We start from the raw sequence: 55,958 nt of genomic DNA, 5'->3' as shown, positions 1-55,958 counted from the left end.
AAATTGCATCACCGTCCCGGCCACCCCGGCCAGGTTGAACTTTCGGGCAGAACTGGGCATTTCAGGGCCTTCGTGGTCGCAGCTAAGTCGGTTTACCATCCGGCGCGAAACATCCGCGAAAGCGGTGTATGAACATTTAAGCGGTTTTGAATATTTCGTGAGCGGGATGTGATCTTCCCTTCCCCCCTTGTGGGGGAAGGTGGATCGGCGCGCTAGCGCCGAGACGGATGAGGGGTGTTCCAGCGGAGTGAGACGCTGGCGAACTCCGACTGGATAAGCGGTGCCGCCAAGCTGGAACACCCCTCATCCGTCGCCTTCGGCGACACCTTCTCCCACAAGGGGAGAAGGGGGAGACGCCCCGCCGCTTGCCCCTCAACCCCGCCCCTGCTAAAGCGCGCCGCATGACGACGCCGCTCGACCACATCCGCAATTTCTCCATCGTCGCCCATATCGACCATGGCAAATCCACGCTTGCCGACCGGCTGATCCAGCTCACCGGCGCGCTGGAGGAGCGCGACATGAAGGAGCAGGTGCTGGACTCGATGGATATCGAGCGCGAGCGCGGCATCACCATCAAGGCCCAGACCGTTCGGCTCAACTACCGCGCCAAGAACGGCGAGGACTACGTGCTGAACCTCATCGACACGCCCGGACATGTCGACTTCGCCTATGAGGTGTCGCGCTCGCTCGCCGCCTGCGAAGGCTCGCTCTTGGTGGTGGACGCGTCACAGGGCGTCGAGGCGCAGACGCTCGCCAATGTCTACCAGGCCATCGACAACAACCACGAGATCGTCGTGGTGCTGAACAAGGTCGACCTGCCGGCGGCCGAGCCCGAGCGCATCCGCGAGCAGGTGGAGGAGGTGATCGGCCTCGACGCCTCCAACGCCGTGCTGATCTCGGCCAAGACCGGCCAGGGCGTGCCGGACGTGCTGGAGGCGATCGTCCACCAGCTGCCGCCGCCGCGCGAGGGCGACATCAACGCGCCTCTGAAAGCGATGCTGGTCGACAGCTGGTACGACGCCTATCTCGGCGTCATCGTCTTGGTGCGCATCATCGACGGCGTGATGAAGAAGGGCCAGACCATCCGCATGATGGGCACCGGCGCCAAATATCTCGTCGAGCGTACCGGCGTCTTCAAGCCGGCCCGCGTCAATGTCGACGAGCTCGGCCCGGGCGAGTTCGGCTTCTTCACCGGCTCGATCAAGGAAGTGGCCGACACCCGCGTCGGCGACACCATCACCGAGGACCGCCGCCCGACCGCGAAGGCCTTGCCCGGCTTCAAGCCGGCGCAGCCGGTGGTGTTCTGCGGCCTGTTCCCGGTCGACGCCGCCGATTTCGAGGATCTGCGCGCCGCCGTCGGCAAATTGCGCCTCAACGACGCGAGCTTCTCCTATGAGATGGAAACCTCCGCCGCGCTCGGCTTCGGCTTCCGCTGCGGCTTCCTGGGGCTTTTACACCTGGAGATCATCCAGGAGCGGCTGGAGCGCGAGTTCAACCTCGATCTCATCGCCACGGCGCCCTCCGTCGTCTACCGCATGAACCTCATCGACGGCACGGTGAAGGAGCTGCACAACCCGGCCGACATGCCCGACGTGGTCAAGATCGCCTCGATCGAGGAGCCGTGGATCCGCGCCACGATCCTCACCCCCGACGATTATCTCGGCGGCATCCTGAAACTCTGCCAGGACAGGCGCGGCATCCAGGCCGACCTCTCCTATGTGGGAAAACGCGCCATGCTCACCTACGACCTGCCGCTCAACGAGGTGGTGTTCGACTTCTACGACCGGCTGAAGTCGATCTCCAAGGGCTACGCCTCCTTCGACTATCACCTGACCGACTATCGCGAGGGCGACCTGGTGAAGATGTCGATCCTGGTCAATGACGAGCCGGTCGACGCGCTCTCCATGCTGGTGCACCGCTCGGCGGCGGAAAAGCGCGGCCGCGCCATGTGCGAGAAGCTGAAGGAGCTGATCCCGCAGCACCTCTTCAAGATCCCGATCCAGGCGGCCATCGGCGGCCGCATCATCGCCCGCGAAACCGTCTCGGCCCTGCGCAAGGACGTCACCGCCAAATGCTATGGCGGCGACGTGACCCGCAAGCGCAAGCTGCTCGACAAGCAGAAAGAGGGCAAGAAGCGGATGCGGCAGTTCGGCAAGGTGGATATCCCGCAGGAGGCGTTTATCCAGGCGCTGAAGATGGGGGATTGAGGGGGCGTTGGCGCGTCGGATGTCGTTGATGAATATGGGTGCACGGAGCCAGGTAGCGCTTCGATAGTAGCATCTGTATTAGCTCAACGAAAAATGATTAGGCGAGAATACCCCACTTGCGTTTAGCGGAGCATGCCAACATAGTGCCCTCGGGGGGAAGGGGACTATGTACGATTTCGAGGTTATTGATGCAGCGCCTGACCATCTTGCGCTCGACCATGAGAACCCGCGTTTCTTTCTCAGAGAGAAACTCAGCCAGACACAAATTATTGAACAGCTAGTTGTATTCGAAGATATAGCAGTTCTCGCCCGCAGCATAGCAGAGAACGGCCTCCTTCCCGGGGAACGATTGATTGCAATTCGGGAAGGCGGGGCCATGGTTGTTGTAGAAGGGAACAGGCGCCTTTGTGCGATAAAACTACTACTCGACCGAACTTTGATCCCGGCAACTCATAGGAACAGTTTTCCGGCACCAACCGCTGAGGTAAGTCAGTCGCTGAGAACGTTGTCCGTCGATTTGCTGCCAGACCGCGTCGCCGCCGAACCCGTGATCACTCGGCGGCATACCACTTTTGGCGTTAAACAATGGGGCGTCTTGCAGAAGATTCGGCGGACTCAACGGTATTGGGAAAAATTTAAGAGTCTGGACCTTGTGTCGGACACGCTTGGCTTCTCGAAGGCCGATGTTGCCCGGGATATTCGAGAATTTGCGCTTGTAGACCTTGGTTTAACGCTGCCCCGTTGGACGAAAGCGGAGAAGGCGCGTCTGAACGACATTCACCTCTCGGCCAATCCGTACATCCGCTTTATAAGCAGGCAAGACGTCCGCGACGCATTGGGCGTGGCGTTCAATGCGGATTTCAAGCTTGAGCTAACCAAGAATCGAGAGCGCACCAAAAGGGCTGTTGAACATATTGTTCGGCAGTTCCTCCTACCATTAGCGGACGGCGGACCTCCTCCGAAAAACACTCGCGCGAATGAAATGGAGGAACTTGCTGAGATAAATAGGATATTCGAGTCCTCGGAAAACGACGTCGGCGCCAAGGATCAAGATCAGGCTGATGAAAAGTCGGGTGAAGATCAAGACGCGGGTCAGGACAACGCTGAGTCGTCTGGAGGAAAGGACCGTGATGCGGTCAGAGACCCATTCTTCAAGACTCTTCGTGTCACAATTTCCGATCCAGCGGTCCACGTAGTCGCCTCAGAGATAAAGAAAGTAACGCCGAACCGCCCATTGACGGCGTGCCTGCTTCTCCGTGGTTTGGTAGAGACGGTTTTTGCCTTTCGGTTAGATGAAAAAGGGCTTCTACCTCCCAACGTGAAGAACGGGAGGGGACCTGCCATCAACAGCCTGGTAAACTCTGTTATAGCTAATTACAATGAGCTTGGGCTATCGTGGGGCGTTCACGCAGCAGTTGTGCCTAACAGCACAGAAGTAAAGAGGATCGCAAACCATCTACGTGTCGTGCTGCAGAAGCTACCATGACAGTAAATCCTCTACGTTTCCCGGGAAGCAAGAGCGGATTTGCTCCTATCTTTGCCGATATATTGCGAATAAATGGAATTACGACGGATACTCTTGTTGAGCCCTATGGCGGTGGCATGTCGGTATCGCTTGAATTGTTAAGTCAAAAGCGGGTCAAGCGGGCAATCGTGTGCGAGCGAGATCCTCTAATACATGCATTTTGGACGACCGTTAGAGAGAATCCGGACTACCTCGTGGATCGAATTTCGAGCGTGGAGGTCAACCTCGAAACTTGGCAGGAAATGCAAACCTACCTGGTTAATGGCCGGCCCGTGGATTTGAAGGAAAAGGCATTTGCTTTTCTGTTTCTAAACAGAACGTGCTTTTCTGGAATAATTACCGGAGGACCGATCGGTGGCTACAAACAGTTATCAAAATATAAGATAGACTGTAGATTTTATAGAAAAACCCTAATCGACAGAGTCCAGCAGGCTTCTCCGCTTCTGCAGAGCGTTGAGTTGATAAACGGAGATGCTGTCGACCTTATAAGATGGCGGCGGCGCCCAGATGAGGTTTGGTACCTCGATCCGCCCTACGTCGCTGCCGGACGAAAACTTTACAGGTATTACTACGAACCTGAGGAGCACAAGGGGCTATGGGAGGCGCTTCAAAATAAGGATGCAAGGTGGTTTCTTAGCTATGACGTTTGCCGTTTGATAAAAACGATATATTTGCAAAAGCATGTGTACGAGGTGAAATTCGAATATTCGGCGAGGAAAAAGGAATCTCGGCCGGAGCTTTTAATTGCGAGTCACGCGACAGCATTACCTGAAAGTGTACACGCTATAAGAAGTTTCAAACCCACCGGAATGCCAAATACCCAGCGATCGGCGGCCATAGCTCAAAGCGCTTGATGGAGCTCATAAACAGGAACGCCCTATAAAATAGGGGAGAGGTGGCCGGCTGCAATGAAATCGATGGCATCCGCGGTCGGTACGTAGACCAACGTTCCTCCTTGAGCGTAAGGCCCGTCGGGCTTAAGTGCCGCTGGTGCAAAAGGCTTCGACAACCAGCAACCCTTTTCGCCGTCCACTATGAAGCGCCAGCGCTTTCCCCAAATGACTTCCGATTGACCGACGTGGTCAGCATACTGTTGCTTAAATTGCATCGCGTACTTGGCAACGGCGGGGCCATTGTCCTGGATCTCGGCGATTATAAGAACGTCGCCTTGATGTGCTTTGGTCATTCGCCCGCGCAACGCGTGTTTTTGGTGCTCCGTTACCCCTATAAAATGCTGCTTGGTTGTCTTTAGGATGATAAGCGAAGTGTGGTTCATAACGATCAAGTCCAGCCCGTCATCTATTTAGAAGATTCGTTGCTTAATTTCGAATCCTATTATGGATTTAGGCAACGTAGGGTCATACCGTCACCATCCCCTGGCTTCGTTGTATCCTCTCCCCGGCTTGGGGAGACATCACATGCGCTCCACCTCGGATACCGTCGCTGCGATTGGCCGGGCTGGTCATGGTCAGCGCGCAAGCCAATTTCGCGCTGTGGATGCGGCTCACGGCTTTCATCGCCGCCGCGCTCTTCGCCGCCTCGGTCCTGATGATCCTGTGGGGCGCGCCGCTTCTGCCCAGCTCCGCGCCTTTGCCGGTGCTCGGCTATCCGTTCTGGTGCTGAGCTTCATCGGCTGGACTTTGCTGAAGCCGGAGCGGTAAGGTTAGACCGACGGTCTCGTTCGCGGCTTTGGGGGGCAGCTTGCGCAAATTGTTGTTCGTCAGTCTTTGCCTCGATTTCATTTGGATAAATTCAGCCGTCGTGCTCATCGACCGGCTGTTTCCGGGCATTGCCGAGACCTTGCTCGGCCAGCCGACGTCTTGGGCGGCGCGCCAGACCGTCTCGCTGGTGCTGTTGGCCGCCCTGCGCGGCGCAAACGTCTCGATCGGCGAATGGCTGCTCGGCTATGCGCGGACCGAGCCGCCCGGCCGTCGCCAATGGGCCAATCTGCTGCTTGGCACGCTCGGCTTCGCATCCGGCATCTGGTACCTGCTGCGGCTATCCGAGCCCGGCGATACCACGCCGTTCCTGTTCATGGTCGAGAATAGCCCGCTGAAGCTCGCGGCGGTGGCGATCTTCAGCGCCTTCTACAGCTGGTGCGGCGCGGTGCTGCTGCGGTTCGAGCCAAGGGCCAAATTCTACAACGCCCTACTGTTTGTCTCGATACTCCCGTTGACCGCGATCAACGTCATCTTTTCCCGGGACGCGATGATCGCCACGATGTTGGCGCGCGCCGCCAGCAGGGGCCAGTCCTTCCCGTTGGAGAAAGCCGAGGCCTATGTCCGGGTGTCGTTCTACTTCGCTGTCCTGCTGGTCGCGATCATGCTGACGCTGCTCTATTTCTGTCGCGAACGGCCCGTTGCCGAAAAGCCGATCGAAGGCGCGCAAAGCGGCAACGTGTAGCCCCTCGACTCGAACCGTTTCCGGGCTCAATCTCGTCCGATGGCCGCGCCGCTCGAACTCCGCAACAGTGCGTCGGGAAAGATCCTGCCCGCCGTCGGGCCGTTTCTGATCGGCGGCATCTTCGGCTTCGGCGCGCTGCAGGGCCTGGCCTCGGGCGCGGATGGCGGACATGTGCTGTGGATCGCGCTGCTCGCCGCCGCCTGCCTCGGGCTCGGCGTGTTGATCGCGCGCGGTGCTTTCGATACGTCGGTCAAGGTGACCCTGGACAGCCAGGGCTTCCGCGATGTCCGCGCCGGCGACGTGCTGGTGCCGTGGAGCAAGGTGAAGAGCGTGCGGCTTGCCGCCGGCGGCAAGGGCGCGGCGATGCTCAATTTCGAGCTCACCTCGGAGCCGCCCGACGCCATCCGCTATTCTTCCGCCAACGCCTTCGGCCTGATGCCTTTCGGCCGGAACATCGTGCATATGGAGATCTCCTCGCTCGACGCGCGCGGCCAGGACCTGGTCGATGCGGTGAAGACATTCGCGCCGCATGTGGCGGTGAGGAGGTAGCGAGGCCCCCTCATCCGGCCGCTTCGCGGCCACCTTCTCCCCGAGGGGAGAAGAGGGCAGCGGAGGCGCCGGCGACCTCCTCTCCCCTTGGGGAGAGGTCGGATTGCCCCGAATTGCCCTTCGCAATTCGGTTGGCAATCCGGGTGAGGGTGCTTCCACATGCCACCCGTGCTCTACTCCCCCCGGGGACCTCGCCATGATTCGCGCTCTGCTCGCCTTCTTTCTCCTCACCGCGCCGGCCTTCGCCGCCGACATGTCGGTGTTCGTGCGCAACCAGCGTTCGGACGGCGTGGCGCTGGAGCTGTTCAGTCGCGACAGCCAGAAGGTCTGGCCGGGCGACGACAAGGTTTTCCTCATCCGGCCGAAGGCGCGGAAATCCGTGCCGATCTCCTGCGAGCCGGGCGAGCATATCTGCTGGGGGGCCTGGGTGAACGGCGACGATTCCGTCACCGCCGGCGTCGGCCCCGACAACGACCAGCCCTGCGACACCTGCTGCTTCATCTGCACCGAGCACTCGACCGAGACGGTGGATTTGGCGGAGTAGGCGCAGGGCGCTGAAACTGCCAATCTCCCCCCTTGTGGGGGAGATGCCCGGCAGGGCAGAGGGGGGCGCGAAGGATCGCGGTGTTTGTTGTGTCGAACAAGAGATCTCGGTGAAGGTTTTGATCTTCAATTGAGTTGAGAGGTCATCGCGAGGCGCCCCCCTCTGGCCTGCCGGCCATCTCCCCCACAAGGGGGGAGATTGGCTGTCACGTTGGCTTTCGCCAATCTCCAAGGGGAGAAGGGAACGACTGCCCATCCTCCCAGCTTGACGCCCTTCTCAGCCTGGCCCTAGCCTTGCCTCAACCCACCAGAGGAGAGCCCCATGGCAGGCACGGTCGAAGGCGAGAAGATCGACGTTTCTTTCAGCGGCAAGCGCTGCATCCATTCGCGTAATTGCGTGCTCGGCAATCCGCATGTCTTCGTGCCCAACGCGCCGGGCGAGTGGATCCATCCCGACGCGGCGAGCGTGGAACGGGTCGTGGCGCTGGCGGAGAATTGCCCGTCGGGGGCCGTCACCTACAAGCGCAAGGACGGCGGACCGCAGGAGAAGCCGCCGGTGGTCAACACCGTGCGCGTGCGCGAGAACGGCCCGCTGGCCGTGCATGCCGAGATCGTGCTTGGCGAGGACACTTTGTTCCGCGCCACGCTCTGCCGCTGCGGCCTGTCGCAGAACAAGCCCTTCTGCGACAACAGCCACATCAAGGGCGGCTTCACCGCCACCGGGGAGCCGCCGCTGAAGGAGGCGCAGGTGCTGGAGACGCGGGACGGTCCGCTGACGGTGACGCCGACCAGCAATGGCCCGCTCAAGGTCGAGGGCAATGCCGAGATCGTCACCGGCACGGGGCATACGATCGCGCGCACCACCAAGGTGTTCCTCTGCCGCTGCGGGCATTCGGCCAACAAGCCGTTTTGCGACGGGAGCCACAAGAGGGTGGGGTTTGTGGGGTAGGCGTCGAAGCTGCCAATCTCCCCCCTCGTGGGGGAGATGTCCGGCAGGACAGAGGGGGGCGCCGTAGAGTGCGAACCTCAACAATCACCGAGCGATACAAATGCCCCATACGCCGCTGCCGCCAAGACACCGCGCCAACGCCAGATCAATGCGCAAGGTGATGACAACAGCTGAGTTGAAGCTTTGGAACGAGCTTCGTGCCCATCGGTTGATGGGCCTAGGCTTCCGGCGCCAGTTTCCGATCGCCGGATATATCGTGGACTTCGCTTGTCCGCAGAAGAAGCTAGTCGTTGAGGTCGACGGGTCTCAACACGGAGAGGCCGATGCCGTCGCAGGCGATGAGGCACGAACTGCGCGGCTGGAGAAAGACGGCTGGACCGTCCTGCGGCTCTGGAACAACGATGTCATTCGCGACATCGACAATGTTTGCCAGCATATCGTGATCGTGACCGGGCTCGGAAGTCCATCCGAATAGCGCGGCAAGGTCGGCGGGACAGCGCCCCCCTCTGCCCTGCCGGGCATCTCCCCCACGAGGGGGGAGATTGGCTAACCTCCCTGGCCCACCCCTCCCTTCTTTATCCGCCAGCTCGTATCGGCTAAGGGCTTCGCAAACAAAGCCCTCGACCCCGGACTGCCCGCACATGACCGCCAAGCCCCATCCTCTCTTCCTCGGCATCGATACCGGCGGCACCTATACCGATGCGGTGCTGTGGTCCGAGGAGGGCGGACCCAAGGGCAAGGTCCTGGCCAAGGCCAAGTCGCTCACCACCCGCCACGATCTCGCGGTCGGCATTTCCGGCGCGGTGGATGCGGTGCTGGAGAAAGCCAAAACCGATCCTGCCTCGATAAAGCTGGTCTCCATGTCGACGACGCTCGCCACCAACGCGCTGGTCGAGGGCCAGGGCGGGCGCGTGGCGCTGGTGATGATCGGCTTTTCCGAGGCCGACCTTGCCCGCGACGGGCTGAAGACGGCGCTCGGCACCGATCCGGTGGTGTTCTGCCCCGGCGGCCATGACGTGCACGGCAATGCGGCCAAGCTCGACCTCTCCGGGCTCGAGGCAGCGCTTCCGGATTTAGGCGGCTCGGTGTCGGGCTTCGCCGTCTGCGCCTATTTCGCCACGCGCAATCCGGCGCATGAGCTGGCCGCCCGCGATCTGATCCGCGAGAAGACCGGCCTGCCGGTCACCGCCAGCCATGAATTGTCGGCCAAGCTCGGCGGCCCGCGCCGCGCGCTGACAACGCTGCTCAACGCAAGGCTGATCTCGATGATCGACCGGCTGGTGGCGGCGACCGAAGGGTTCCTCGCCAAGCGCGGCATCTCGGCGCCGCTGATGGTGGTGCGCGGCGACGGCGCGCTGGTGTCGGCCGCCTTCGCCCGCCAGCGGCCGATCGAGACGATCCTGTCCGGCCCCGCCGCCAGCCTGGTCGGCGCGCGCCACATGACCGGGCTGGACGACGCCATGGTGTCGGACATCGGCGGCACCACGACCGACGTCGCCGTGCTCGACGGCGGCCGGCCGCGGCTCGATCCGGAAGGCGCCACCGTCGGCGGCTTCCGCACCATGGTCGAGGCTGTCGCCATGCGCACCTTCGGCCTCGGCGGCGATTCGGAAGTGGCGTTGGAGGACGGCGCGCTCGACCCGAAGATCCTGCTCGGCCCGCGCCGCCTGGTGCCGCTGGCGCTGGCCGGCATGGTGCATGGCGAAGCGGTCACCGCCGAGCTTGAGCGGCAGCTGCGCGCGCCGAATCCCGGCCGCATGGACGGCCGCTTCGCCGTGCGCACCGGCGTGCCCGACAGGCTTGCCGCCGGCCTCACCGGACCGGAGGCGAAGCTCTACGAGGCGATCGGCGCTGTCCCTCTGGCGCTCGACAGGCTGCTCTCGTCCAACGCGCAGAACGCCACGCTGAACCGGCTGGTCGCGCGCGGCCTCGTCCATATCTGCGGCTTCACGCCGTCGGACGCCGCCCATGTGCTCGGCAAGCAATCGAACTGGGACGCCGCCACCGCGCGCCTCGGCGCCGAGCTGTTTTCCCGCCGCCGCGACGGCCGCGGCCAGGCGATCGCGGCGACGCCGGAAGCGATCGCCGAGCGCGTGCTGGTCACGCTGACCCGCTGGTCGGCCGAATACATCCTCGAAACCGCCTTCGCCGAGGACGGGCTCGACGGCGCGGCGACCGTCGCGCATGCGCTGGTGCAGCGCGCGGTCGACGCCCATCCCGGCATCGCCCGCTTCACCGTCGCGCTCGACCGCCCGGTCATCGGCCTCGGCGCGTCGGCGCCGCTGCATTATGCCGGCCTGCCGCCGCTGGTCGGCAATGGCTGCATCGTGCCGGAGGACACCGACGTCGCCAACGCGCTCGGCGCCGTGGTCGGCCAGGTGCGCGTCTCGGCCGAGGCCCGCGTCAGCCAGCCCAAGGAAGGCCTGTTCCGGCTGGCATCGGGCCAGACGGTGCGCGACTTCACCGAGGAGGAAAAGGCGATCGCGGCGGCCGAGGCCGACGTGCGGGCGATCGCGGCCGAGCGCGCCAAGGACGCCGGCACCGACAGCGCCGAGATCGACGTCGCCACCGAGTTCAAGGTCTCGACCATCGAGGGCCAGCGCATGTTCATCGAGGCGCATGTGGTGGCGGTGGCGTCGGGACGGCCGCGGATTGCGGTGTGAGTCACGACGTCCCCCTTCTCCCCTTGTGGGAGAAGGTGTCGCCGAAGGCGACGGATGAGGGGTGCTCCAGGGAAAGCCAGCGTCTTATTCCGCTGGAACACCCCTCATCCGTCTCGGCGCTTGCGCGCCGATCCACCTTCTCCCACAAGGGGAGAAGGGAAGGCCGCGCCTACATCCTAAGCCGAATTGACCCTTGCCCCCCAAACATGCCAAACGCCCCGGCAAGCTAGCTATCTGGAGACGTGCAGATGACCGACCGCATCGAGATCGCCGGGTTGCGGATTGCCCGGGAGCTCCATGACCTCGTGGCTGGGGAGGCCACGCCCGGCACCGGCATCGACCCGGAAAAATTTTGGGAAGGCTTTTCGGCGATCGTCCACGACCTCGCGCCGAAGAACCGCGCGCTGCTCGCCAAGCGCGACGCCCTGCAGGAGAAGCTCGACGGCTGGTATCGCGAAAACGGCGCGCCGCTCGACATGGAGGCCTACAAGACCTTCCTGAAGGAGATCGGCTATCTGGTGCCGGAAGGGCCGGCCTTCAGCGTCTCGACGGAGCATGTCGATCCCGAGATCGCCGTCGTCGCCGGGCCGCAGCTCGTCGTACCGGTGATGAACGCGCGCTATGCGCTCAACGCCGCCAATGCGCGCTGGGGCTCGCTCTATGACGCGCTCTACGGCACGGACGCCATCCCCGAGACCGGCGGCGCCGAGAAGGGGAAGGGCTTCAATCCGGCGCGCGGCGCCAAGGTGATCGCCTGGGCCAAGGAATTCCTCGACCAGTCCGTGCCGCTGACCACCGGCAAATGGGCCGGCGTCAACGGGCTCTCGGTGGTGAATGGCGCGCTGAAAGCCGGCGAGGGCGCCGGCGCCACGACGCTTGCCGATCCAAGGCAGTTCGTCGGCTATCGCGGCGATGCCGCCACACCGGAAGCGGTGCTGCTGGTGAAGAACGGGTTGCATATCGAGATCGTGATCGACCGCGCCAACCAGATCGGCAAGACCGATCCGGCCGGCATCGCCGACATCCTGCTCGAGGCCGCGTTGACCACCATCCAGGACTGCGAGGATTCGGTCGCGGCCGTGGATGCCGAGGACAAGGTCGTCGTCTACCGCAACTGGCTCGGCCTGATGAAGGGCGATCTGGCGGAAGAGATCACCAAGGGCGGCAAGACCTTCATCCGCAAGCTCAACCCGGACCGCACCTATACCTCGCGAGGCGGCGGCACGATCACCTTGCCCGGCCGCTCGCTGATGCTGGTGCGCAATGTCGGCCACCTGATGACCAATCCGGCGATCCTCGACCGCGAGGGCAACGAGGTGCCGGAAGGCATCATGGATGCGGCGATCACCGCGCTGATCGCGCTGCACGATGTCGGCCCGAACGGGCGGCGGATGAATTCCCGCGCCGGCTCGATGTATGTCGTGAAGCCGAAGATGCACGGGCCGGAAGAGGTCGCCTTCGCCGTCGAGATCTTCGACCGTGTCGAGGCGCTGCTCGGCATGGCGAAGAACACCATCAAGATGGGCATCATGGACGAGGAGCGGCGCACCACCGTCAACCTCAAGGAGGCGATCCGCGCGGCGAAGGAACGCGTGGTGTTCATCAACACCGGCTTCCTCGACCGCACCGGCGACGAGATCCACACCTCGATGGAAGCCGGCCCGATGATCCGCAAGGGCGACATGAAGCAGGCCGCCTGGATTTCCGCCTATGAGGCCTGGAACGTCGATACGGGCCTCGAATGCGGGCTTGCCGGCCACGCCCAGATCGGCAAGGGCATGTGGGCGATGCCGGACCTTATGGCGGCGATGCTGGTCGAGAAGATCGCCCACCCCAAGGCCGGCGCCAACACCGCCTGGGTGCCCTCGCCGACGGCCGCGACGCTGCATGCCACGCACTATCACAAGGTCGACGTGCACGCCGTGCAGGCGGCGCTGAAGAGCCGGCCGAAGGCCAAGCTCGACGACATATTGTCGGTGCCGGTCGCGGTTCGGCCGAACTGGACGCCGGACGAGATCCAGCGCGAGCTCGACAACAACGCGCAAGGGATCCTGGGTTATGTCGTGCGCTGGATCGACCAGGGCGTCGGCTGCTCGAAAGTGCCCGATATCAACGATGTCGGCCTGATGGAGGACCGCGCCACGCTGCGCATTTCCTCGCAGCACATCGCCAACTGGCTGCGCCATAAGGTCTGCTCCGAGATCCAGGTCCGGGATTCGCTGCAGCGCATGGCGGCGATCGTCGACCGCCAGAATGTCGGCGACCCGCTCTACCGGCCGATGGCGCCGGACTTCGACAATTCCATCGCCTTCCAGGCGGCGTGCGACCTAGTGTTCAAGGGGACGGCGCAGCCCAACGGCTATACGGAGCCGGTGCTGCACAAGCGGCGGTTGGAGCTGAAGGCGCGCGACAGGCAGCACTCCGCCTGAGCCTGCCGGCTTGCCGCCGGCTGTCGGCGGTAGCGGCCCTCACCCGCCCTTGACCGTACGCGACAGGAAGACGTCCGTGTGGCGGACATGCGCGGGCGTGTCGCGAAACGGCGCGCAGGGCCTGAAGCCGAACGCCTCATACACGGCAATGGCGCTTTTCATATAGAAGGCGGTGTGGATCAGCACCGTGCGGGCCGGGCCTTTGCCGATCTCGGCCAGGACCGCGCCCATCAGCGCGCGGCCTATGCCTTGCCCGCGGGAGGATTCATCGACGAAGAACTTGTGAAGTTCCACCTTGCCTTCGCCGAACGGGCCGAAGGCGAGGCAGCCCGCCGGCACGTTGCCCGATCGCGCAATGAAGGCCATGGCATCCGGCGCGCGGAATTGCATTGCAAGTTCATGGCCGCTGGTTTCGGGCTGGAACAGCGTCCTTATATCCTCCTCCGAGACACCATGGGGCGCGGACGCGTCGACATCCCACTGCGCCAGCCTGCCGCAGAGCATGGCCATGGTGTCGAAGTCTTCGGCGCTGCGCGCCGGCAGAACTGAAATCATCCCTCGCCCCCGCGCGGATCCAATCCATCATACCACGCAGGTTTCAGAATGCGACGTGTCCAAATCGGAGCGGACGTCGATGCAAATAACTTGACGTGTCGCGATCTACCTACTAGTAGGTAGGCAATGACACCGAAGAAAGGTTATCCATCATGTCCGCACAAACGAGCGTTGAAAGCCCTGCCCTGGCCTCAAACGGCTGGCTCAAAACCTATTACTACCTTCGCTTTGCCGTATCCGCGGCCTGGGTCCTGGCGGCCTTTACCGTCGCAAAGACGGTGGTACCGCTCGCCGCGGCCATGCTGGTCGCCTATCCGCTATGGGACGCGCTTGCGAACTATGTCGACGCGCAGCGCAGCAGCGGCCTCGGTCGCAACAGGACGCAGCTGCTCAATTTCGTCGTCAGCATCATCACCGCGATCGCGGTCGCCGTCGCGCTTGGCCACAGCATGAACGCGGTGCTCTCGGTCTACGGCGTCTGGGCCGCGATCTCCGGTGCGTTTCAGCTGCTGACGGCGGTTCGTCGCTGGAAGACCAACGGCGCCCAGTGGGCGATGATCCTGAGCGGCGCCCAATCGGCGCTGGCCGGTCTCTTCTTCGTCAAGATGGCGGGCGGCACGGAGACCATCGGCATCGCCAATGTCGCGCCCTACGCCGCTTTCGGTGCCTTCTATTTCCTGGTGTCCGCCGTGTGGCTGTCGGTCGGCGATTTCCTTCGCAAGTCGCCGCAGGCCATGCGTTGAGATTTCCTCCGCCGGAGGTTAGGCATGTCCATGGATAAGCCCTCGAACACCTTCCCTTCGAATACCGCCGATAACATCCTGGCCGCCGCGCAACGCTTCATCGTCGCCGGCGGCTATAACGGCTTCAGCTACGCCGATATCGCCGAGGTCGTCGGGATCCGCAAGGCGAGCATCCATCATCATTTCCCGAGCAAGGCCGACCTCGTGCAGACCCTGGTCAGGCGCTATCTCGACGACGCCGTCACGGGCATGACGGAGCTGGAGCGCAATGTGCCCGGACGGCCCGAGTTGCTGCGAACCTATGCCGGCTTCTGGGCGCAATGCATCGAGGACGCGAGCAGGCCGTTTTGCGTTTGCGCGCTGCTCGCCAGCGAGCTTCCGGTCCTGCCGCCCGGGGTGGCCGTGGAGGTCCGTGCCTATTTTCAGTTTCTGTCGGGGTGGCTGACCCGCGTCTTCGAGCGCGGCGCCGAGCAGGGAACATTGACGATCGCTGCCGCGCCGCGCGTCGAGGCGGAAGCCTTCATGGCGACCGTGCACGGGGCGATGATTTCCGCGCGGGCCTATGGCGACGTCCTGACCTTCGGCATGATCCTGGCGCCGACGCTGCAGAAGCTTATTCCTGCAACCAATTGACGTGAAATCGGTCAGGGCGGATCCGGCGGTTACGAATGCCTTCCGGCTACGCCGCCTGCGCCATCCGCTCCGCGCTCATGCGATAGGAAATCGCCTCGGCGAGATGGATGCGGCCGACCGTCTCGCTGGCGTCGAGGTCGGCCAGCGTGCGCGCTACTTTCAGCACGCGGTGATAGGCCCGCGCCGAGAAGCCGAGCTTTTCGCTGGCGTCCTTGAGCAGCGTCAGGCCGGCATTGTCGGGCCTGGCGATCTCCTCGATGATCGAAGGCGGGCAGTGGGCGTTGGTGGTGGCGCCGGCGCCCAGCCGTTCCAGCCTCTCGCGCTGCATGGCGCGCGCACGCGCCACGCGCTGCGCCACCGAAGCGCTCGTCTCGGCCTTGTCCGGCCGGATCAGGTCGCTTGCCGAGACCGCCGGCACCTCGATGCGAAGATCGATGCGGTCGAGCAGCGGGCCGGAAATGCGCGCCTGGTATTCGGTGCGGCAGCGGTCGCCGCGCAGGCAGCGATAGCCGGGCTCGCCCGACATGCCGCAGCGGCACGGATTCATCGCCGCCACCAGCTGGATGCGCGCCGGATAGGTGACGCGGTGGTTGGCGCGCGCGATCATGCAGTCGCCCGTCTCCAGCGGCTGGCGCAGCGCATCCAGCGTCTGCGGCGCGAATTCCGGCAATTCGTCGAGGAACAGCACGCCATGATGGGCGAGCGAGGCCTCGCCCGGCCGCGCGCGCAATCCGCCGCCGACCATCGCCGCCATCGAGGCGGAGTGATGCGGCGCGCGGAACGGCCGCCGGTCGGTCAGCTTGCCTTCGCCGAGCTCGCCGGCGACGGAGGCGATCATCGAGACTTCGAGAAGCTCCTTCGGCGCCAGCGGCGGCAGGATCGAAGGCAGGCGCTGCGCCAGCATCGACTTGCCCGCGCCGGGCGGTCCGACCATAAGGAGGTTGTGTCCGCCGGCCGCCGCTACCTCGAGCGCCCGCTTGGCGCTTTCCTGGCCCTTGATGTCGGCGAGGTCGGGCAGGTCGCGCGCGGCGAGCTGGATGCCGGCCTCGGGCCGCGACAGCACCTGCGTGCCGCGAAAATGGTTGGCAATGGCAATCAGGCTGCGCGGCGCAAGGATGTCGAAATCCTTGCCCGCCCAGGCCGCTTCCGGCCCACAGGCGAAGGGGCAGATCAGGCCCTTGCCCTCGGCATTGGCGCCTATCGCCGCCGGCAGCGCGCCGGCCACGCCCGCGATCGTGCCGTCGAGCGACAATTCGCCGAGCACCACATAGCCGGCAAGCATATCGCCCGGAATGGCGCCGAGCGCCGCCATCAGGCCGAGCGCGATCGGCAGGTCGTAATGACTGCCCTCCTTGGGCAGATCCGCCGGCGCGAGATTCACCGTCACCTTCTTCGAGGGCATCGACAGGCCGGATGCGTGCAGCGCGGCCTGCACGCGCTCGCGGCTCTCGGCCACCGCCTTGTCCGGCAGGCCGACGATCTGCATGCCGACCTTGCCCGGCCCGACCATCACCTGGACATCGACCGGCAAGGCCTCGATGCCCTGGAAAGCCACCGTGCGAACCCGCGCCACCATTTTGTCCCAAGCCCCCGATACCGGCTCGCGTGGCCCCGCTATCAGGCCGCGAGTGAAATCAGGCCAGACAACCACAAATTCTCGCTTTGGGCAAGAACATTACGGGAACACCAACAACTGTGCATCTCGTTACGGCGCCGCAGTCGAATGTTGCGGCGGCAACGGAAGCTTCGACAACATCTTGCCCAGGCCTCGTAGATGCGGTTTGGTGAATCGACGGCAGTAGTAGTGATTTGCCAGGGCGGCGGACCAGTATTTTCTTCGCAGCCCGAAAAGGCCAAGGATCATCTTTCGCCTACGGGCGGATTTCAAAATCAGCGTCCCCTCCGGAATATCCAATCCGGACAAGGTCCTGTAGAAATTGAAGACATCGGCGAAAGGCACGCGCCTATAGCGCCAGGGCTTGGCCGATCCCGCATAGTGGATCACCTTGGGAAGCCGCCGTTCGATTTCCAAATACCGCTCCGAGAAGAAATTCCATTCCCTGCCCAGGAAAAGAACCCGTCCGCGCACCACCGTGTTCAAGGCTGTCTGGTCGAGATATCGCGACTTGGCGGTTTCGCGAACCGTTGCAAAGATCCTGTCTGCGATGCCTTCCCTCCGCCAGGCGGCGAGGTTCATCGCCAGAACGCCGGAATTGATATACTCGTTCCGGGACATTTCGATGTCGTCGAGTTCCTCCTGCTCGACGAAGCCGTCAACCACGCCGGCGACCAAATTGTCGCCCAAATCCGCCGACCAGAGGCCGCCGAGATCGGATACCACCAGCGTATCCGCATCCATGTAGATGGCCTTGTCGCAATCGGACAATATCTCGGGAATGAGTATTCGGGCATAGGCGGCAGTCGTCAGCAGCTTGCCTCTTGTCGGCAGATCGGAAATCCGCTTGGCGTCCGCTTGGACCAGCTGACAGTCAATTCCGTTTCGTTCGCAAAATCGGCGAAGCTCCATCGCGCTCGCAGGCTCTATTCCCGCATCGATGACGACGAATTTCGCCTCGCGATTGTGAATCCAGGCAGAAAAGATGAATAAAAAAAGCCCGGGCACAAAGTTATTGTCGCTTGCGGTGACAATCACCATGAAACTGCGAGCCCCGGAAAGCGGGGAGCAAGGTCCCGCCGTGGGTAGAGCGCAAGCGCGTTCACCATCACAGCCAGCACCTTGGCATCTCGTCCCCCAAAATAGCTCATCGCCCCCCAGGCGGATGCCTCGTTACCTTATTTGGCGACACGGCGGATCCGAGGCATGAAGCGCCGCCTGTATCGTGAGGAGAATTACCCCCGCTTCCCCTCAACGCAATCCCAGAACAGGCTGGCAATATCCGCCCCGCCAAAGCGCTGGACTTCGCGCACGCCGGTCGGCGAGGTGACGTTGATCTCGGTCATGTAGTCGCCGATCACGTCGATACCGACCAGGATGAAGCCGCGTTCTTTCAGCGAAGGCCCGATGCGGGCGCAGATCTCGCGCTCGCGCTCGGTCAGCTCGGTCTTCTCGGCGCGGCCGCCGACATGCATGTTGGAACGGGAATCGTGCTCGGCCGGCACCCGGTTGATGGCGCCGACAGGCTCGCCGTCGATCAGGATGATGCGCTTGTCGCCCTTGCGCACGTCCTTGAGGTAGCGCTGCACGATATAGGGCTCGCGGAACAGCTGGCCGAACATCTCCAGCAGCGAGGCGAGGTTGCGGTCGGCCTCGTGCAGATGGAAGATGCCGGCGCCGCCATTGCCGTAGAGCGGCTTGACGATGATGTCGCCGAACTCCTTGCGGAAGGCCGCCACCTCCTGAGGATCCTTGGTGATGAGCGTCTCCGGCATCAAATCCGGGAATTCCGTGACGAAGATCTTCTCCGGGCTGTTGCGCACCCATGCCGGATCGTTGACCACCAGAGTCTTCGGATGGATGCGCTCCAATATGTGCGTGGTGGTGATGTAGTTCATGTCGAAGGGCGGGTCTTGCCTCAGCAGCACCACGTCCATCTCGGAAAGGTCGGTGCGCACCTTCTCTCCGAGCGAATAATGGTTGCCCTTCTCGTCGCGCACCTGCATCTCCTCGACGCGCGCGAACACCTTGCCGTCCCGCATCGACAGTCGGTCGGGCGTGTAGTGGAAAAGCTTGTGACCCCGACGCTGCGCCTCCAGCGACAGCGCGAAGCTGGTGTCGCCGGCGATCGACACGGTGGAGATATGGTCCATCTGGACGGCGACCTTCAGCGGCATTTTTCCTCTCCGGGGGAAACTCAGCCGTCGATATAAGGAAATCGGCGGCTTCTGCCAATCGTGCTCGCTTGGTGCAGCAGCTTTACCGGTCGAAGACCAGCCTGGAATATCCAAGGAAGGACAGCGTCGTCGCCACGATCGAGGCGAAGGCCAGCGCCGCCAGCGGCGGCAGCCCCGGCAGCGCGAACAGGGCGGCGCAGTAGACCAGGTAATTGACGATGCTGGTGGCGACGCCGACGCCGCCATAGCGGGCGCCTTCCCGCGCGACGCCCCGGCTCGACGGTGCGAAGGTGAGATGGCGGTTCACTTGCCAGGTCACGCAGAGCGCGAAGCCAATCGACAGCACGCGCGCCGAGAGGGCTCCAAGCGACGTGGCGGCAAGCAGCAGCCAGAGCGCCGCCGCGTCGGCGACGAAACCGATGCCGCCGGCAAGGACGAAGCGGACGAGGCGGCCCACTAGATCGGGATGGCGTTTTCCTTGAATCGCCCTCACGATCTAACTCTTTGTTGGAGCATGATCTTTCTCCGAAAACCGGTCCCACTTTTCGGGACCATGCTCTAAGCCGCCCGTGGGGCCTTGCCCGGCTCGCTCTTCGGCGAGGCCTGCGCCGGTATCCCGCGCTCGGCCCGGCCAGAGGAAATCGACAGGTAGAAGATGCGCTTCTGCTCGGCCCGGCCGCGCGACACCGAATCCAGGATTAGGCCGGTCATCATCGAGAGCATGGCCAGGAGCAGCATGCCGATCGACAGCACCCATGTCGGCATGCGCGGCACCAGCCCCGTCTCGGCGAATTCGATGAGCACGGGGATCATCAGGCCGATGCTCGCCGCCAGGAAGAACAGCGCGAAAGTGCCGAAGAAGCGCAGCGGCTGCGTCTCCTTCACCAGCATGGCGAACATCCACAGGATCCGGGCGCCGTCGCGAAAGGTCGACAGCTTCGACGACGAGCCTTCCGGACGGCGGCCGTAGTCGAGCGCCATCTCGCTCACCGGCAGCTTCAGTTGCGAGGCATGCACCGACATCTCGGTCTCGATCTCGAAGCCGCCGGAGACGGCGGGAAAACTCTTGACGAAGCGGCGCGAAAACACCCTGTAGCCGGAGAAGATGTCGGTGAAGTCGGTTCCGAACAGGCCCTTGTAAAGGCGGTTGAAGACACGATTGCCGAAGGCGTGACCGTTGCGGCCGGCATCGTCGGTCACGCCGCGCCTGGTGCCCACCACCATGTCGGAGCGTTCGGTCTGCAGGACGTTGATCAGCTGCGGCGCATCCTCCGGCGCGTAGGTGCCGTCGCCATCGGCCATCACATAGATGTCGGCGTCGATGTCGGCGAACATGCGCCGCACCACATTGCCCTTGCCCTGGCGCGGCTCGCGCACCACGGTGGCGCCGGCGGCGCGGGCCTTCAGCGCCGTAAGATCCTTGGAATTGTTGTCGTAGACATAGATCGTCGCCGAAGGCAGCGTCTCGCGGAAGCGGCGCACGACCTCGCCGATCGTCAGCTCTTCATTGTAGCAAGGCAGGAGCACGGCGATGACCGGCTCGTGGCGGACTGCATGCGGCATCTCTGTCTCCGGGCGCCCGACCCAGCCTCCCGGCCGTCTCTCATGCCGGCCCGTCGAGCCGTTTTACTATTTATTGAAGCCGTTAAGGCTAGGTTTAAGCCGATCCTCTCCCTTCAAAGGCCATGGCAATGGGCACAGCCGAGTACGGCGCCGCCACCTGGAAGTCCGATCTGGCGCTGGCGCTGCTGGCCGCCCTGTTCGCCTTCGCCGTCAATGCTTGGGCCGGCTTCGGCCAACTGACCGATGCAGGCGGCGACAACGACAATCTGCTGCGCCTCGTCGAGGTCCGCGACCTGCTGGCCGGCCAGGGCTGGTTCGACCTGCACCAGTACCGGATGGGGCTGGAAGGCGGCTTCGTCATGCACTGGTCGCGGCTGGTCGACGCGCCGATCGCCATGATCGTGATTGCCGCCTCGGCGCTCACCGGCAGCAGGCCGCTCGGCGAGGACGTGGCGCAGGTGCTGTGGCCGGCGCTGCTCTTCTGGTCGACCCTGTTCTTCACCGCCCGCGCGGCGCGCAGCTTCGGCGGCGGCGGCGCGGTGCTGCCCGCCATCCTCGTCGGCGCCGCCGGCTATTATTTCATCGGCATCTACGACCCCGGCGCGCTCGACCACCACAATGTCCAGCTGATGCTCACCATGGCGAGCCTCGCTTTGCTGCTCGAGGCGTCCGCGCGGCGCTGGGCCGCGCTGCTATCCGGCCTCTGCGCCGCGCTGACGCTCGCCGTCGGCATGGAAACCGTGCCTTACGTCGCCACCATCGGCGTTTGCGTGTCGCTGCTGTTCGTCGCCGATCCGGGCGGCGAACGGGCGGTCGCCCGGGATTTCGGCCTCGGCTTCGCCGGCGTCGCGGCGCTTGCCTTCGTCACGACGGTTTCGCCTTCCGCATGGAGCGCGGCGCAGTGCGATGCCTTCTCGGTTGCGCAGTTCGTCGTCGCGGCCATTGGCGGCGTGGGGCTGGCGGCGATCGCCTCAATCGAGCCCGCCGCCGGCAGCCGGCGGCGCAGGCTTGGGTCGCTTGCCGCGCTGGGCGTCGTCCTCGGCGTGGTCGTGGTGGCGCTGTTCCCACAATGCCTCTCCGCACCTTACGCCTCGCTCGATCCGCGCCTCAAGGAACTGTGGCTCGACCACATCGACGAGGCCCAGTCGCTGTTCACACTGCTTGTCCGCGACCCGGCGCGCGTGGCCGCGCGTTACGCGACGCCGCTGGTCGCGATCATCCTGATGGTGCTGCGTTTGCGCCGCGGCGGCTGGCGGCGGCAGGACAGCCTCGTCGCCGCGCTGCTTGCAGTCGCTTTCGTGGTCGGCGCCTGGCAGGTGCGCGGCACCACCTTCTCGATCGCCTTCGCCGTCGTTCCGCTCGCTGCCTGGATCGCCAAATGGCGGGCGCGTGCCGAAATCAGCTCCTCGCTCGGCGTGGCGCTGCGCCTCGCGGCCGTCTGGCTGGTCTCGATCAACCCGGTCTGGACAGGCGTCGCCGCAGCCGCCTCGGTGGCGTTCGAGAAAGGCAAACCGATCGCCGATGGCGGAACTGCGGACAAGACGTGCGAAAAGAAGGCCAGTTTCGCGCCGTTCGGCGGCATGGCCGACGCCACCGTGCTGACGATCTCCAATCTCGGGGCGCCGGTGCTGGCCTATAGCGGCCATCGCGTCTTCGCCGGCCCCTACCACCGCAACGTCGCCGGCAATCTCCTGGCGCTGGACGCCTTTCTCGGCTCGGCCGACAACGCACGCGCAATCGTCGAGGCGCATCGCGTCGGCCTCGTCGCCGTCTGCCCCGGCAACGTCGAGACCATGATCCTGACCCAAAAGGCGCCGCAGGGCTTCCTGGCCGGCCTGCTGCGCGGCTCGGTGCCGGACTGGCTCGAGCCGGTGAGCGAGAAAGGCAGCCCGATCGAGCTCTATCGCGTCAGGCAAGCCGGCTAACAGCAATTCCGGAAAAATGGGGCGGCGGGTTCCGTGAGCAATTGAGCAACAGCGGTGGAAGCGCGACCTTTTTTGGGGATCTCCGGAAAATCGATTTTCTCGATACTTTTCCTAAACGCTTTGCTGTCAGTCTGAAGAGAAATACCGCCGTAAGAACAGGGACATGATGCAAACGACGTTTGGCACCGGTCAGCCAGGCAAGGAAAACACGGATCTGGCCTTCACGGATTCGTTGACCGGGCTCGGCAACCATCGTCGCTTCTTCGACAAGGTCGATCGCCTGATCAGCGACCGCGCCGACGATCCCGCGCCGTTCACCGTCGGTATCCTCGACCTCGACGGCTTCAAGCCGATCAACGACCTGTTCGGCCACAAGGCCGGCGACGACATCCTGATCCAGGTGGCGATGCGGCTGCGCGCCTCGATGGACGGCTATTCCACCGTCTGCCGCATCGGCGCCGACGAGTTCGCCTATCTCTACCCGATGGTGTTCTCGGAGGAGCAGGCGGCCGAGACATCGCGCATGCTGATCGAGATACTCTCCGCGCCCTATGATGTCGGCGAGCGCACCGCGAGGCTCTCGGCCTCGGTCGGCTGCTCGCTGTTCTACTCCGGCGACGAGACCACCGAGATCCTCATCAACAAGGCCGAGACCGCGCTCTATCACGCCAAGCGCTCCGGCCGCGGCCGCGTCGTCGTCTACACCCGCGAGATGGAGGAGGCGGCCAAGCGCGTCACCCGCATCGAGCAGGCGCTGCGCCGCGCTGTCTCGGCCGGAGAGGTCGAGCCGCACTTCCAGCCCATCGTCGACCTGAACAGCCGCCGCACCATCGGCTTCGAGACGCTGGCGCGCTGGACAGACCGCGACCTCGGCGTCGTGCCGCCATCCGTCTTCATTCCGATCGCCGAGGAACGCGGCATCATCGGCCCGCTGTCGCAGCTGGTGTTGCGCAAGGCGACGGAAGCGGCGCGCAGCTGGCCGAAGGATCTGTTCCTGTCCTTCAACCTGTCGCCCTCGCAGCTTGTCGACCAGAACACCGGCCTGCACATCCTGGCCATTCTCGACCGCACCGGCTTCGATCCGCGCCGGCTGGAGATCGAGATCACCGAAACCGGCCTGATGAACGACCCGGCCTCGGCCGAGAAGATCGTCGAGGATTTGCGCCGCGTCGGCATCCGCGTCTCGCTCGACGATTTCGGCACCGGCCAGTCGTCGCTCGGCCGCCTGCGCGAGTTCCATTTCGACAAGCTCAAGATCGACCGCGCCTTCGTTTCCTCCATACTCGACGACCGGCCCTCGGAACACATCATCCGCGCCATCCTCGCCATGTGCGAGGGGCTCGGCATGGACGTCGTCGCCGAAGGCATCGAGGACGAGGCGCAGGCCGATCGTCTCGTCCAGTTCGGCTGCGCCGGCGGACAAGGCTATCTGTTCGGCAAGCCGGCCGATGCCGACGCCACGCTCGGCTATCTGCGCGATTCCTATCGCGGCGCGCTGCACGCCAAGGCGATCTGACCCGGCTTTTGGGAATCGCGTAGGGCGGCGCTGGCCCCCTCATCCGGCCGCTTCGCGGCCACCTTCTCCCCAGCTGGGGAGAAGAGGCTAGCGCCGACGCCGGCAATCTCCTCTCCCCTCGGGGAGAGGTCAGCCAAGCGAAGCGGAGGCTGGGTGAGGGGGAGTGCCTCATTTTGTCAGACATAAGCCGCAAAGATCCGACGTTTCTCCCTTGCCCCCGCGCTTTGTCTGGCTAGGATGCGCGCCGGCCAAAGGGAGAAGAGATCATGATGCCATCGGCGCGTTTCGCCGACCTCGACGGCGCCTCGGTGCTGATCACCGGCGGCGGCTCCGGCATCGGCGCGGCGCTGACCGAAGGTTTCATGCGGCAAAACGCGAAAGTCGCGTTCATCGACATCGCCGAGACGCCGAGCACTGCGCTCGCCGACCGGCTGGAGACGGAGCTTGGCCGCCGCCCCCTCTATCTCAAGGCCGATTTGCGCGACATCGAGGCGCTGCGCGCCGCCGCGGCCAAGGCGGCCGAGGCGCATGGCGACGTGACGGTGCTGGTCAACAATGCCGCACTCGACGACCGTCATGCCGTTGAAGACGTGACCGTCGAGTTCTGGGACAACAACCTCGCCATCAACCTGCGGCCGCATTTCTTCACCGCGCAGGCCGTGGCGCTCGGCATGAAGCGCGCCGGCGGCGGCTCGATCATCAACTTCACTTCCACGTCCTACCTGATCAACCATCCCGATATGCCGGCCTACACCGCCGCCAAGGCAGGCATCCTCGGCCTGACGAAAGGCCTCGCGGGCAAGCTCGGGCAGAACCGCATCCGCGTCAACGCGGTGGCGCCCGGCTGGGTGATCACCGAGCGCCAGCGCGAGCTCTGGGTAACCGACGAGGCGCTTGCCGCCCATGTCGCCAAGCAGTGCATCAAGGATGTCATGCAGCCCGACGACATGGTGGGCACGGTGCTGTTCCTGGCGTCGGACGCCTCGCGCATGCTGACCGCTCAGATGCTGATCGTGGACGGAGGCTTCCTGTGAGCCCGGCACCCGCGGTCGCCGCGCTCGACTGGGGCACGACCAGGCTACGCGCCTGGCTGCTCGACGGCACCGGCAAGGTGCTTGCCGAGCGGCGCGGCGACGACGGGCTGATCACCGCCCGCGAAAAAGGTTTTGCCAATGTGCTGGAAGGTCACCTCGGCGCCATGGGCGCCCCGGAGGCGCTGCCGGTCATCATTTGCGGCATGGCCGGCTCCCGGCAGGGCTGGATCGAGGCGCCCTATGTCACCGTGCCGGCGCCGATCGGCGCCATCCTGCGCGGCGCCGCCCGCATCGAGGGCTCGCGCCGCGACATCCGCATCGTGCCCGGCCTCGCGCAGCGCCTGGCCGACGCGCCCGATGTCATGCGCGGCGAGGAGACCCAGCTTGCCGGCGCCGGTTTGCCGGCAAAAGGAAGGCATCTGGTTTGCATGCCCGGCACCCATTCGAAATGGGTTTCGGTCGAGGATGGCGCAGTGGCCGGCTTCGGCACCTGGCCGACCGGCGAATTGTTCTCGGTGCTCGCCACGCACTCGATCCTGAAACATTCGCTGGGCGAGCATCCCGCACCCGTCGCCGCCGACAGCCCGTTCTTCCGGCAATGGTGCGAGCGGGCCCTGGGCGAGGGCGGCGACGTGACCTCGAAGCTTTTCGCCATCCGCGCCGCCGGGCTTCTGCAGGATCTGCAGCCCGCCGATGCGGCGGCATGCCTGTCCGGACTGCTGATCGGGGGCGAGATCGCCTCGGCAAGACGCCGCTATGGCGCAAGCGAAGCGCCCGTCGTGCTGGTCGCCTCGGGCGCGCTGGCCACGCTTTATGGCGCGGCGCTCGGCTTTGCCGGCCTTGCCTTCCGCAGCGTGGACGCCGATGAAGCGGTGCGCGCCGGCCTCGTCGAGGCCGCGCGCGAGAACGGCATGATTGGAGGCGCTTGATGAGCCAGACCGCACCCTTCCCGAAGCTCAAGCGCGGCCTTGTCGCCATCCTGCGCGGCCTGAAGCCTTCCGAGGCGGTGGCGATCGGCAAGGCGATCCACGACGCCGGCATCGAGGCTATCGAAGTGCCGCTCAATTCGCCGGAGCCGTTCGTCTCCATTGCCGATCTGATCAAGGCGCTGCCGCAAAGCGCGCTGATCGGCGCCGGCACCGTGCTGACGGCCGCGGACGTCGACGCTTTACACAGAGCCGGCGGCAGGTTGCTGGTCAGTCCGAACATCGATGCCGAGGTCATGGGTCGCGCCATGCACCACGGCATGGTGACGATGCCGGGCGTGTTCACGCCCACCGAAGCCTTCCAGGCGATCCGGTTAGGGGCCTCGGCGCTGAAATTCTTCCCGGCGAGCGTGCTTGGATCGAGCGGCATTGCTGCGATCCGCGCCGTGCTGCCACCTGCAACCCTGATCGGCGCGGTCGGCGGCGTTTCCGACAAGGATTTCGCCGGCTACAAGGCGGTCGGCGTCAGTGTCTTCGGCCTGGGATCCAGCCTCTACAAGCCGGGCTCGACGGTCGAGGAGGTCGCGCAGCGTGCCCGCGCCGCGGTCGCCGTCTGGGACGAAGCCTTCGGAGGATGACGATGGACGGCGTTTCGGTTTTTTCCGACCACATCTGCGAGCTCGGCGAGGGCCCGAGCTACGATCCCGCCACCGACACGCTGTTCTGGTTCGACATCGTCAACGGCAAGCTTCTGGAAAAGCCGCTTGCCGGCGCGCTGAAAATCCATGACCTCGGCGTCATGGCCAGCGCCATCGCCGTCATCGACGAAGACCGCCAGCTCATCGCCACCGAGATAGGCCTGCAGGTCCGGGACGTGAAAACCGGCAGGCTGACGCTGCACACGCCGATCGAGGCCGACAACCCGGTGACGCGCTCCAACGATTCCCGCGTCCACCCCTGCGGCGCCTTCTGGGTGGGCACGATGGGCAAGGGCGAGGAGAAGGGCGCGGGCTCGATCTACTGGTTCTTCAAGGGAGAGCTGCGCCGGCTGTTTTCCGGCATCACCGTCTCGAACTCGATCTGTTTTTCCGAGGACGGCACGATTGCCTACTACACCGACACCGCGACCGGGCTTCTGATGCGCGTCGCCTGCGATCCGGCGACCGGCCTGCCGGCCGGCGAGGTGAAAGTGTTCGTCGACCATCGCTCCTCGAAAGGTTATATCGACGGTTCGGTCGTCGACCGCGACGGCGTGCTGTGGAACGCCGTCTGGGGCGGCAAGGCGGTGAAGGCATATGCGCCGGACGGCACGCTGCTGCGCGAGATCGCCATGCCTGTCACGCAGGCTTCCTGCCCCGCTTTTGTCGGGAAGGAGGCCGACCGCCTGGCCGTGACCTCGGCCTGGAGCGGCAAGGACGAAAAACAGCGCGCTCTCGACCCGCAGGCCGGCATGACCTTCCTGCTCGACATTCCGGTCAAAGGCCGCTTCGAGCCGCGCGTGCTGATCGCCTGAGCGCTGTCGCGCAACCGCCCGCGCCGGTCGGTTTCCCGCAAGCCGATTGCCGCGGCCATGCGATGGTAGCGCGCTGATTTCGACCAGGGCAGACCGTTCATGTCGCGTGACAAGCCGACCCTCATTCTCGTCTACGAGCCGGAGAAGGCCTGCCTCGACCGCCTATCCGCCGACGGCTACCCGGCGGATCGTGCCCTGGAGATCTCGTCCTATCTGGCGCAATCGACCGACCTCAAGCCGGAGTTCAATCAGCTCGCCGAGGCTTGCGAGAAGCGCGGCCTCGCTTTCCAACCTGTCGAGCTCGATGACGCATCAGCGGTGCTGGCGAAGGCCGATCCGGCGACGACGCTGGTCTGGACGCTGACCGATGGCATTGCCTATTTCCGTGGTGGCGCCTCGCCCGCGCTCGCCCGCCTCAACGGGCTGCGCACCATCGGCGCCGACGATTCGCTGTTCGCGCTCTGCCAGGACAAGCTTCGCTCCGGCGCCGTGCTCGGCGCGCTCGGCCTGCCAGTGCCGCAGGCCGGACTAGCCCGCAACGGCGAGTGGCTGGTCGAGCCGACGGCCTCGCCCAAGGGCTGGTTCGTCAAGCCGAACCGGCTCGGCGCCAAGATCGGCATATGGCCGGATTCGCGCATCGCCGATCTCGATCATGCGCTGGAGCTTAGCCGGCGCGTTTTTTCGCATTATCGCGACGATGTCGTCGTCCAGCCCTATGTCGCCGGCCGCAATGTGCGGGCGAGCTTCCTCGGGTTGAAACCCGAAACCGGCGTCGAGGCTTTGGGCATATTCTTCGTCGATTCCGGTGGCGATTTTCAGACCATGGCCGACTCGATGGCGCTCTATGGCGACACCGGCCAGGCGGCGAAGGATGCGGGCACCTATGTCGAGCCGGAGCTTGAGGCCGTCGGCGCCAGTCAGCCGGAGGCGGACCGGACAATCCGTGCCGTCGCGCAGAGGCTGATAAGCGGTCTCGGCCTGCGGGATGTCTTTTCAGTCGACTTCAGGGTCGAGCCCGACGACACCGTGCATCTCATCGAGTTCGAAGTCTGCCCCGGCCTGCCCTGCTTCGATTTTCGCGACTATTGCCGCAGACAGTGGGGCATGGAGCTCGCCGACGCGATGGCCGAGACGGCGGTCCACCGGTTCCTCGGCTAGCCAGCTTGACGCCTCATTCTCCGACTCTACTGTCGCGGCTCTGTCAACGAGAGCCGCGCAATGAACACAACGCCCGTCAGCGTTCAAAGTCTCCACCATCATCTAACGCGCATGGGCGGCCGCGACCCGCATGAGGAGCATCGCGTCGCCACGCCGCTCGAGCTGCTCTTCGACCTGACCTTCGTCACCGCTTTCGGCCTCGCCGCCTCGCAGCTGGCGCACGCCCTGGCCGAGGGCCATTATGCGGTCGGCCTGCTCGGCTTCGGCTTCGCCGGCTTCGCCATCTGCTGGGCCTGGATCAATTTCTCCTGGTTCGCCTCGGCCTATGACACCGACGACTGGCTTTTCCGCCTGATCACCATGGTGCAGATGATCGGCGTCTTGGTGCTGGCCATCGGCCTGCCGCGCATGTTCGCCTCGATCGAGCATGGCGAGCATCTCGACAATTCCATCATGGTGCTGGGCTACGTCATCATGCGCGTCGCCATGATCTTCCAGTGGCTGCGCGCGGCCAGGCAGGATCCGTCGCGTCGCGACATCTGCCTCACCTATGTCACGGCCATCGCCATCGCCCAGATCGGCTGGGTGGTGCAGATCCTGGCTGATTTTTCGATCGCCACCAGCGCCGTGCTCGCCGTCGTCCTTTTGCTGGTCGAGCTCGCCGGGCCCGTGCTCGCCGAGCGCAGGAACGGCGGCACGCCCTGGCACGCGCATCACATGGCCGAGCGCTACAGCCTGTTCGCCATCATCGCGCTCGGCGAAGGGGTTGTCGGCACGCTGGCCTCGCTGTCGGCCGTGGTGGAGGAGCAGGGCTGGAACCTCGATGCCGCCCTTGTCGGCGTCGCCGGCACCGGCCTCACCTTCGGCATGTGGTGGTGCTACTACATGCTGCCGTCGGCGCCGGTGCTGCATGCGCACCGCGACCGCTCCTTCGTCTGGGGCTACGGCCAGATGGTGATCGTGGCCGCGATCGTCGCCACCGGCGCCGGCCTGCATGTCGCGGCCTATTTCATCGAGCACAAGGCCCATATCGGACCGCTGGCGACGCTGCTCTCGACCGCCATCCCGCTCGCCATCTTCCTCGGCGGGATCTATGCGCTCTACTATTATCTCGTGCAGCGTTTCGACCCGTTCCACGTCTGGCTGCTGCTGGCTACGGCGGCGGTCGCGGCACTTGCCGTCGCCGCCGCCATTGCCGGCGTCGACATGGCGGTGTGCCTGATCATCCTGATGCTGGCGCCGGCGGTCACCGTCGTCGGCTACGAAATCCACGGCCACCGCCACCAGGCGGAGTCGCTCGCCATCGACGAGCGGCACACGCTGCACTGAGGGGCTTCGAGGCTGGTCAGACGCCTTCGACCAGAACGATCTCGCCGTCGGCCACTTTCTGGCGGATGGCGGCAGCGCGCTGGTACTCGGGCGAGTGGTAGCAATCATGCGCCACGGCCAGCGATTCGAACTCGATGATCACGTTGCGGGCGCGGCCCGGCCCTTCGGCCTTTTCATGCTCGCCCCCGCGCGCCAGAAACTTCGCTCCGAAGCGATCGAAGGCGAGCTTCGCGGCGGCGACATAGTCCTTGTAGGCCTCGGCGTCGCGCACATCGACACGCGCGATCCAATATCCCTTCGGCATTCTCTTTCTCCTGTCTGTTCTCGCGGCCGAGGACGGATCCTCAAGCCGATTGCATCTCGGCGAGTATCGCCTCGGCCGCCGCGCGGCGGTCCGGCGCGGCGACGATCGGCCGGCCGACGACGAGATGGCTGGAGCCGTTGCGGATCGCCTGCGCCGGCGTCACCACGCGCTTCTGGTCGCCATGGTCGGTGCCCGACGGGCGGATGCCGGGCGTCACCACCGCCAGGTCCGGGCCGACGATGCGGCGCACCGCCTCGGCCTCCTCGGCCGAGCAGACGATGCCACCCATGCCGGCATGCAGCGCCTGTTCGGAGCGCCGAAGCACCAGCGTGTGCGGGTCGTATTCATAGCCGGCGTCGATCACGTCCTGCTCGTCCATCGATGTCAGCACCGTCACGCCGAGCAGGCAGAGCTCGCTGCCCCTGGCCGCCTCGACAGCCGCTCTCATGGTTTTGGGATAGGCGTGCAGCGTCAGCATCGTCATGCCCATCTTGACGATGTTCTCGACACCTTTGGCGACCGTGTTGTCGATGTCGAGCAGTTTCATGTCGAGGAACACTTTCGTGCCGCCGCTCGCGAGTTCGCGCGCGAAGTCCAGTCCGCCGGCGAAGGCGAGCTGGTAGCCGATCTTGTAGAAGGAAACGGCGCCCTCGAGCTCGCGTACCGCCTTCTCGGCCTCTTTCAGCGTCGGAAGGTCCAGCCCCACGATCAGCCTGTCTCGCATCGTGTTCGCCTCCGCGAAATTGATCACGCCTCGATCCGGGTCGACAGCATGCGCGCGGTTTCGATCAGTGTGCGGCATAGGCGCTCCATCGATTGGTGTAGTCTGGCATCCTTGAATTGTCCGTCCTCGGCGAAGGCTTCGCCAGCCTCGGAGACCGAGCATTCCGGCGTGATCACCTCCATCTGGCAGCGCACCAGCACCGCGCGCAGATGATTGATGCAGCGTATGCCGGCGAATTTGCCTTCCGAGGACGAGCAGAGCGCGACGGGTTTGCCGTAAAGCGGCCTGAACGAACGGCTGCCCTCGCGCCGTATCCGGCTCACCCAGTCGATCGCGTTCTTGAGCAAGGGCGGGATCGAGCCGTTATATTCCGGCGTCGCGATCAAGAGCCCGTCATGCGCGGCGATCTGGCGGCCGAGCTTGACGGCGTTATCGGGGATGCCTCTGTCCTTCTCCAGGTCCTCGTCCATGATCGGCAGCGGATAGTCGCCGAGCGAGATGCGCGTCACCTCCGCGCCCTGCATGGCGAGCTCCTTCTGCGCCACATCGGCGGTCCGGCCGCTATAGGCGCCGGTCCGGACCGAGCCGGCGAAGACGAGGATTCGTGGGATCACTGCCATTGGCCTGCTTCGCTACGGGAGTAGGGGAGTAAGGGAACAGGGCAGTAGGGACGGTGTGGAAGCTGAACGTTCATTCCCTATTCCCCTACTGCCTTACTCCCCTGCTCCCTTATCCCTAGTGCGACGGCCGCCGATAGATCCACAGCTGCGTCGGCGGGATGTTGCGGAAGATGAAATCGAAATGCTCGACCGTGTAGTCGCCGCGGCCGGCCGGGATCGGCGACAGCGGGCCATAGGTGAGTTGTACAATCGGCCTTCCGGCGGGAATGCGGTCGAGCAGGCTTTCGACATAGGCGATGCGCTGGGCGACCGGGAAGTTGAGCAGCGGCACGCCTGAGACGACCGAATCGAACATCATGTCGCGCTTGTCGCCGAGCGTGGCGTCGAGGTCGAAGGCGTCGCCCTCGATCACGTTGACGCCGGGATAGAGCCCGCGCAGATGGCGCACGAAGTCGGTCGAATATTCGACCGCATAGAGGTTTTCGGGCTTCACGCCCTGGGCGAGGATGGCGCGGGTGATGACGCCGGTGCCAGGCCCGACCTCGAGCACCGGCAGGCCCGATCTCGGGTTGACGATCGAGGCCATCTTGCGGGCGGTGATGGAACTGGTGGGAACGATCGAGCCGACCGTTTTCGGCTTATCGATCCAGCCCTTGAAGAACTTCAGCTCGTCGTCGAATTTTTCGGCCAGCGCTTTGCGCAACCCGGGACTACGTGCCATCGCGAGCTCTCCTCAATGCTCCGCCCCCGATCCGCTACTTAGCAGGTGGGTGGGACAAGGCAAGGCGTCAAGCTGGCATAAGGTGTTGATGACGCTTGGGAAGCGGATCGCCCCCTCCAAGCCGTGCGAATACAGGGCCGTGACGGTCAGTTTTCGCCGAACGACTCGAAGAAATCCTTCATGCGGGCGAAAAAGCCGCTCGACTGGGGCGAGTTCTCCTTCGAGGAGAGTTGCTCGAACTCTTCCAGCAATTCGCGCTGGCGGCGCGTCAGGTTCTGCGGCGTCTCAACCGCCGTCTGGATGTAGAGGTCGCCGACATTGGGCTGGCGCAGCACCGGCATGCCCTTGCCCTTCAAGCGGAACTGGCGGCCGTTCTGGGTGCCTTCCGGCACTTTCACCTTGGTCTGCGTGCCGTCCAGCGTGGTGACCTCGAAGGAACCGCCGAGCGCGGCCGTCGTCATCGAGATCGGCACCTTGCAATAGAGATCGGCGCCGTCCCGCTGGAAGAATTCGTGCGGCTTCACCGCCAGGAAGATATAGAGGTCGCCCGGCGGTCCGCCGCGCAGGCCCGCCTCGCCCTCATTGGCAAGCCGGATGCGGGTGCCGTCCTCGATGCCGGCCGGAATGTTGACCGACAGCGAGCGCTCCTCGGTGACACGGCCCTGGCCGGCGCATTTCGGGCAGGGGTCCTTGATCGTCTGGCCGCGGCCCTGGCATTGCGGGCAGGTCCGCTCGATAGAGAAGAAGCCTTGCGTGGCGCGCACTTTGCCGTGGCCATGGCACATCGAGCAGGTCACCGGCTGCGTGCCGGGCTTGGCGCCGCTGCCGGAGCATTCCGAGCAGGAGATGGAGGCCGGCACGTGGATTTGCGCGGTCTTGCCGGAGAAAGCTTCTTCCAGCGTGATTTCCATGTTGTAGCGCAGGTCGGCGCCGCGCTCGCGGCCGCCCGACGAGCGGCGCTGGCGACCGCCCATCATGTCGCCGAAAATGTCCTCGAAAATGTCGGCGAAGCCGCCGGCGCCGAAGCCGTGCGCCGCGCCGTTCATGCCGCCCTCGAAGGCAGCGTGGCCGAAGCGGTCATAGGCGGCACGCTTTTGCGGGTCCTTCAGCGTCTCGTAGGCTTCGTTGATTTCCTTGAACTTGTGCTCGCAGGCATGGTCGCCGGGGTTGCGGTCGGGGTGGAACTGCATGGCGAGCTTACGAAAAGCGCTCTTTAGCTCCTTGTCGTCGGCGCCCCTTTGCACGCCCAGCGTTTCGTAGAAATCAGCTTTCATTTTTTCCCGCTGTCCGGATGCTCAATGTCTTCAAGCATTGTTGGCAATCTTTGCCGGCATGGTCTTGGATTTAGGAGCGATGTTTCCCGGATGCTAGTACCAAGCCGGGGCAGCTCCGGGTTTTTCGTCATTTTTTCGGTCAGGGTTGCAAAAAAGCCCGGCCTTGCGCCGGGCTTTTGCACTTATTCGCCGTCAGCCGGCTCAGGCCGACTTCTTCTTGTCGTCGTCTTCGTTGATTTCCTCGAAGTCGGCGTCGACCACGTCCGAATCCTTGGTGGCATCCGCCTTGGCGTCGGCTTCGGCCGCTTCCTTCTGCGAGGCCTCATACATGGCCTGGCCGAGCTTCATCGAGGCTTCGGCGAGCGCCTGCGACTTGGCTTCGATGTCGGCCGGATCGTCACCCTCGGCCGCGGTCTTCAGAGCGGCAATCGCATCCGAGATCGCGGCGCGGTCGGCCTCCGAGACCTTGTCGCCATAGTCCTTGAGCGACTTCTCGGACGAATGCACCAGCGCTTCGGCCTGGTTGCGGGCCTCGACGAGGGCACGGCGCTTCTTGTCCGCCTCGGCATTGGCCTCGGCATCCTTTACCATCTTCTCGATGTCGGCGTCGGACAGGCCGCCCGAAGCCTGGATGCGGATCTGGTGCTCCTTGCCGGTGCCCTTGTCCTTGGCCGAGACGTTGACGATGCCGTTGGCGTCGATGTCGAAGGTGACCTCGATCTGCGGCACGCCGCGCGGGGCCGGCGGGATGCCGACCAGGTCGAACTGGCCGAGCAGCTTGTTGTCGGCCGCCATTTCACGCTCGCCCTGGAAGACGCGGATCGTCACAGCCGACTGCGAATCCTCGGCGGTCGAGAAGGTCTGGCTCTTCTTGGTCGGGATCGTCGTGTTGCGCTCGATCAGTCGGGTGAACACGCCACCCAGCGTCTCGATGCCCAGCGACAGCGGCGTCACGTCGAGCAGCAGCACGTCCTTGACGTCGCCCTGCAGCACGCCGGCCTGGATGGCGGCGCCGAGCGCGACGACCTCGTCCGGGTTGACGCCCTTGTGCGGCTCCTTGCCGAAGAACTGCTTCACGATCTCCTGGATCTTGGGCATGCGGGTCATGCCGCCGACCAGGACCACTTCGTCGATCTCGCCAGCCTTCAGGCCGGCATCCTTGAGCGCAGCCTTGCAGGGCTCGATGGTGCGCTGCACGAGATCCTCGACCAGGCTTTCGAACTTCGCCCGGGTGAGCTTCATCGTCAGGTGCTTCGGGCCGCTGGCGTCGGCGGTGATGAAGGGCAGGTTGATCTCGGTCTGCGTCGTCGACGACAGCTCGATCTTGGCCTTCTCGGCCGCTTCCTTCAGGCGCTGCAGCGCGAGCTTGTCGGCCTTGAGGTCGATGCCCTGCTCCTTCTTGAACTCGGCCGCCAGATATTCGACGAGCCGCATGTCGAAGTCCTCGCCGCCGAGGAAGGTGTCGCCATTGGTCGACTTCACCTCGAACACGCCGTCGCCGATTTCGAGCACCGAAATATCGAAGGTGCCGCCGCCAAGGTCATAGACGGCGATGGTCTTGCCGTCCTTCTTCTCGAGGCCATAGGCAAGGGCCGCGGCCGTCGGCTCGTTGATGATGCGCAGCACCTCGAGGCCGGCGATCCTGCCGGCGTCCTTCGTCGCCTGGCGCTGGGCGTCGTTGAAATAGGCCGGAACGGTGATGACCGCCTTCTCGACCTTCTCGCCGAGATAGGCTTCCGCCGTCTCCTTCATTTTCTGCAGGATCATGGCCGAGATCTGGCTGGGCGACTGCTTCTTGCCGCCGGCCTCGACCCAGGCGTCGCCATTGTCGCCCTTGACGATCTTGTAGGGGACAAGCTTCTTGTCCTTCTCCGTCACCGGGTCGTCATAGCGGCGGCCGATCAGGCGCTTGACCGCGAAGATGGTGTTTTCAGGATTGGTGACCGCCTGGCGCTTGGCCGGCTGGCCGACGAGACGTTCGCCGTCGCTCGAGATGGCGACGATGGAAGGCGTCGTGCGCGCGCCTTCAGCATTCTCGATCACCTTGGGATCCTTGCCATCCATGATGGCGATGCAGGAATTGGTGGTGCCGAGATCGATACCGATAACTTTTGCCATTGTTCTGGTCTCTCCTCTAAGCAGGCTCTCAGGACCCTTGAAAAGGCGTTCCGACGAAAGCCCCTGTTCACAAGAAATCCCGCCACGGTCCCCGCTTTTCAGGGCCGGACGGCTGGCGCGTATATAAGAACAGGCGATACGAGGCGCAAGCATTCTGCGCAAGCTGTTCATTGTCTCGGCAAGGGCCAGCAAGCGATCCGCCGCGCTTTGCGGCGCGATCGGCGCGGGCCCGCGCTATCACATTGTTCCGGCTGCCTTTTTTATTTACGGCGCTGCTGGCGGCGCTCGGAGCCGCCGTCCGGCGGGGGCAAGTCTCGCCTCGGCGGGCGTGACTTTCGGTCGCGAAAGGGCGGGAAATCGGCATTGCGGCGACGCTTCGCGCATCCGGCGGCAAGCCGCGAGGGAGCGCCTCGCGCTCGGGCAGCCCTGCCGGGCGCATGGCCCGGCAGGGTATCCTGTGCTTAGAGCCCGTTGTCCTTCAGGATCTTGGCGGCGTTCTCCTTGGTGATCCTTTCCGTCCGCAGCGTGATGGTCTTTTCGACCTTCTCGCCGTTGAGGAACTTGATCGCCTGGCGCAGGCCCTCGGCGCCCGGCGTGACATAGGTGAAGGTCGCCGTCAGCTCGCCCTTGTTCACCATCTGCACGCCTTCGTTGGGCAGGCCGTCGATGCCGATGAACTTGATGTCCTTCTCGCGCCCGACATCCTTGGCCGCGAGATAGGCGCCATAGGCCATCGGATCGTTGTGGCCGTAGACGAGATCGATCTTCTCGTTGGTCTTCAGCGCGTTGGCCATGATGTTGTAGGCCTGGTCCTGCTTCCAGTCGCCCGACTGCTGGTCGAGCAGATACTTGATGCCCGGCTCCTTGTCGGTGAATTCATGGAAGCCGTCATGGCGGTCATGCGCCGGCTGCGTGCCCATGCCGCCCCAGATCTCGACGACGTTGCCGGCGGCCTTGCCCTTGCCGCCGAGAAGCTCGACGGCATATTCGCCCGCCGCGCGGCCGATCAGCTTGTTGTCGCCGCCGACGAACTGCGTGTAGTCCTTGGTGTCGACATTGCGGTCGAGCACGAAGACCGGGATCTTGGCGTCGATCGCCTGCTGCACCACGCCGGTGAGACCGGCCGATTCCTTCGGCGACACCAGCAGCGCGTCCACCTCCTGGCGGATCAGGTTCTCGACGTCGGCCACCTGCTTCTCGGTCTTGTCCTCGCCGTCGGTGATGATCAGCTCGACTTCCGGATGCTTGGCGGCCTCCGCGATGATGTCCTTGTTGAACTGGGCGCGCCAGGGTTCGATGGTCGTCACCTGCGAGAAGCCGATCTTCCACTTCTTGTCCTGGGCAAAGGCATGATTGCTGGAGAAGAGAGCGGTGGTGGTCAGAAGTGCCGCCGCGAAGGTGGCGAGCTTCAGCATATCACGTCGTGTCATGGTCCTGTTTCCTCCGGATTATAGAGACGAGGTCTCCTGTGACGGCCGTTTTGCCGCGGCCGTTTCCTTTTGCGCCGTCCGTCCGCCGGGCAGGCGCAGATAGCTTAAGATGTCGCCGGCGTTGCGCTCCTGTACGAGCACGGTGCCGATGATGATCGCCCCCTTCAGCACCAGCTGAAGGTTCGAATTGATGTTGTGCAGTTGCAGGATGTTGGAGAGCAGCCCGAAGATCAGCACGCCGCAGAAGGTGCCGATGAGGCTGCCGCGTCCGCCCATCAGGCTCGTGCCGCCGATGACCACGGCGGCGATTGCGTCGAGCTCCAGCCCGGCGCCGGCATCCGGCTTGCCCTGCCGGTATTGCGCCACGTAGAGCACAGCCGCGATGCCTGCGAGCAGGCCGGACACCGCATAGGTGGCGATCTTGACGCGTCCGGCCGCGATGCCGGAAAGCCTGGCCGCCTCCTCATTGCCGCCGATGGCATAGACATAGCGGCCGAAGGGCGTGAAGCGCAGCACCGCGCCATAGATCACGACCGCGCCGAGGAAGAAGAGGCCCGGCATCGGCACGACCCCAAGCACCAGCGAACGCAGTATCTCGAAGTCCTCGGTGGCGTTGGAGCCTGTATAGACCGGCAGCACGGCATTGTTCTGGCCAGCGGTCAGGCGCGCTATGCCGAGCGCCGTCACCATCATCGCAAGCGTGACGATGAAGGGCTGCAGGCGGCCGGCGACGATGATGAAGCCGTTGATGGTGCCGAACAGCAGGCCGACGCAGGGCGCCACCAGAAGCACGCCGAGCACGCCGAACTTGGTCTCGACCTGCGGCAGCAGGTACCACAGCGAAAGGCAGCACAGCACAACGCCGACGATGCCCGGGATCACCAGTCCGCGCCCCTTGTCGAGCCGCACCTCGCGGCCGGCTTGCGCCCCGGCGCGGGATTTCTCGATGTTGAGCAGGATGAAGCGCGTGGCCAGCGCGCCGAGGCACAAGGCGACCAGCGCGGTCGCCGGCACGCCGAGCGCCGCCGACGGCGTGACGCCCGGCACGGTGAGCAGCATGGCGCAGACGACGGAGCAGATCGCCATCAGCGAGCCGACGGAGAGATCGATGCCGCCGGTCAGGATCACCGCCGTCATGCCGGTGGCGATGAGGCCGGTGGTCGACACCTGGCGCAGCACGTCGAGCAGGTTGCCGTAGGACAGGAAGATGTTGTTGCCCTTTGAGCTGATCGGCGAGCCGAACACGCCGATCAGGAAGATGGCGATCAGCCCCCAGTAAAGCTTGGTGCGGGAGAGAAGGCTGAAGAGGTTCATGCGGCAGGTCTCGAAGTTCGGCGCGGCGCGGCAAGCCGCATGATCGCTTCCTCGCTGGCCTCGGCACGGGACAGGATTCCGCGCTGGCGGCCCTCCGCCATGATCAGGATGCGGTCGGCCAGATGCAGAAGCTCGGGCAGTTCCGAGCTGATCACGGCGATCGCCAGGCCGTCGCCGGCGAGCTTGAAGATGAGGTCGTAGATCTCGCGCTTGGCGCCGACATCGATGCCGCGCGTCGGCTCGTCGAGCAGGAGCACGCGCGGCCGCGTGGCCAGCCATTTGCCGATCACCACCTTCTGCTGGTTGCCGCCCGACAGCGTGCCGGCGGCCTGCTCGATGCTTTCGCAGCGTATGCCGAGCGCGCTCACCGCCTCTCGCGCCAGGCCCTGCTCGCCCGAACGCGAGCGCAGGCCGAAGCGCGCCAGCGCGCCGACCAGGGGCAGCGCGACATTGTCGGTGATCGAGGCCGCGAGATGCAGGCCCTGCGTCTTGCGGTCCTCGGTCACCAGGGCGATGCCGAGCCGGCGCGCCTCGCGCGGCGAGCCGATCTCGACCGGCACGCCGTCGAGCTTGATCTCGCCGCCGGTGCGGCCGTCGCTTGAGCCGAAGATCGCCTCCAGGATTTCGGTGCGGCCGGAACCCAGCAGCCCGCCTATGCCGAGGATCTCGCCCGCCGAAAGATCGAAGCTCACGCCCTCGATCACCGTGCGCCAGCCATGCCGGTCGGGCTTGGACAGCGACAGGTCCCTGACCGAGAGCGCTGTCCTGCCACCCGGGCCGCGCTCGTGATCGGAGGATGCCAGGAGGTCGCGCCCGACCATGGCCGAGATGATGGCGTCCTCGCTCAGCGCCGCCATGTCCTGCGTCACCACATGGCGTCCGTCGCGCAGCACGGTCACCCGGCTTGCCAGATGCATGACCTCGTCGATGCGGTGCGAGATGTAGACGATGGCGACGCCGCCTGCCGCGAGCTGGCGGATGATGCGGAACAGCCGCTCGCATTCGGCCGGCGAGAGCGCCGAGGTGGGCTCGTCCATGATCAGGATGCGCGCCGATTTCGACAGCGCCTTGGCGATCTCCACGAGCTGCTGCTCGCCGACCCTGAGCGTGCCGACGCGCGCGTCCGGATCGAGCTCGATGCCGAGGCGCTCAAGCAGCGCGCTTGCCGCGCGGCTGCTCGCCTTGCGGTCGACGACCAGCCCGGCGATCAGCTTTTCGCGGCCGAGGAAGATGTTGTCGGCGACGCTGAGCTCGGGAACGAGGTTGAGCTCCTGGTGGATGATGGCGATGCCGGCGTCCTCGGCGTCGCGGACGCCGGTGAAACGGACCGACTGGCCGTCGACCGCGACAGTGCCTTCGTAATCCGTGTAGACGCCCGAGAGTATCTTCATCAGCGTCGACTTGCCGGCACCGTTCTCGCCCATCAGCGCATGCACCTCGCCCGGCCTGAGGTCCAGACTCACACCGGACAGCGCGGCGATGCCGCCAAATCGCTTGGAAATGCCGGTCGCGCTCAGAACGGCGGCTGGACCATCGGCCGTAGCATTGCCAGTCGTGATGGAATCCGCGCGCTGCATGGCAAAGGACGGCCTCCCTCCGTCGTCTTCGATGGCTGGAACGCTAATCTAAACGTTTCGAAGGTGTCAAGCGCATATCTGGTTGCTGAGGATTGATGCATTTCAATTCTTGCGGAAAATGGCGGCTTTACGTAGGTTTAGCCAAATAAGGGCGGCGAAACGTTTCGAAAATGACGGTGTCAGGGCGGAAAAAACAGCGGAAATCCACGGCGCCGACCATGCTGCACGTAGCCGAGGCGGCGCGCGTGTCGGTGGCCACCGTATCGGCATTGCTCAACGGTACCGCCACCGTCAGCCCCGAGCTTACGCAACGCATCGAGCAGGCGATCCGCGACATCGGCTACAAGCGCAATGCCATTGCCCGCAGCCTGAAGATGGGCACCACGCGCACCATCGGCCTCACCGTGCCGCACATCACCAACCCGTTCTTCACCGATGTCGTCTCGGTCATCCAGCAGGCTTTCGACCGCGCCGGCTATGCCGTCATGCTGTGCTGCACCGACGAGGACCTGAACACGCAGGACGAGCAGATACGCCTGCTGCTCGACCGCATGGTCGACGGGCTGATCGTGGCGCGCGTCGGCGACGGCGGCATTCTGAAGGACATCGTCGAGGACGCCAATGTGCCGGTGGTGCTCCTCGACCGTCTCTGCGAGGGCGTCGACACCGACGCGGTGGTGCTGGACAACCAGCGCGCCGTGTTCGACGCCGTCACCTATCTCATCCACCTTGGCCACCGCCGCATCGCCTACATCACCGGCACCTCCGACATATCCCCCATGCACGACCGCATGATCGGCTATCGCGAGGCGCTGCAGGCGGCCGGCCTGCCGGTGGCGGAGGAGCTCATACGCTCCGGCAATTTCCACGAGATCGACGGCTACAACGCCACCATGCAGCTCCTCTCACTGCACGACCGGCCCACCGCCATCTTCTCGGCCAACAACCCGATGGTGATCGGCACCATGAAGGCGATCCGCGACATCGGCCTCTCTTGTCCCGAGGACATTTCGGTCGCCTGCTTCGACGATTTTCCCTGGTCGGACGTGTTCGTGCCGCAACTGACCACGGTGGCGCAGCCGGTGCAGGCGATCGGCGAGCAGGCGGCGAACCTCCTGCTCGACCGGCTGGCCGGCAACCGCGACGCGCCGCCGCGCAAGCTGGTGCTGAAGGGCCGGCTGATGATCCGCAATTCCTGCCGGCCGCTGGGCGCGGTGGCGCAGAGCGTCAGCGCGTAGATCCGAAAGAGCTATCGCACAGCAGCTGCAACCTCGGAAAGATGCGTCGGCCGCCTGCGATCACCCGCGTGCCGTCGCCGAGCACCGTCTTCGGATCCGCTTTCAGCACCGTGCCGCCGGCCTCTTCGACCAGCAGCATGCCGGCGAGGCAATCCCAGGCGTTCATGTGCTCCTCGATATAGCCGAGCAGCCGGCCGGACGCCGCATAGGCAAGCATCAGCGCTCCGGAAGCATTGCGGTAGAAGACGCCGCCCTCGCCCATGATCAGGCCGATGAGCTCGACGACATTCTTGGTCGAAACGCGGTTGGAAAGCCCGGTGCCGACGGCGCCCTCGGTAAGCGACGCCGCATTGCTGGCCGTGATCGGCTTGCCGTTGAGGAAGGCGCCGCCGCCCAGGCGGCCGTAGAACGTCTCGTCGGTCGAAGGCTCGTGGATGACGCCTACCACTGTCTCGCCATCCCTGGCACAGGCGATTACCACGCACCAGGCGGGAATGCCTCGCACGAAATTGGCGGTGCCGTCGATCGGGTCGATCACCCAGACATGACCGGTTGTTCCGGTGACCGCCGCGTGCTCCTCGCCAACGATGCCGTCCTGCGGATAGGCCTCGACGATCGCCGCGCGGATGAACAGCTCGACCTCTCGGTCGCCCTCGGAAACCAAGTCCTGGTGGCCCTTGCTCTCGATGGTCAGATTGTCGAGGTCACGAAAATATTTGAGGCCCAATTCGCCGGCGCGCCGCGCCAGGTCGATGGCGAAATGCATGCGGTCGTCGAGGTCATGGGTCACGGGCAGGTCTCGCGCGTTCTAGGAGGGACGCGTGCCCTTAGCAGAGGAGCATGTCAGGCAAAAGCTGCCGACATCACGCCGCCTTCGACATCGATTTATACACCTCGGCGAGAATCTCGTAGGAGCGCACGCGCGCCGCGTGGTCGAAGCACTGGGCCGTCACCATCAATTCGTCGGCGCCGGTGCGGCGGATGAAGGCGTCGATGCCCTGGCGCACCGTCTCCGGCGAGCCGACGACGGCGCAGGACAGCGCCTGGGCAAGCATGCTCTTCGCCATAGGGTCGAGATCGCGGTCGTAATTCTCGACCGGCGGCGGCAATTGGCCGGGCCGGCCGCTGCGCAGGTTGACGAAGGCCTGCTGCAGCGAGCTGAACAGAAGCTTCGCCTCGGCGTCCGTCGGCGCGGCAAAGACATTGAGGCCGAGCATGACATAGGGCTTGTCGAGCTGCGCCGAGGGCTGGAAGCGCGTGCGATAAACCTCCAGCGCATGGTCGAGCTCGGCCGGCGCGAAATGCGAGGCGAAGGCGTAGGGCAGGCCGAGAAGCGCGGCGAGCTGCGCGCCATAGAGGCTTGAGCCGAGGATCCAGACCGGCACCGTCTGGCCTTCGCCGGGCACGGCGCGGATGCGCTGGCCTTCCTCGGCCGGCTGGAAATAGCCCATCAGCTCGACCACGTCCTGCGGGAAATTGTCGGCGGACTCCAGGTTGCGCCTTAGCGCCCGCGCGGTGAGCATGTCGGTGCCCGGCGCGCGGCCGAGGCCGAGATCGATGCGGCCGGGAAAAAGCGCGGCCAGCGTGCCGAACTGCTCGGCTATCACCAGCGGCGCGTGGTTGGGCAGCATGATGCCGCCGGCGCCGACGCGGATCGTCTTGGTGCCGCCGGCGACATGCGCGATCACGACCGACGTGGCGGCGCTCGCAATGCCCGGCATGTTGTGGTGCTCGGCCAGCCAGTAGCGCTTGTAGCCCAGGCGCTCGGCATGGCGGGCGAGGTCGAGCGAATTGGCAAGCGACTGCGAGGCGGTGCTGCCTTGCGCGATCGGCGACAGGTCGAGAACCGAAAGGTCCGTCATTGGTCAGGTCTCCACGATGCGTTTTTCCCTGAGCCTCGACTCGAAGGCGGGGCGGTCGGGAATGACGATGGCGAGCTGGTTCTCCAGCACGTCGGCGAGCTCAATGGCCGTCGCGATCTCGCGCTGCTCGTTGCGGCCACCGGCATGATGCGTCGACAGCCGATTGTTGCGCAGCGCATAGCGCCGGTCGGGCAAGGCGAGCGCGGCGACCAGCGTCGACAGGAAATGCGAGCTCGGATGCGTCGAGAGGAAGTGGCTGGCGACCCGGTAGTCGACCTCGTAGGCCTGGCTCATGTCGAAGCGGTAGAGCGTGCGCCACTCCTCGCCGATATCGGCCTGCAGGCGGAATTGTCCGCCGGCCTCGAAGAGGCGGAAGGTTTCGTGCGGCGTCCGCTGCTTCAGCCCGGCTTGCAAAAGCAGCGGCGCCGTCAGCGTCAGGCCGCCGAAGCCGACATCGGCAATGTAAGTGCGGCCGCCAAGCTCGACACGCAGCAGCATATGACTGCGCGCGGTGATGGCGTCATCCGGCTGGCCCCAGAGCACGCGGGCGGCGAGCCCGCTGACCGTGAAGCCCAGGGCGTCGAGCGCGTGCATGAAGATCAGATTGTGCTCGAAGCAATAGCCGCCGCGGCGCTGGCGAATAATCTTGTCCTGCAGCGAAGCGACGTCGAGGCCGACGGAGACGCCCATAAGCGCATCGATGTTCTCGAACGGGATCGCCCGCGGGTGGACGGCGTGCAGCGCCTGCAGCGTGGCGAGCGACGCCGCGGCCGGTCCGCCATAACCGATGCGGGCAAAATAGCCATCGAGATCGAAGTCGCTCATTCAGGGACGGTCCGGCTTGACCGATCCGATATAGGCACTGGTCACCGGCGTCGCAAACAATGGCCGGGGCTTGGGATTGGGCCAGCGTCAGGCGGCTCGATTGTGGTTGTTGTTATCGGCCGGCTCGTCATCGACGACAGAAGTGTGCTGCGCCGCCAGGAAATTGCCAAACGGGGCCAGGCTTTCGAAATGGTCGCAGAAGACCTTGATGACGACCAGCAGCGGCACCGCCATCAGCGCGCCGACAAAACCCCACAGCCATGACCAGAAAGCGATGGCGATGAAGATCGCCACGGCGTTGATCTCGAGTCGCCGCCCGACCACCATCGGCGTCACGAACTGGCCTTCGATGATATCGCACAACACCACGAAGGCCGGCGCCAGCAGCGCATAGGCGATCGTGTCGAAGCTGATCAGCGCGATGACGGCGACGATCAAGACGGTCACCAGCGCCCCGACATAGGGCAGAAAATTGAACAATGCCGCCATCGCCCCCCAAACCAGCGGATTCGGCATGCCGAGCGCCCACAGACCCAACCCGATCACCGTGCCGAGACTGACATTGATGACGGAGACCGTGAGCAGATAGTGCGAAATCTCGCGCTCGACATCATAGACGACGCGCAGCGCCCGCTTCTTCTGCGTCATGCTGGTGAAGGACTGGACGATCTTCTCGTAGAACAGCGTGCCGGACGCGAGCAGGAACAGCGACAGCACGAACACTATGGTGATCGCGGTGCCTGCTTCCAGGATGTTGCTCGCCGCCGTGGACAGGATGCCGGAAGGCGCCACCGCGACCCGCTGAAGCCCGGGTTCCTGCGATGTCTCGGTCAGCCCCTCCAATTGATGCGCGAGGTCCATCATTCGTTCGAGCGGCCGCTTGAACGGCGCCAGCCGCTCCGTCAGCTGCTGGCCGATCGAATAGGAGTTGTTGATGAGGTCGATGACCGGGCCGCTGAGCAGATAGCCGGCGCTGGCGAAAACGACGATGGAGAAGAGCACCAGCAGCGTCGCCGAGACCACTTCCGGGATACCGCGCTTGCGCAGGAAGCGCACGATCGGCGTCAGCGTCAACGCCAGCAGGAAGGCAAGTATCACCGGCATGAAGAAGGCGCGGGCGAAATACAGCGCCGCCGCCGTCAACAGAATGAAAATCCCGATCAGCAGCGACCGCATCAGGCGCATGTCGGCTCGCGCACCGGCGCGCGCGTCATGGCTTTCGGCAGCGCTCGCGTCCGAAGCGATCGGCTCGGCTTTCATCGGTTCCCTCAGGAGCACCGCAACCGGTGCAATCGCCGGGAAAACGTGTCCGCCGGGCCAAGGTTCCGTTAGCCGGCGATCATGGACGCCCTTCGGCTGCAGCAGCTCAGGCGCCAGTCACTCCCGACATTGGCGCCGGCGCGGCGGACGCCGCCTTCGCCGTCTCCTTGCGCACGAGCGGCGCCACCTTGGTGCCGTAGAGCTCGATCGCCTTCATGATCTTGGCGTGCGGCATCGTGCCGATCGCCATCTGCAGGAGGAAGCGGTCGTTGTTGAAGATCTTGTGCTGGGCGACGATCTTTTCCGCCACTTGCTCGGGATTGCCGACGAAGAGCGCGCCATTCGGTCCGCGCGCCTGGTCGAAATGGGCGCGCGAGCTCGGGCCCCAGCCGCGCTCGCGGCCGATGCGGTTCATCACCTCGGCCTGCGGTCCGTAGAAATCGTCGGCCGCTTGTTCCGTCGTCTCGGCAATGAAGCCATGCACGTTGATGCTGGTGGCAAGCGTTGCCGTATCGGTGCCGGCGCGGCGCGCCGCCTCGCGATAGATATCGAACAGCGGCGCGAAACGGGCCGGCTCGCCGCCGATGATGGCCAGAGCCAGCGGCAGGCCGAGCACGCCGGCGCGGGCGGCCGATTGCGGCGTGCCTCCGATGGCGATCCAGATCGGCAGCTTTTCCTGCAACGGACGCGGATAGACGCCGCGGCCATTGATCGGCGCGCGCAGCTTGCCCTGCCACGTCACCTTCACCTGGTCGCGGATGGCGAGCAGCAGGTCGAGCTTCTCGGCGAAGAGCTCGTCATAGTCTTCGAGATTGTAGCCGAACAGCGGGAAGGATTCGATGAAGGAACCGCGCCCGGCCATGATCTCGGCGCGTCCGTCGGACAGAAGGTCGAGCGTCGCGAATTGCTGGAAGACGCGGACCGGATCGTCGGAGGAGAGCACCGTGACCGCGCTGGTAAGGCGGATCTTCTTCGTGCGCTCGGCCGCGGCGGCAAGCGCCACGACCGGCGCGGAGGCGGCATAGTCGGGGCGGTGATGCTCGCCGAGCCCGAACACGTCGAGACCGACTTGGTCGGCCAGCTCGATTTCCTCGATGAGGTTGCGCAGCCGCTCATGCGGGCCGATGGCGCCGGGACCCGGCTCCGGACTGACGTCGGCGAAAGTGTAGAGACCGAGTTCCATTGGGTTATACCCTGAGATGTTCGCGTGGCGTTGCTTGTCGGCGCTAGAGGTAACGATCTGCCCCGCCGCCCGCCAGAGGCGCGATCTGTGAACAGTGCATCATGCATTGCCGCGCCGTATCCCTGCGGCAACAAGCCCGGATTTTTCATGGCTGGCATACCGATTTGGCGCTTGAACTCGCCGGTTTCGCGCGTATGTAAGCGTCGCAAATAGACTGCAGGGAAGTGCACTTGGCTATCTACAGGGAAAAAGACATTTTCGAGCGGCGCAACGCCGCGAACGAGGCAAAGAAGGCGCTGCTCGAGCGCTTCAAGGCAAGACCGGCGGCGGATGATCCGGCTGTGCTCGCCCGCCAGGCCGAACGCAAGGCGATCCTCGAGGCCCGCGCCATCCGCGAGGCCGAAAAGGCAAGACTGAAGCAGGAAAAGCTGGCGCGTGAAGCGGCCGAGAAGGCCGAGCGCGAGGCGATTGCCGAGGCGGCGCGTCTGGCCGCGGAAGCAGCTGCGGCCGAAGAGGCCAGGCGCCGCGAAGCCGAGGAGGCCGAGCGCATCGCGATCGAGCTCGCCGAGGAAGCGGCGCGCAAGGCTAAGCGTGACGCGCGCTACGCCGCCCGCAAGGCGCGCGTAGGCCGGACGCCTCCGGGCTTCTCCGCCCGCTAAGTTCGGGTTCTCGGAACCATGAGGTCAGGGTCGCCGAAAGCGGCCCTGAACGCGTTTGTGCCTAGAGCAATTCCAGGAGAGTGTGGGCGGTTTTCCGTCCGGACAGAGCGGTTCGCCGTTTTCCGTGAAACGATGAACCGCTCTGAAAATGCTCAGGCCACCAGTTTGAGGCCGATGATGCCGCAAACGATCAGACCGATGCAGGCGAGCCGCACGGCTGTCGCCGGCTCGCCGAGCAGCCAGATGCCGAGCAGCGCCGTGCCGACGGTGCCGATGCCCGTCCACACCGCATAGGTTGTGCCGACGGGCAGCGTCTTCAGCGCCAAGCCGAGCAGGCCGAGGCTGACGATCATCGAGACGATGGTGAGAAGGGTCGGCAGCGGCTTGGAGAAGCCGTCGGTGTATTTGAGGCCGATCGCCCAGCCGATCTCGAACAGGCCGGCGAAGAAAAGAAAGATCCAGGACATCGAAACACTCCGTCATTCCAGCATCGGTTGAGATGCTTGATGTGGCGGGTCGTCCCGGCCGGTTCTTCGGGGAAGCGAGGTCGTCCTCGCCGTCTGGATATAGGGTGCCCTTGTTTTTCGATCAACAAAACACCGGCAGCACGGTGATGCTGCCGGTTCAAGCCAGGATCGAGCCGGGCCGACCGAATCCGGCCGCTTACTTCTCCTTGATGCGCATCGCCTTGACCGGCGGCGCCTTCGGAGCCGGGGCCGCGGCGGGCTTCTTGGCATCCTTCTTCGGCTTGCGGGGTTCCTTGCCCGCCTTCATCGCACCTTTTGCCATGATTCGCTCCTCCGGTTTGTGGGCGATCCAAGTGAAACAAGAGAAATGCCGGACTGCAAGAGGCGGCATCTCGCCGACTCGGCGGTGTGGCCGGATGTCAACCGATTTCCCGTCGCCATGCTCATTCAACGCGCTGCGGCGGCTTGAACTTCCGATTGCCTGGCGCATTGTCTGTGGAGTTTCAGTGTCCCGCCAGGCTGGGGCAGGTCGGAGATCGAATGGCAGGACATAGCGGATCGAGACGCGTGATCTACGCCGCGCTTGCCGGCAATCTGGCGATCGCGCTCACCAAATTCGCGGCGGCAGTCTTCACCGGCTCGTCCGCCATGCTGTCGGAAGGCGTGCATTCGCTGGTCGACACGGGCAACGGCGCGCTGCTCCTCTACGGCATGCGTCGCGCGGCGCGGCCGCCCGACCGCACGCATCCGCTCGGCCACGGGCGCGAGCTCTATTTCTGGAGCTTCATCGTCGCGCTTCTGGTGTTCGCGCTCGGCGCCGGCGTGTCCTTCTACGAGGGCGTCATCCACATCATGGCGCCCGAACCGGTCGTCAACGCCAAGGTCAATTATACCGTGCTCGGCCTCTCCTTCCTTTTCGAGGGCAGCTCATGGCTGGTCGCGCTGAAGGAGTTTCGGCAGCAGAAAGGCAGGCAGGGCTGGCTGCAGGCCGTGCAGTCGAGCAAGGACCCCAGCGTCTACACGGTGCTGTTCGAGGACAGCGCCGCGCTGCTCGGCCTCATCGTCGCCTTCGCCGGCATCCTGTCCGCCGAACTCCTGGAGATCCCGGAGCTCGACGGCGTCGGCTCGATCGGCATTGCCATCATCCTTGGCGCCACGGCCATCTTCCTGGCGCGCGAGAGCAAGGGCTTGCTGCTGGGTGAACCCGCGTCGTCCGAAGTGCAGAAGAAGGTGCTTGAAATCGTCCAGCAGGATCCTGCGGTGCAGCGGGCGAACGGAATCCTGAGCGTCCATATCGGTCCGGAGGAAATCGTCGCCGGCTTGAGCATCGAGTTCGAGGACCATCTCACCGCGCCCGAGATCGAAGCCTGCGTCGAGCGCCTGGAGGCAAGGCTCAAGAAGGAAATGCCGCAAATCTCCCGGCTCTTCGTCAAGCCGCAGGCGACTGGCACATGGGAGCGGCGGCGCAAGACCATGGCCGAGGCCTCGGACGAGAGCTAGGTTCAACGCAGCGAAGTTTGTAAGGAGACAGGCGATGAAGATCGACGGCGGATGCCATTGCGGCGCGATCACCTATGAGGCTGAGGTCGATCCAGAGAAGACATCGATCTGCCACTGCACGGACTGCCAGCAGCTCACCGGCACGGCCTTTCGCGTCACCGTTCCGGCGCCGGAAAGCGACTACAGGATCACCAAGGCGCGCCGAAAATCTACATCAAGGTCGTGGCAAGCGGCGCCAGGCGGGCCCAGGCTTTCTGTGCCGACTGCGGCTCGCATCTTTACGCGACGTCGGTCGGCGACGGCCCGAAGGTCTATGGCGTGAGGGTGGGGACCGCCCGGCAGCGTCAGGACCTGGTCCCGAGACACCAGAAATGGCACCGGTCGGCCCTGCGCTGGCTTCCGGAATTCGAGGGCATGACGACGACGGAGGAGCAGTAGGGTTGGCGCAAACACCGGGGATTGCGTGCGCAAGCGCCCGATCGACACCTCACGAAGCGAACCCTTTCACCCCAAGAGCGTCTTCGTCCTTTTGCTGCCGCCCAGCTTGCGCCAATTGTTGAAGCGGTGGGTGGCGGCGGCGAAGGAGATCTTCATCTGCTGGGCGACGGTGTAGCGAGACTTGCCCTCGTCGAACATGCGGTAGCAGCACTCGACGCCTTCCTCGGTGAGCTTGCCGTCGGGCGTCTTGTTGTGCGGATTGGCGGGATCGAATTTCTCGATCTGTTGCTCGACCAGACCCTTGAGGCGCTGCAGGTCGGCCTCGATGCTGGCGATGAGGTCGAGAACGGGCTTCGCATCGAATGCGTGCGGCGGCTTCTTGTCCGTCATTCGGTAGATTCCTTCAATTTCGGCTGTTGCCACCCCATATAGGCGAACATTCGGCAATAATGAAGGGCTGGCCGAAGCGGGCTGGAGCAACCATTCGCGGGTGCGTCGACGGACCGGCGATTGACGCCCGGCAGGCAAGATCCTAGTTTAGAATCATTCTAAACAAGAGTGGTTTCATCATGCTTTCCCGTGTTTTCGGCTTCGGCCGCCGTTCCTTCGATTCGCTGTCGGAGCAGGAGATCCTGGCGCTGGCGATCTCTTCCGAGGAGGATGACGGGCGCATCTACCGCGCCTATGCCGATGGCCTGGCGCAAGACTTTCCGCAATCCGCGAAAGTGTTCGAGGCGATGGCCGAGGAGGAAGACGGCCACCGCGATTCGCTGATCGAGCTTTACCGCAAGCGCTTCGGCGAACGCATCCCGCTGATCCGGCGCGAACACGTCAAGGGCTATTTCGAGCGCAAGCCCGACTGGCTGGTGAAGCCGCTCGGCATCGAGCATGTGCGCCGGCAGGCCGAGGAAATGGAGCGGCAGGCCTATCGCTTCTATGTCGAGGCGGCCAAGCGCACCACCGACGCCTCGACGCGAAAGCTGCTTGACGACCTCGCCGTGGCCGAGCAGGGCCATGAGAGCTCGGCGCATGAACTGGAGCAGGAGCATGTGCCGGGCACGGTCAAGGTTGAGGAGGCCACGGCCGAGCAGCGCCAGTTCATCCTCACCTATGTGCAGCCCGGGCTGGCCGGATTGATGGACGGGTCGGTGTCGACACTGGCGCCGATCTTCGCCGCCGCCTTCGCCACCCATGCGACCTTCCAAACTTTCCTCGTCGGCCTCGCCGCCTCGATCGGCGCGGGCATTTCGATGGGCTTCACCGAAGTCGCCTCCGACGACGGCAAGCTCTCCGGTCGTGGCTCGCCGTTGAAGCGCGGCCTCACCGTAGGCATCATGACCACTTTGGGCGGGCTCGGCCACGCGCTGCCCTATCTCATCCCCTATTTCTGGACGGCAACCGTCGTCGCGGCGGTCGTGGTGTTCTTCGAGCTCTGGGCAATCGCCTTCATCCAGAACCGCTACATGCAGACGCCATTCTGGCGCGCCGCCTTCCAGGTGGTGCTGGGCGGCGCGCTGGTGTTCGGGGCCGGCGTGCTGATCGGGAATGCGTAGGCGCCGGCGCTCTCCTTCCCCCCTTGTGGGGGAAGGTGGATCGGCGCGTCAGCGCCGAGACGGATGAGGGGTGCTCAAGCGGAGTGAGACGTCGGCAAACTTGCCGTCTCCTCGAGCGTCGCCAAGCTGGAGCACCCCTCATCCGTCGCCTTCGGCGACACCTTCTCCCACAAGGGGAGAAGGAGAGCCGCGCCTACCCATTCACCGCCCTGCTGTCCGCAGGCGCCTCCGCCCTTTCCTCCATGCCGTAGTCGCGCACGACACGAGCGATACGCAGACGGTAGCCGGCAAAGATACCGCCGCGGCCGGCCTGCTGCGCCTGCCGGTGCTCCCCGGTGTTGCGCCACGCCTTCACCGCTTCCTCGTCGCGCCAGAAGGACAGCGACAGCATGCGGTCGGGATCGGTCAGGCTCTGGAAGCGCTCGACAGAGATGAAGCCGTCGATGCTCTCGAGCAGCGGCTTAAGGTCGGCGGCGATGCCGAGATAGGCATCGCGCTTCCCTTCCGCCGGCTCGACCTCGAAGATCACAGCGATCATGCCTCTATCCCTTCCTTGACCGTTACGTCGGTGCGAAAGAGCTGCCGCGGACCGTGCGGCCCGGAGACCAGCTTCAGGAAGACGCGATCTTCCTTCATGATGAACTTCTCGCGCCTGGCGAATTCGTAATTTGCCTTGGCCGTGGGGTCTTCGGCAAGCCGGGCGCGATAAGCCTCGTAGGCCGCAAGGCTCTCGATGTTGTAGGCGGCGTAAGCCGTGGTCGCCGAGCCTTCATGCGGCGCGTAGTAGCCGATCAGGTCGGCGCCGCAGCGCGGAATGGCCTGGCCCCAGGCCCGGGCATATTGCTCGAAGGCCGCCTTGCCGAACGGGTCGATCTCGTAGCGGATGAAGCAGGTGATGGTCATGTCGGGTCTCCTCGTCGGTTGGCTTGCGCACATCGATGCTTCGACCGGGATCGAAACGTCGCTTACGCCGCTGTGCTAGGCATTCTCCTTGTCAGGAGTGTTTGCCCGGGCTGCTTGAGATGGTCCCAGAATAGTGCTTCCCTGACGGGAATGCTTCGATGAGGATCAAACCATGCGTGAAGGACCCGATATTGCCCGCATCGCCAACCTGGTCGGCGACCCGGCCCGCGCCAACATGCTGAACGCGCTGATGGGCGGCACGGCGCTGACGGCGTCGGAACTGGCGCTGGAAGCCGGCGTGTCGCTGCCCACGGCTTCCTCGCATCTGTCGAAGCTGATGGAAGGCGGGCTGCTCACCTTGGCGAGCCAAGGCCGCCATCGCTATTACGGGCTTGCCAGCGCGCAGGTGGCCGGCATGATCGAGGCGATCATCGGCGTCGCCGAGGCCGTCGGCCCGAAACGGGTGCGGCCCGGTCCGCGCGACGCGGCCATGCGCGTGGCGCGGGTCTGCTACGACCACCTCGCCGGCGAGCAGGCAGTGGCGATGCTCGACCGGCTGTTCGACAGGAAGCTTTTGCTGCGCGAGGGCAATGAAATCCGGCTCTCGTCAGCCGGCGCCTCGCATTTTTCCGCGCTCGGCATCGAAACCCAGGCCAAGGCGCGGCGGCCGGTATGCCGCGCCTGCCTCGACTGGAGCGTGCGGCGCTCGCATCTCGCCGGCACGCTGGGCGCCGCCATCCTCGACAAGATCATCGGCGAGAAATGGGCGCGGCGCGACAAGGACAGCCGTGCGGTGGTGTTCTCGCCGAGGGGGAGGCAGGCGTTTGAGAGGCTGTTTCTGGCGTAGGGCTGCGCAGGAAATGACAGCCTTGCAACGTCGGCGCGAGGCACCCCCCTCTGCCCTGCCGGGCATCTCCCCCGCAAGGGGGAGATTGGCAGTTCTGGCGCTCCGCTATTCTTGCAACATTGGAGATTGGCGAAACCGGCTGAGCGCTCAATCTCCCCCTTGCGGGGGAGATGGCCGGCAGGCCAGAGGGGGGTGCTGTCCCGCCGACGTTGCGCGATCACCCCCGTTTCAACGCTTTCCCCAGCTTGAAGAACTCCTTCCAGGGATCGGCCTTCTTCAACTGCGCCAGCGTCGTCTCATCGCCAAGCGGGAAGGCATTCGGAGCCAGCCCCTTCTCGATCTCCGGCCAGGTCGCCGGCATCGATATCGTGGCGCCCTTCTTGGCGCGCGAGGAGTAGGGCGCGACCGTGGTCGCGCCGCGGCCGTTGCGCAGATAGTCGACGAAGATCTTGCCGGTGCGCGCCTTCTTCGACAGCGTCGCCGTGTAGCGGTCGGGCGCCGCCTGCTCCAGCGCGCGGGCGAAATCATGCGCGAAGTCCTTGACCTCGTCCCATTCCGCCGAGGGTTTCAGCGGCACCAGCACGTGATAGCCCTTGCCCCCTGAGGTCTTGACCAGGTTGGGCAGCGACAATTCGTCGAGCTGCCTGTGGATGTCGAGCGCCGCCTCGCGCACGCGGCCGACATCGACGCCTTCGTCCGGATCGAGGTCGAAGATGATCTGGTCCGGCTTTTCCAGCTGATCGATGGTCGAGCCCCAGATATGGACCTCGACCACGCCGTACTGGACAAGCGCCGCCAGCCCGTCGAAATCCTGAATGTAGAGGATCTCCTCGCCATCGGTCGGATCCTTCATGCGGGCGATCTTGGCGCTCATGCCGGGCGAGGCGTGTTTCTGGAAGAAGCGCTGGCCGTGGATGCCGTCCGGTGCGCGCACCAGGCTCAGCGGCCGGTTGACGACGAACGGCTCCATGCGCGGCCACACCAACGCGTAGTGGTCGAGCAGGTCCTGTTTCGAAACCTTCTCGTCGGGCCATAGCAGCTTGTCGGGATGCGAAAGTTTTATCGAGGTTTTCGCCTGTCCGGCCGAGGCCTTGGCAGGGCTTCCGCCCGGCCTTGCTTCGCTCTCGGCCTCTTTCGGCTTTTCCTGCACGACTTCCTCCGCCGGCTTGTCCTCGCGAAGCCCCTGGAAGGAGGCGTGGCGGATTATACGGTCGGACGTCCAACTGCGGAACTCCACCTCGCCGACAAGTTCCGGCTTGACGAAGGTGAGGCCTTTGCCTTTGGGCACAGCGGAGGAGAAGGGCGAGGTCTTCGTCTCGAGCCGATCGAGCTTCTTTTTCAGATCCGTCATCACCTTGCCGGAAAAACCGGTGCCGACACGGCCGGCGTAGTGCAGCTTGCCGCCGTCATTGAAGCCGACCAGCAGCGAGCGCAGGCCGCGGCCTGTCTTGTCGGAAGGCAGATAGCCGCCGATGACGAATTCCTGCCTGAGCGTGCATTTCGACTTGATCCATGTAAGGCCGCGCCCGCTGCGATAGGGCGCGTCGGCGCGCTTCGAGACCACGCCTTCCAGGCCCATGCGGCAGACATGCTGAAGCATCACCTTGCCTGGCTCGTGGAAATGATCGCTGAAGCGAAGCGCCGAATCCTCGGGCTGTTCGCCAAGCAGCTCGGCCAAAGCCTGCTTGCGTTCGACCAGCGGTTCGCGGCGCAGATCCTCGCCGTCGAGCCGCATCAGGTCGAAGACGTAATAAATGAAGCGGTCGGCACGGCGGGCCGACAGGTCCGCCTGCAGCATTGGGAAGGACGACACGCCGCTGTCGGCCAGCACCACGACCTCGCCGTCGATGATTGCGTCGCGGCATTTCAATTTGGCCAGCGCGGCGGTGATCGGCCCCTCGAACTTCCCGGTCCAGTCGAGCCCGGCGCGGGTGAGCAGCCTGACCTCGCTGCCCTCGATCTGCGCCTGCATGCGGTAGCCGTCGAATTTCACTTCGTGCAACCAGTCGTCGCCGCCGGGCGCATCCTTTTCCAGCGTCGCCAATTGCGGCTCGATGAATTCCAGCCGCCTCGCCTGCCCGGCCTTGGCCTTGCGGGCAGCCGGCTTGTTCGACTGCCAGACTTTCGGTGTCTGCCCCCTGGCAGCCTTGCCTTCACCAATCTCCTCGATGGTCAGGCCGGACTTCACCGATTTCGGTTCCCGCTGGAGAATATCCTCGCCCGGCCGGGCGGCGGCATCGCTGGACTTGATCAGCAGCCAGTTGTCGCGCTTCTCGCCGGGGCGGGGCTTCAGCCTGACCAGATGCCAGCGGCCGTTGAGCTTGTGGCCCTCGAGCTCGAAGTCGATATGGCCCTTCTTCATGCCCTTGGCCGGATCCCCGTCGGGCGTCCATCTGCCTTCGTCCCAGACAAGCACCGAGCCGCCGCCATATTGGCCCTTCGGAATTGTGCCTTCGAAGGAGGCGTAGTCGATCGGGTGATCCTCGACATGCACGGCAAGCCGCTTCTCATGCGGGTCCAGGCTCGGGCCCCGCGTCACCGCCCAGCTCCAGAGGACGCCGTCATGCTCCAGGCGGAAATCGTAATGGAGGCGGGTGGCGGCATGCTTCTGGACGACGAAAATGCCGCCGCCCTGTTTTTGCTTGCCGACCTTGCCGGACGGCTCGGCGGTTTTCCCGAAATCGCGCTTGGCGTGGTATTGCTCGAGGCTGGCCATGCCGCCACTCTCCTATGCGGATTTGCGCTTCGGCGCGGATGCCTTGGCCTTCGGCCGCCGCGCCGAAGCCTTGGACGAAGATTTGCCGGCTTTGCCGCCGCCTTCCGCGTCGAGGCTCTTCTTCAGCGCGGCGAACAGGTTGACCACGTTGGACGGCTTCGGCGGCGCCTTGGCCTTGGGCGCCTTCCTGCCGGCCTTCTTGGCGCGGATCAGCTCGAGCAGCGCCTCCTCGTAGCGGTCGTCGAACTTCGACGGGTCGAACTTCGTCTTCTTACCGTCGATGATGTGCTGGGCGAGGTCGATCATCTCCTTGTCGGTCTTGGCCGACGCGATGTCCTCGAACACCGTCGCCGGCCGGCGCACCGTATCGTCATAGCGCAAGGTGGTCAGCAACATGCCCTTGCCGAGTGGCTCGATCACCACCGGGCGTTCGCGCTGATAAAGCACGATGCGCGCCAGCCCCGCCATCT

Annotated in this window: 55 protein-coding genes and 1 pseudogene (2 of these 56 only partly in view); 27 read left to right on the top strand and 29 right to left on the bottom strand. The window is 64.6% G+C overall.

From position 1 onward, the window contains the following. Window positions 1-60: the 5' end (the start) of a TadE/TadG family type IV pilus assembly protein gene (locus MJ8_RS00570; protein WP_318528198.1), read on the bottom strand. Its footprint begins 1,041 nt before the window's first position; only the first 60 of its 1,101 coding nucleotides appear in the window; its start codon is at window positions 58-60; the stop codon falls past the left edge of the window. 341 nt (window positions 61-401) lie between these two features. On the opposite strand from MJ8_RS00570, the gene lepA reads away from it, so the two are divergent. From lepA to MJ8_RS00555, 3 genes are all read left to right on the top strand, one after another. Next, the gene (gene lepA, locus MJ8_RS00565; protein WP_201412606.1) at window positions 402-2,207 is read left to right on the top strand and encodes a translation elongation factor 4; all 1,806 of its coding nucleotides are present in this window, start codon (window positions 402-404) and stop codon (window positions 2,205-2,207) included. A 166-nt stretch (window positions 2,208-2,373) separates the two neighbouring features. After that, window positions 2,374-3,693, top strand: coding sequence for a hypothetical protein (locus tag MJ8_RS00560; RefSeq protein WP_201412605.1), 1,320 nt, complete (start codon window positions 2,374-2,376; stop codon window positions 3,691-3,693). Next, window positions 3,690-4,586: a DNA adenine methylase gene (locus tag MJ8_RS00555; protein ID WP_201412604.1), complete on the top strand. Its 897-nt coding sequence runs from the start codon at window positions 3,690-3,692 to the stop codon at window positions 4,584-4,586. Before MJ8_RS00560 ends, MJ8_RS00555 begins: the two co-directional genes overlap by 4 nt. Before the next feature lie 23 nt (window positions 4,587-4,609). Here MJ8_RS00555 and MJ8_RS00550 read toward each other — a convergent pair whose 3' ends face one another. After that, window positions 4,610-5,008 carry a hypothetical protein gene (locus MJ8_RS00550; protein WP_201412603.1) on the bottom strand — a complete coding sequence of 133 codons (399 nt, stop codon included), beginning with the start codon at window positions 5,006-5,008 and terminating at the stop codon, window positions 4,610-4,612. Window positions 5,009-5,181: 173 nt separating this feature from the next. Between MJ8_RS00550 and MJ8_RS00545 the strand changes: the two genes are divergently transcribed. From MJ8_RS00545 to MJ8_RS00510, 8 genes are all read left to right on the top strand, one after another. Next, entirely contained in the window at window positions 5,182-5,355 is a 174-nt protein-coding gene (locus MJ8_RS00545; RefSeq protein ID WP_225248095.1) for a hypothetical protein, read from the top strand. Between the two features lie 78 nt (window positions 5,356-5,433). After that, the gene (locus MJ8_RS00540; protein ID WP_201412602.1) at window positions 5,434-6,135 is read left to right on the top strand and encodes a hypothetical protein; all 702 of its coding nucleotides are present in this window, start codon (window positions 5,434-5,436) and stop codon (window positions 6,133-6,135) included. A gap of 39 nt (window positions 6,136-6,174) precedes the next feature. Beyond that, window positions 6,175-6,684, top strand: coding sequence for a hypothetical protein (locus MJ8_RS00535; protein WP_201412601.1), 510 nt, complete (start codon window positions 6,175-6,177; stop codon window positions 6,682-6,684). A 196-nt stretch (window positions 6,685-6,880) separates the two neighbouring features. Continuing rightward, on the top strand, window positions 6,881-7,228 hold the full coding sequence (locus tag MJ8_RS00530) for a hypothetical protein (protein WP_201412600.1): 348 nt from the start codon (window positions 6,881-6,883) through the stop codon (window positions 7,226-7,228). A gap of 321 nt (window positions 7,229-7,549) precedes the next feature. After that, the gene (locus MJ8_RS00525) at window positions 7,550-8,176 is read left to right on the top strand and encodes a CDGSH iron-sulfur domain-containing protein (RefSeq protein ID WP_201412599.1); all 627 of its coding nucleotides are present in this window, start codon (window positions 7,550-7,552) and stop codon (window positions 8,174-8,176) included. Between the two features lie 100 nt (window positions 8,177-8,276). Further along, window positions 8,277-8,651, top strand: a complete 375-nt coding sequence (locus MJ8_RS00520) for an endonuclease domain-containing protein (RefSeq protein WP_201412598.1) — start codon at window positions 8,277-8,279, stop codon at window positions 8,649-8,651. A gap of 166 nt (window positions 8,652-8,817) precedes the next feature. Beyond that, the gene (locus MJ8_RS00515) at window positions 8,818-10,839 is read left to right on the top strand and encodes a hydantoinase/oxoprolinase family protein (RefSeq protein WP_201412597.1); all 2,022 of its coding nucleotides are present in this window, start codon (window positions 8,818-8,820) and stop codon (window positions 10,837-10,839) included. Window positions 10,840-11,087: 248 nt separating this feature from the next. Next, entirely contained in the window at window positions 11,088-13,268 is a 2,181-nt protein-coding gene (locus MJ8_RS00510; RefSeq protein WP_201412596.1) for a malate synthase G, read from the top strand. A 39-nt stretch (window positions 13,269-13,307) separates the two neighbouring features. Here the strand turns inward: MJ8_RS00510 and MJ8_RS00505 are convergent, their stop codons facing one another. Continuing rightward, complete coding sequence (locus MJ8_RS00505; RefSeq protein ID WP_225248094.1) at window positions 13,308-13,823, bottom strand: GNAT family N-acetyltransferase; 516 nt, start codon at window positions 13,821-13,823, stop codon at window positions 13,308-13,310. A gap of 152 nt (window positions 13,824-13,975) precedes the next feature. Here MJ8_RS00505 and MJ8_RS00500 point away from each other — a divergent pair, with 152 nt between their 5' ends. Both MJ8_RS00500 and MJ8_RS00495 read left to right on the top strand, forming a co-directional pair. After that, entirely contained in the window at window positions 13,976-14,566 is a 591-nt protein-coding gene (locus MJ8_RS00500; protein WP_201412595.1) for a DUF308 domain-containing protein, read from the top strand. Between the two features lie 24 nt (window positions 14,567-14,590). After that, a complete protein-coding gene (locus tag MJ8_RS00495; RefSeq protein ID WP_225248093.1) occupies window positions 14,591-15,199 on the top strand; it encodes a TetR/AcrR family transcriptional regulator in 609 nt (202 codons plus the stop codon). 46 nt (window positions 15,200-15,245) lie between these two features. On the opposite strand, the gene MJ8_RS00490 is transcribed toward MJ8_RS00495, so the two are convergent. The 5 genes from MJ8_RS00490 to MJ8_RS00470 form a co-directional block, all read right to left on the bottom strand. Continuing rightward, entirely contained in the window at window positions 15,246-16,775 is a 1,530-nt protein-coding gene (locus MJ8_RS00490; protein WP_201412594.1) for a YifB family Mg chelatase-like AAA ATPase, read from the bottom strand. Between the two features lie 129 nt (window positions 16,776-16,904). Then, window positions 16,905-17,855, bottom strand: a complete 951-nt coding sequence (locus tag MJ8_RS00485) for a glycosyltransferase family 8 protein (protein ID WP_201412593.1) — start codon at window positions 17,853-17,855, stop codon at window positions 16,905-16,907. Window positions 17,856-18,049: 194 nt separating this feature from the next. Continuing rightward, the gene (gene gshB, locus MJ8_RS00480; protein ID WP_201412592.1) at window positions 18,050-18,991 is read right to left on the bottom strand and encodes a glutathione synthase; all 942 of its coding nucleotides are present in this window, start codon (window positions 18,989-18,991) and stop codon (window positions 18,050-18,052) included. An 82-nt stretch (window positions 18,992-19,073) separates the two neighbouring features. Continuing rightward, window positions 19,074-19,484: a GtrA family protein gene (locus MJ8_RS00475; RefSeq protein ID WP_412177085.1), complete on the bottom strand. Its 411-nt coding sequence runs from the start codon at window positions 19,482-19,484 to the stop codon at window positions 19,074-19,076. A gap of 65 nt (window positions 19,485-19,549) precedes the next feature. Further along, entirely contained in the window at window positions 19,550-20,554 is a 1,005-nt protein-coding gene (locus MJ8_RS00470; RefSeq protein ID WP_201412591.1) for a glycosyltransferase, read from the bottom strand. A gap of 128 nt (window positions 20,555-20,682) precedes the next feature. On the opposite strand from MJ8_RS00470, the gene MJ8_RS00465 reads away from it, so the two are divergent. From MJ8_RS00465 to MJ8_RS00430, 8 genes are all read left to right on the top strand, one after another. Further along, entirely contained in the window at window positions 20,683-22,479 is a 1,797-nt protein-coding gene (locus MJ8_RS00465; RefSeq protein ID WP_201412590.1) for a GtrA family protein, read from the top strand. Window positions 22,480-22,645: 166 nt separating this feature from the next. Continuing rightward, window positions 22,646-23,995 (top strand): putative bifunctional diguanylate cyclase/phosphodiesterase, encoded by a 1,350-nt coding sequence (locus MJ8_RS00460; RefSeq protein ID WP_201415249.1) that lies wholly within the window; start codon window positions 22,646-22,648, stop codon window positions 23,993-23,995. Window positions 23,996-24,261: 266 nt separating this feature from the next. After that, window positions 24,262-25,029, top strand: a complete 768-nt coding sequence (locus MJ8_RS00455; RefSeq protein WP_201412589.1) for an SDR family NAD(P)-dependent oxidoreductase — start codon at window positions 24,262-24,264, stop codon at window positions 25,027-25,029. Continuing rightward, window positions 25,026-25,958 (top strand): 2-dehydro-3-deoxygalactonokinase, encoded by a 933-nt coding sequence (locus tag MJ8_RS00450; RefSeq protein WP_201412588.1) that lies wholly within the window; start codon window positions 25,026-25,028, stop codon window positions 25,956-25,958. The genes MJ8_RS00455 and MJ8_RS00450 overlap by 4 nt, the downstream gene beginning before the upstream one ends. Continuing rightward, the gene (locus MJ8_RS00445) at window positions 25,958-26,593 is read left to right on the top strand and encodes a 2-dehydro-3-deoxy-6-phosphogalactonate aldolase (protein ID WP_201412587.1); all 636 of its coding nucleotides are present in this window, start codon (window positions 25,958-25,960) and stop codon (window positions 26,591-26,593) included. Before MJ8_RS00450 ends, MJ8_RS00445 begins: the two co-directional genes overlap by 1 nt. A gap of 2 nt (window positions 26,594-26,595) precedes the next feature. After that, a complete protein-coding gene (locus tag MJ8_RS00440; protein ID WP_412177084.1) occupies window positions 26,596-27,468 on the top strand; it encodes an SMP-30/gluconolactonase/LRE family protein in 873 nt (290 codons plus the stop codon). 99 nt (window positions 27,469-27,567) lie between these two features. Beyond that, entirely contained in the window at window positions 27,568-28,626 is a 1,059-nt protein-coding gene (locus MJ8_RS00435) for a D-alanine:D-lactate ligase-like protein (RefSeq protein ID WP_201412585.1), read from the top strand. Between the two features lie 60 nt (window positions 28,627-28,686). Next, window positions 28,687-29,955 carry a low temperature requirement protein A gene (locus tag MJ8_RS00430; RefSeq protein ID WP_201412584.1) on the top strand — a complete coding sequence of 423 codons (1,269 nt, stop codon included), beginning with the start codon at window positions 28,687-28,689 and terminating at the stop codon, window positions 29,953-29,955. Window positions 29,956-29,971: 16 nt separating this feature from the next. Here MJ8_RS00430 and MJ8_RS00425 read toward each other — a convergent pair whose 3' ends face one another. The 9 genes from MJ8_RS00425 to MJ8_RS00385 all read right to left on the bottom strand — a co-directional run bounded on the left by MJ8_RS00425 (window position 29,972) and on the right by MJ8_RS00385 (window position 40,037). Further along, a complete protein-coding gene (locus MJ8_RS00425; RefSeq protein ID WP_201412583.1) occupies window positions 29,972-30,259 on the bottom strand; it encodes a DUF1330 domain-containing protein in 288 nt (95 codons plus the stop codon). A gap of 40 nt (window positions 30,260-30,299) precedes the next feature. Beyond that, on the bottom strand, window positions 30,300-30,983 hold the full coding sequence (pyrF, locus tag MJ8_RS00420; RefSeq protein ID WP_201415248.1) for an orotidine-5'-phosphate decarboxylase: 684 nt from the start codon (window positions 30,981-30,983) through the stop codon (window positions 30,300-30,302). A gap of 23 nt (window positions 30,984-31,006) precedes the next feature. Then, window positions 31,007-31,603, bottom strand: a complete 597-nt coding sequence (locus MJ8_RS00415) for an NADPH-dependent FMN reductase (protein WP_201412582.1) — start codon at window positions 31,601-31,603, stop codon at window positions 31,007-31,009. A 115-nt stretch (window positions 31,604-31,718) separates the two neighbouring features. Further along, the gene (pmtA, locus tag MJ8_RS00410) at window positions 31,719-32,324 is read right to left on the bottom strand and encodes a phospholipid N-methyltransferase PmtA (RefSeq protein WP_201412581.1); all 606 of its coding nucleotides are present in this window, start codon (window positions 32,322-32,324) and stop codon (window positions 31,719-31,721) included. 146 nt (window positions 32,325-32,470) lie between these two features. Next, the gene (gene dnaJ, locus MJ8_RS00405; protein WP_201412580.1) at window positions 32,471-33,598 is read right to left on the bottom strand and encodes a molecular chaperone DnaJ; all 1,128 of its coding nucleotides are present in this window, start codon (window positions 33,596-33,598) and stop codon (window positions 32,471-32,473) included. Between the two features lie 201 nt (window positions 33,599-33,799). After that, a complete protein-coding gene (gene dnaK, locus MJ8_RS00400; RefSeq protein WP_201412579.1) occupies window positions 33,800-35,716 on the bottom strand; it encodes a molecular chaperone DnaK in 1,917 nt (638 codons plus the stop codon). A 461-nt stretch (window positions 35,717-36,177) separates the two neighbouring features. Next, on the bottom strand, window positions 36,178-37,146 hold the full coding sequence (locus MJ8_RS00395) for a substrate-binding domain-containing protein (RefSeq protein ID WP_201412578.1): 969 nt from the start codon (window positions 37,144-37,146) through the stop codon (window positions 36,178-36,180). A gap of 18 nt (window positions 37,147-37,164) precedes the next feature. Next, on the bottom strand, window positions 37,165-38,460 hold the full coding sequence (locus tag MJ8_RS00390; RefSeq protein WP_201412577.1) for an ABC transporter permease: 1,296 nt from the start codon (window positions 38,458-38,460) through the stop codon (window positions 37,165-37,167). Then, window positions 38,457-40,037: a sugar ABC transporter ATP-binding protein gene (locus MJ8_RS00385; protein ID WP_201412576.1), complete on the bottom strand. Its 1,581-nt coding sequence runs from the start codon at window positions 40,035-40,037 to the stop codon at window positions 38,457-38,459. Before MJ8_RS00385 ends, MJ8_RS00390 begins: the two co-directional genes overlap by 4 nt. Before the next feature lie 218 nt (window positions 40,038-40,255). Between MJ8_RS00385 and MJ8_RS00380 the strand changes: the two genes are divergently transcribed. Beyond that, on the top strand, window positions 40,256-41,275 hold the full coding sequence (locus MJ8_RS00380) for a LacI family DNA-binding transcriptional regulator (RefSeq protein WP_201412575.1): 1,020 nt from the start codon (window positions 40,256-40,258) through the stop codon (window positions 41,273-41,275). On the opposite strand, the gene MJ8_RS00375 is transcribed toward MJ8_RS00380, so the two are convergent. The 5 genes from MJ8_RS00375 to MJ8_RS00355 all read right to left on the bottom strand — a co-directional run bounded on the left by MJ8_RS00375 (window position 41,265) and on the right by MJ8_RS00355 (window position 46,405). Then, complete coding sequence (locus tag MJ8_RS00375; protein WP_201412574.1) at window positions 41,265-42,065, bottom strand: inositol monophosphatase family protein; 801 nt, start codon at window positions 42,063-42,065, stop codon at window positions 41,265-41,267. The two genes, MJ8_RS00380 and MJ8_RS00375, sit on opposite strands and share 11 nt — an antisense overlap. A gap of 73 nt (window positions 42,066-42,138) precedes the next feature. After that, the gene (locus MJ8_RS00370) at window positions 42,139-43,137 is read right to left on the bottom strand and encodes an LLM class flavin-dependent oxidoreductase (protein ID WP_201412573.1); all 999 of its coding nucleotides are present in this window, start codon (window positions 43,135-43,137) and stop codon (window positions 42,139-42,141) included. 3 nt (window positions 43,138-43,140) lie between these two features. Next, entirely contained in the window at window positions 43,141-43,962 is an 822-nt protein-coding gene (locus MJ8_RS00365) for an arylamine N-acetyltransferase family protein (RefSeq protein ID WP_201412572.1), read from the bottom strand. A gap of 87 nt (window positions 43,963-44,049) precedes the next feature. Further along, on the bottom strand, window positions 44,050-45,222 hold the full coding sequence (locus MJ8_RS00360) for an AI-2E family transporter (protein ID WP_201412571.1): 1,173 nt from the start codon (window positions 45,220-45,222) through the stop codon (window positions 44,050-44,052). A gap of 106 nt (window positions 45,223-45,328) precedes the next feature. After that, window positions 45,329-46,405 (bottom strand): LLM class flavin-dependent oxidoreductase, encoded by a 1,077-nt coding sequence (locus MJ8_RS00355; protein ID WP_201412570.1) that lies wholly within the window; start codon window positions 46,403-46,405, stop codon window positions 45,329-45,331. 230 nt (window positions 46,406-46,635) lie between these two features. On the opposite strand from MJ8_RS00355, the gene MJ8_RS00350 reads away from it, so the two are divergent. Beyond that, the gene (locus tag MJ8_RS00350; RefSeq protein WP_040999338.1) at window positions 46,636-47,064 is read left to right on the top strand and encodes a DUF6481 family protein; all 429 of its coding nucleotides are present in this window, start codon (window positions 46,636-46,638) and stop codon (window positions 47,062-47,064) included. A gap of 152 nt (window positions 47,065-47,216) precedes the next feature. Here the strand turns inward: MJ8_RS00350 and sugE are convergent, their stop codons facing one another. After that, window positions 47,217-47,531 (bottom strand): quaternary ammonium compound efflux SMR transporter SugE, encoded by a 315-nt coding sequence (gene sugE, locus MJ8_RS00345; RefSeq protein ID WP_201412569.1) that lies wholly within the window; start codon window positions 47,529-47,531, stop codon window positions 47,217-47,219. 196 nt (window positions 47,532-47,727) lie between these two features. Beyond that, entirely contained in the window at window positions 47,728-47,853 is a 126-nt protein-coding gene (locus tag MJ8_RS32520) for a hypothetical protein (protein WP_082953831.1), read from the bottom strand. Window positions 47,854-48,071: 218 nt separating this feature from the next. On the opposite strand from MJ8_RS32520, the gene MJ8_RS00340 reads away from it, so the two are divergent. Both MJ8_RS00340 and MJ8_RS00335 read left to right on the top strand, forming a co-directional pair. After that, window positions 48,072-49,031: a cation diffusion facilitator family transporter gene (locus MJ8_RS00340; protein WP_201412568.1), complete on the top strand. Its 960-nt coding sequence runs from the start codon at window positions 48,072-48,074 to the stop codon at window positions 49,029-49,031. Between the two features lie 106 nt (window positions 49,032-49,137). Next, a pseudogene (locus tag MJ8_RS00335) lies at window positions 49,138-49,469 on the top strand (GFA family protein). 66 nt (window positions 49,470-49,535) lie between these two features. On the opposite strand, the gene MJ8_RS00330 reads toward MJ8_RS00335, so the two are convergent. Beyond that, window positions 49,536-49,859 (bottom strand): hypothetical protein, encoded by a 324-nt coding sequence (locus MJ8_RS00330; protein ID WP_040999331.1) that lies wholly within the window; start codon window positions 49,857-49,859, stop codon window positions 49,536-49,538. Between the two features lie 179 nt (window positions 49,860-50,038). On the opposite strand from MJ8_RS00330, the gene mbfA reads away from it, so the two are divergent. Beyond that, window positions 50,039-51,022, top strand: coding sequence for an iron exporter MbfA (gene mbfA / locus MJ8_RS00325; protein WP_201412567.1), 984 nt, complete (start codon window positions 50,039-50,041; stop codon window positions 51,020-51,022). A gap of 193 nt (window positions 51,023-51,215) precedes the next feature. Here the strand turns inward: mbfA and MJ8_RS00320 are convergent, their stop codons facing one another. Then, window positions 51,216-51,560, bottom strand: coding sequence for an antibiotic biosynthesis monooxygenase family protein (locus MJ8_RS00320; protein WP_201412566.1), 345 nt, complete (start codon window positions 51,558-51,560; stop codon window positions 51,216-51,218). After that, window positions 51,557-51,925 (bottom strand): NIPSNAP family protein, encoded by a 369-nt coding sequence (locus MJ8_RS00315; protein WP_201412565.1) that lies wholly within the window; start codon window positions 51,923-51,925, stop codon window positions 51,557-51,559. Before MJ8_RS00315 ends, MJ8_RS00320 begins: the two co-directional genes overlap by 4 nt. A 172-nt stretch (window positions 51,926-52,097) precedes the next feature. Here MJ8_RS00315 and MJ8_RS00310 point away from each other — a divergent pair, with 172 nt between their 5' ends. After that, entirely contained in the window at window positions 52,098-52,772 is a 675-nt protein-coding gene (locus MJ8_RS00310; RefSeq protein WP_201412564.1) for an ArsR/SmtB family transcription factor, read from the top strand. Window positions 52,773-52,989: 217 nt separating this feature from the next. Here the strand turns inward: MJ8_RS00310 and ligD are convergent, their stop codons facing one another. Both ligD and MJ8_RS00300 read right to left on the bottom strand, forming a co-directional pair. After that, complete coding sequence (gene ligD, locus MJ8_RS00305; RefSeq protein ID WP_201412563.1) at window positions 52,990-55,488, bottom strand: DNA ligase D; 2,499 nt, start codon at window positions 55,486-55,488, stop codon at window positions 52,990-52,992. 12 nt (window positions 55,489-55,500) lie between these two features. Next, on the bottom strand, window positions 55,501-55,958 hold the 3' portion of the coding sequence (locus tag MJ8_RS00300) for a Ku protein (RefSeq protein WP_201412562.1). Its footprint extends 409 nt past the window's final position; the window shows 458 of its 867 coding nt (coding positions 410-867); its start codon lies off the right edge, out of view — the gene reads right to left on this strand; its stop codon occupies window positions 55,501-55,503.

This window comes from Mesorhizobium sp. J8, from assembly GCF_016591715.1.
In the GTDB taxonomy this organism is placed as follows: domain Bacteria; phylum Pseudomonadota; class Alphaproteobacteria; order Rhizobiales; family Rhizobiaceae; genus Mesorhizobium.
This window is presented reverse-complemented; position numbering and strand designations above follow the sequence as displayed.

Coding starts and splice junctions, on each gene's coding strand:
- MJ8_RS00510 (WP_201412596.1), top strand. CDS start 11,088: ATGACCGACCGCATCGAGATCGCCGGGTTGCGGATTGCCCGGGAGCTC.
- gshB (WP_201412592.1), bottom strand. CDS start 18,991: ATGCCGCTGAAGGTCGCCGTCCAGATGGACCATATCTCCACCGTGTCG.
- MJ8_RS00330 (WP_040999331.1), bottom strand. CDS start 49,859: ATGACGGACAAGAAGCCGCCGCACGCATTCGATGCGAAGCCCGTTCTC.
- MJ8_RS32520 (WP_082953831.1), bottom strand. CDS start 47,853: ATGGCAAAAGGTGCGATGAAGGCGGGCAAGGAACCCCGCAAGCCGAAG.
- ligD (WP_201412563.1), bottom strand. CDS start 55,488: ATGGCCAGCCTCGAGCAATACCACGCCAAGCGCGATTTCGGGAAAACC.
- MJ8_RS00395 (WP_201412578.1), bottom strand. CDS start 37,146: ATGACACGACGTGATATGCTGAAGCTCGCCACCTTCGCGGCGGCACTT.
- MJ8_RS00530 (WP_201412600.1), top strand. CDS start 6,881: ATGATTCGCGCTCTGCTCGCCTTCTTTCTCCTCACCGCGCCGGCCTTC.
- dnaJ (WP_201412580.1), bottom strand. CDS start 33,598: ATGAAAGCTGATTTCTACGAAACGCTGGGCGTGCAAAGGGGCGCCGAC.
- MJ8_RS00435 (WP_201412585.1), top strand. CDS start 27,568: ATGTCGCGTGACAAGCCGACCCTCATTCTCGTCTACGAGCCGGAGAAG.
- MJ8_RS00390 (WP_201412577.1), bottom strand. CDS start 38,460: ATGAACCTCTTCAGCCTTCTCTCCCGCACCAAGCTTTACTGGGGGCTG.
- MJ8_RS00425 (WP_201412583.1), bottom strand. CDS start 30,259: ATGCCGAAGGGATATTGGATCGCGCGTGTCGATGTGCGCGACGCCGAG.
- MJ8_RS00355 (WP_201412570.1), bottom strand. CDS start 46,405: ATGGAACTCGGTCTCTACACTTTCGCCGACGTCAGTCCGGAGCCGGGT.
- MJ8_RS00535 (WP_201412601.1), top strand. CDS start 6,175: ATGGCCGCGCCGCTCGAACTCCGCAACAGTGCGTCGGGAAAGATCCTG.
- pmtA (WP_201412581.1), bottom strand. CDS start 32,324: ATGGCACGTAGTCCCGGGTTGCGCAAAGCGCTGGCCGAAAAATTCGAC.
- MJ8_RS00505 (WP_225248094.1), bottom strand. CDS start 13,823: ATGATTTCAGTTCTGCCGGCGCGCAGCGCCGAAGACTTCGACACCATG.
- MJ8_RS00500 (WP_201412595.1), top strand. CDS start 13,976: ATGTCCGCACAAACGAGCGTTGAAAGCCCTGCCCTGGCCTCAAACGGC.
- MJ8_RS00495 (WP_225248093.1), top strand. CDS start 14,591: ATGTCCATGGATAAGCCCTCGAACACCTTCCCTTCGAATACCGCCGAT.
- MJ8_RS00490 (WP_201412594.1), bottom strand. CDS start 16,775: ATGGTGGCGCGGGTTCGCACGGTGGCTTTCCAGGGCATCGAGGCCTTG.
- MJ8_RS00460 (WP_201415249.1), top strand. CDS start 22,646: ATGCAAACGACGTTTGGCACCGGTCAGCCAGGCAAGGAAAACACGGAT.
- sugE (WP_201412569.1), bottom strand. CDS start 47,531: ATGTCCTGGATCTTTCTTTTCTTCGCCGGCCTGTTCGAGATCGGCTGG.
- MJ8_RS00370 (WP_201412573.1), bottom strand. CDS start 43,137: ATGACGGACCTTTCGGTTCTCGACCTGTCGCCGATCGCGCAAGGCAGC.
- MJ8_RS00365 (WP_201412572.1), bottom strand. CDS start 43,962: ATGAGCGACTTCGATCTCGATGGCTATTTTGCCCGCATCGGTTATGGC.
- lepA (WP_201412606.1), top strand. CDS start 402: ATGACGACGCCGCTCGACCACATCCGCAATTTCTCCATCGTCGCCCAT.
- MJ8_RS00360 (WP_201412571.1), bottom strand. CDS start 45,222: ATGAAAGCCGAGCCGATCGCTTCGGACGCGAGCGCTGCCGAAAGCCAT.
- MJ8_RS00415 (WP_201412582.1), bottom strand. CDS start 31,603: ATGGCAGTGATCCCACGAATCCTCGTCTTCGCCGGCTCGGTCCGGACC.
- MJ8_RS00380 (WP_201412575.1), top strand. CDS start 40,256: ATGCTGCACGTAGCCGAGGCGGCGCGCGTGTCGGTGGCCACCGTATCG.
- dnaK (WP_201412579.1), bottom strand. CDS start 35,716: ATGGCAAAAGTTATCGGTATCGATCTCGGCACCACCAATTCCTGCATC.
- mbfA (WP_201412567.1), top strand. CDS start 50,039: ATGCTTTCCCGTGTTTTCGGCTTCGGCCGCCGTTCCTTCGATTCGCTG.
- MJ8_RS00515 (WP_201412597.1), top strand. CDS start 8,818: ATGACCGCCAAGCCCCATCCTCTCTTCCTCGGCATCGATACCGGCGGC.
- MJ8_RS00560 (WP_201412605.1), top strand. CDS start 2,374: ATGTACGATTTCGAGGTTATTGATGCAGCGCCTGACCATCTTGCGCTC.
- MJ8_RS00340 (WP_201412568.1), top strand. CDS start 48,072: ATGGCAGGACATAGCGGATCGAGACGCGTGATCTACGCCGCGCTTGCC.
- MJ8_RS00550 (WP_201412603.1), bottom strand. CDS start 5,008: ATGAACCACACTTCGCTTATCATCCTAAAGACAACCAAGCAGCATTTT.
- MJ8_RS00320 (WP_201412566.1), bottom strand. CDS start 51,560: ATGATCGCTGTGATCTTCGAGGTCGAGCCGGCGGAAGGGAAGCGCGAT.
- MJ8_RS00520 (WP_201412598.1), top strand. CDS start 8,277: ATGCCCCATACGCCGCTGCCGCCAAGACACCGCGCCAACGCCAGATCA.
- pyrF (WP_201415248.1), bottom strand. CDS start 30,983: ATGCGAGACAGGCTGATCGTGGGGCTGGACCTTCCGACGCTGAAAGAG.
- MJ8_RS00555 (WP_201412604.1), top strand. CDS start 3,690: ATGACAGTAAATCCTCTACGTTTCCCGGGAAGCAAGAGCGGATTTGCT.
- MJ8_RS00470 (WP_201412591.1), bottom strand. CDS start 20,554: ATGCCGCATGCAGTCCGCCACGAGCCGGTCATCGCCGTGCTCCTGCCT.
- MJ8_RS00485 (WP_201412593.1), bottom strand. CDS start 17,855: ATGGTGATTGTCACCGCAAGCGACAATAACTTTGTGCCCGGGCTTTTT.
- MJ8_RS00385 (WP_201412576.1), bottom strand. CDS start 40,037: ATGCAGCGCGCGGATTCCATCACGACTGGCAATGCTACGGCCGATGGT.
- MJ8_RS00445 (WP_201412587.1), top strand. CDS start 25,958: ATGAGCCAGACCGCACCCTTCCCGAAGCTCAAGCGCGGCCTTGTCGCC.
- MJ8_RS00465 (WP_201412590.1), top strand. CDS start 20,683: ATGGGCACAGCCGAGTACGGCGCCGCCACCTGGAAGTCCGATCTGGCG.
- MJ8_RS00315 (WP_201412565.1), bottom strand. CDS start 51,925: ATGACCATCACCTGCTTCATCCGCTACGAGATCGACCCGTTCGGCAAG.
- MJ8_RS00310 (WP_201412564.1), top strand. CDS start 52,098: ATGCGTGAAGGACCCGATATTGCCCGCATCGCCAACCTGGTCGGCGAC.
- MJ8_RS00440 (WP_412177084.1), top strand. CDS start 26,596: ATGGACGGCGTTTCGGTTTTTTCCGACCACATCTGCGAGCTCGGCGAG.
- MJ8_RS00455 (WP_201412589.1), top strand. CDS start 24,262: ATGATGCCATCGGCGCGTTTCGCCGACCTCGACGGCGCCTCGGTGCTG.
- MJ8_RS00430 (WP_201412584.1), top strand. CDS start 28,687: ATGAACACAACGCCCGTCAGCGTTCAAAGTCTCCACCATCATCTAACG.
- MJ8_RS00525 (WP_201412599.1), top strand. CDS start 7,550: ATGGCAGGCACGGTCGAAGGCGAGAAGATCGACGTTTCTTTCAGCGGC.